Genomic DNA, 57671 nt, shown 5'->3' with positions numbered 1-57671 from the left:
GGTTCCTTCAATGATCTGATACTGAAGCTTCCTATTATAGAAATACTCACGTACAACCTGAAAGGCAAGGCTATGAATTGTTGAAAACTCGACAGGGGGGAGTGTCGGAAAGAAACGTTGATAGCGTTCTTTCATATCTCGTGCAGAAGCATTACTGAAGGTCACCGCCTTGATTCGTGAAGGAGCTAACCCTATTACCTCAATTAAGTATCCTATTTTCATAATAAGAGTTGTCGTTTTTCCAGAACCAGGCGATGCTAGAAGCAGCAATGGCCCTTCTGTATTCAAAACCGCCCTTTTCTGAACATCATTCAGCGAAACCCCTAGCTCCTGTTTCTTTCTATAAAAAAATTCTTCCCCTACAAGCATCATGCAAAATCCTTTCTGTTGCTTTAGCTATTAATAGATTATTTTAACATACTGCCTAGGAGTCCATAAGGTGTTGTCTATATTTTATATAATTTTGTAAATAAAAGTTTAATTCGAAAAACAATAGGTAATATAACCACTAGATGCGTTTAGCTAAATAAATAAGGAGAGTGTATATATGAATATCTTTGATATGTATGCAACATCTGGTTTCCTCCACAGTGTGCAAAACTTTGTTGTGGCCATTCTTGTATTACTAGTTGGCTGGCTGATTGCCAAAATAATTGCTGGTGGGGTGGAAAAGGCCCTCAAAAAGACGAAATTAGATGAAAAGCTTTATAGAAAGGTTCGACCTGGAGAGCCACCTGTCGATTCGAATAAAATTATCGGCAAAATTATTTATTATATTTTACTTGTCTTTGTTTTGATTTTGTTCTTTAATGTTTTAAATTTAAATATGATTGCAAACCCATTGACCGATTTAATTTCAACATTCTTAGCATTTATTCCTGCGGTCCTCAAGGCGGTTTTAATCCTTGCTTTGGCATTTGTGATTGGCGCTCTTCTTCAGTGGGCGATTGTACATGGAAGTAAAAAAATCCATGTGAACCATTTGCTTGTAAAAATAAAATTAGCCAATACCATCGAAAAAGCGGATGAATATTTAGCAACAATTGGAAAAGTGGCCTTTTATCTCATTCTACTAATCTTTATTCCTGGTGTTATGGATGCTTTAAATATTCAAGGAGTTTCGGAGCCATTTAGCGGCTTGTTGGCGACGATCTTAGCTTTTATCCCTAAATTAATTGCCGCAGCCATCATTTTTGCAGTGGGCTGGTTCCTAGCAAGAATTGTTAAAAATATTGTTGTGAATCTTTTACAAGCGGTTGGATCGGAGAAACTGGTAAGTAAGTTGAAAATGGGTAAGATCTTTGGGGATGCAGGCTTAGCTACCTTTATCGGTAATCTTGTCTTTATCCTGATCTTGATTCCAGTTACCATTACAGCACTTGAAAAATTGGACTTAACAGGCATCACTGAACCTGCGATCAGTATGTTGCATGAAGTAATGAATATGATTCCGAATATCCTTATCGCCATTGCCTTAGTCTTTGTCGGAATTTGGTTAGGTAAATTCATTGGCGGATTTGTGAGTGACTTTTTAAGCCGTACTGGCTTTGATAACATGACGGCTAAACTGCAGATGGGTCAGACAAAAGCAGATACAACCAAAATGCAGGCTTCTACTGTAGTCGGATATATTGTGCAAGTATTGATCATCTTTTTCCTAACGATACAGGCTCTTTACTTAATTAAACTTGATTTCCTAGTTGGTATAGCAGCTGCTATCACAGCTTATTTACCAAATGTATTGGCTGCAGTGCTCATTCTTGGTGTTGCTTTAATCTTGGCGAACATCGTTGAAAAAGTCTTGATCAATTTGCTCCATGGCCCTGCAATTAAGATTTTGGCTGGATTTGCAAAATATGCGATTATTGCATTGTCTGTCTTTATGGCTTTAACACAATTAGGCATTGCCACATCCATTGTCGCATCGGCATTTACCTTAATCCTTGGAGCGCTTGCGCTTGCCTTTGGCTTAGCCTTTGGTCTTGGCGGAAAGGAATTTGCTAGTAAATATTTACGTAAATTTGATGAAACCATTGAAGAAACGAAAGTAAAAAATGACAATGAGATAGAGTAATCAATAGCAGATCATAAAGTGGACGATCGAATCAGGGGAAAGCCCCCTATTTGATCGTCTATTTTTTTGTTTTATAAAATCTGGCAGGGAGATTCCACACAATAAAAGTGGAAGGACATCGGCCGTTCCCAAAATGGGGTAGTACCAGCGAAGCTGTCACTACCCGCAATAAGGAATAAAATTAAAAATGCAAAGGGTTTTCTATTTCTGATTGCCTTTTTTCGATTGGAATTCGTTCCATCATATCCAATTTAAAGATGCCGTAAGGATTTACATGGCTATAGATTAGTGGGCTTAATGCTCTCAAATCTTCAGGTGTCATCATATCCAACCACTTCTTTTCCGATAAAACAGATTGAATCATGTGTATATTAATAAACACGAGACAATTTTGTAATAAATGCAGGGAAAGAACGGCAACCTCCTGATCTTCCAATCTATTTGTCGAAATTTCTCCCCCTTTTCCGTAAAAAATAAAGCCGTTGGCGGAATTCCAATTCTCTACAACATTGAGGCCTTCATTAATTTCCCTTCGAATATCTTCCGAGCCTATATAATCACATAAGAAGATAGTTTTAATAACTTTTCCCAGTTCAGATAGGGCTTGATAAGTAGGGTGTTTTAAGTTACTTTTTGTAAATCGTTTTAAGATAGCCTCTGTTTCTGCTGTTCCAAGACGCAGGGCTGTAGCGTATTTAATCATCTGATCATATTGCTGACGAATCAATTTCCCAGTTGATAGGTCTTGTAAGAATGGGTTGTAAATTAGGGAAAGCATCACTCATGCCACTGTCTGGCCTATACAACTTTTGAGAGTGAATAGCTTTTAATCTTGGCATAAGCTGAAACCCCAGGAGATGGCAAAAGGCAAACGCTACTTCGCTTTGGCCGTGACTGTCTACATAATTCTTTTCAACCTCCATGCTCGTACAGTGCTTCAAGACTCCTTCAATCATAGATGCTACCTCAGAAGAAGAGCATGATTTTAATTGGGAATAAATACAGGTTGAATGTTTAGCTGCATGCCAGTAAATCATGACACCCCTATACCGAATATGCCATTCAGTCATTAGATTTTGGTCCCACGCACCGAATTTCTTAGAATCAGAAGCACAGGAAGTTGTTCCTTCTCCCCATATATCTGTCATTTTATTTCGTAAAATGGCATTTACAATCTCAGCTATAGCATTTCGTAGATTATCTTTATCAATGTATTTTCGCCGTATATATAACAAATCTTTATATTTTTCGCCATGTTCCCCATTTGAAATTCGTTTTAATCCTGCATTTGTTCCCAAACCGTATAAGAAGCTGTTGTTTTAAAAAGTTCCGTAAAGTTTATACGCAAATCAGCTTCCTTGAGAATATCTAGTAAACTAGTCATTGGCCAGCGTTTCATAATTTCGGTTTTCAATCGTGACAAGTTAACCGGCTCAGGTACTGGGTCAAAAGGAGAAATAGATATTCTGCCATTTCCTTTTGTTAAAATACGAACCTTATTATTCTTAGGGATTCCTTGATCTAATTTATTTAATGCATTTGTCATTTCTTCCTTTAAATTTGTGATAAACTCATCGGGATTGATAGGCTTTTTCAATGCTTTATAGTTTTCTTCACGACGTAGATCAAAATCCTGCTTATGCTCTTCACACGATGCTTTTCTTGGAATGGATACATCAGAGAAAACCCGTTGGTGTACAACAGTTAGCAGAGATGCAAAAAGTTTCTCCTTCGTATTTGTCTAAAATATTGACCAAGTTGGTTAAGGAAGGAATGATTAATTCTTCTTCAGGGGCCCACGGAGGATATACGATTATTTAAAATTGGGAAGACATTTCATTTTTGGACATCATACATTCTATTGAAGGTAAATCATCTTTGTTTGATTGCTGTTTCTCGCGGGATCATTTCTGAATAATTGTAATTCGCCAATTTTTCGTTCCCAAATGATTTCCCTAAAACAAACTCTCATTAGATATACGTTTAAGGGAACGCTTAGCGTACAAAAACCAACTTTACACTTTAAAAAACTGTCTTAGCTTTGAGTTTTACGTCAAATGTCGGTTGGGCCCCTGCGTTGTAAAAAATAAGTCTAAAGTATAAGGAAGTGAACATAATGACAAATCAACCAAGTCAAATAAGTAGTATGCCTTTATTTTCACAAACGATAACTGACTTTTGGCGGGCGCCATTTTTGAACGGAAACGTCCTCTATAGCGATGAAGTCTTTACTGTCGCAATCAACCCTGACCTGAGCGAAGACCGTCGGGTTATGGTGCTGGAAACCTCCGATGGCCGGGTTATGGCGGTCCTGACGCCTGCGCTGGCCGATAAGTTAGGCCTTTATCAACGACAAGACCTGTCTGAGCCAACCTTTCGCCGGATATTGAATGAAGCGGGAGTCACTCTACATGGCGCAGATTATCTTTTTTATTTTTCAGAAGCCGATAAGAACGTATTGGTGCAAGAAAACCTGGAAGGTGTCTTACGCCAGTTAACAGATCAAGATGATGCGGTTTTCTCCGAGTTCCAATCCTCCGCCTCGGAACAAGACTTGGATGATGCCTTTGTGGAATTGGATCACTGGGTGGTGTTAGGCTCTTTTGAGCAAAACCGCATGGTCAGCGCCGCCAGCATGTATCCCTGGGAGAATGCGCAAATTGCAGACCTCGGCGTACTGACTCTGACACCCTTTAGAGGAAAAGGTCACGCTCGTAAAGTGGTGCGTTCAATCAGCAAGTACGCTTGTGATCAGGGATACGAACCCCAGTACCGATGCCAGCTCGATAACCAGGTATCTACGTCACTGGCTAAAGCGGCGGGTTTAACGCTGTTTGGAAAATGGGAAGTGATTTCTCCCGACTCTACTAACTGAGAGTTTCATTGAGGGGGAATATAAAAATTTCTATGTAGAATATACATTTGATTTAAAAACCTTTCCTGCTACGTCCACTCGTTCACTAAAAAACTAGACCGATTTTTTCTTAGCGTAGGAAAAAATCGGTTTTATTAAAGAAACGTAAAACTTTATGGAGGTAGATATAAATAGGATTAGAGGTGAAGCTATATTCGTTGAAGAGCGACATGCTTGATAAACTATATTTGTCTGCCATCAAAGACTTATATAAGAACGAAGTTGTTGCGTACCAAATTAGTAGACGCAATGATTATAAACTAGTCTTGGATACGTTTAAAAAAGCCATAAAAGGAAGGAATGTAAAAGGAATCCTGCTCCATAGTGATCAAGGATACCAATACACGTCCCATAACTATAATCAGCTACTCACAAGATATAAAATGAAAGCTAGTATGTCTAGAAAAGGCAACTGTTGGGACAACGCTAGTATGGAAAGTTTCTTCAGTCATTTAAAAACAGAATGTTTTAACCTGTATACTTTTAAAACTTCACAAGAGGTTAGAAGGTCTATTAAAGACTATATTCTCTTTTATAACCACGAAAGGTTTCAAAACAAGCTAAACAACCTGACTCCTATCGAATATAGAAGCCAGGCTTCTTAACTGCGCTTATTTTTTGTGTCTAATTGACAGGGGTCAGATCAAAGATCAACAGTAGAAAATGATCAAACTTTTTTATAAAAATTGAACAATACTTCACAAAGAAAGAATCCTTAAAGTGTGGATAAAATTGGAAATGCACAAAAAGTTGGAAACTGTTTATAAGTGTACAAAATAAAAAGTTAAGCATAGAAATTGCCGGTTTGAAACAAAGTTTTACTGTTTTTTATAAAAAGATGTACAGTTTATAAAAAAGTTTGGTATAAAATCGGACACTATCCTTGAATAAGGATAGTGCTTTTTTTTATTTAAAGGGAATTGCATGGCGGAGGAGAAAGAATTATTATTATCATTCTAAGAATGCCTCAGATAAAAGCTAACAAGAATTACTAGATTGGGCCTTTTAGCGGCATCTTAATCCGTTAAGCTGGTATATTCGCCCCGTTTTTTTAATCGTATTAGTCTATTTTGCATATATGCAGCTGGAAAGGTGATATCATAACATTTGAATTAATGATGAGCGTATGGTCTGGTTTCCAGCAGCAGAGACGATTAATCAGCAAATGCAGGCAGTATTGGATTACGATGTAAGTAACACAGTTTTCAGCAATTTTTACGATTGCTTTAATGATGGTTTTTGGAAGCATTCACTTAAATTTGGTTTGATCATATTGAATGTTACACTTATTGGAAAGGTTACTGTCATTGCTATTCACAGGCGAGAATGGTTGGGCACCTCTAGGAAACACTATTTTTGAGCTGATTTTTGTTAATGAAATCGGTGCATTTATGATGTATAGAAAACGAAAAAATAAATTAGTTAAGCAATAAACAATTTCATAAAAATGCAGCAATTTGACATTATTAGACATAAAGGAGTAGGACAGTTATTAGATTAAGTAAGCGCTTATTTAATAAAAACTTGCGGAATTTTTATTTCTATTATATAGTGGAAGTACTATTATATTAAAGGGTGAACTTTTTGTTAATTGTAGAATTCTAATCTAAATCAATGTTATAGCTTAATTTTGTCGAACAACCACCCGTCTGAGGTGTTATTTGTTTTGCAAAAAAAGCAAGATTAGAATTAGTTGGCTTCGTATAAACATTTGGCGCGACTAATTTTAGTCGCGCTTTTTCTATTCGTTGATTTAGACAATTTTAATTTTTTCTTATTAAAATTGAGAGGACGAATCTACAGTGCAAAAACAATTACAAAAAATCACAACCGATATGCAACTTGAAGAACATTTTCTCACATTAGAAAAGGCTCTACTTGCTTTATATTTTCATAAAAATTGCACCACTAAATCTTTAGCATATATAACAAACTTACCAGTACCTATCGTATCAGCAATGAAGAAAGAATTTGCTAAACAAGGTTGGGGTAAACATAGCTTAACGAAAAAAGGTCAGCTAGCTATTTCGCAATATTTTCAACTCTCAGGTGCCGATGCTAAACTCTATCTTCAATTAACAACAAATGATGCATTTCGTACAGAATGGATTAAACAAAATAAAAGCGAATTAAACATTATTTATGAAACTAGACCCACAGCTGACGTGGCGATTGATCAAGCAAAATGTACAGTTGAAACTGCCCTAAAACGTGCATTGCTCGCATTAGACTATACAATGCTACTCAATAAGCGTATTTTGTGTTTAGGCGATGATGATTTCATCAGTATTGCGCTAGCATTTATACTAAAAAAAATCGCTCCACATTCCACTACTCAAATTGTTGTGTTAGATATTGATAGGCGAATTTTATGTATGATTAGCGAAATTGCTCAGAAGTATGAGCTTCCTATTAAAACAGATTATTATAACGTTCAGGAGCCTTTGCCTAAAACATACGCCCATCATTTTGATTGTGTATACACCGATACTCCGTATACATTGATTGGCGCACAGCTTTTTTTATCACGTGCAATTAACGCACTAAAGCCAGAAGCTATGCGGCATGTGTTTTTCTCCTACTCTAAACGCAGCTATCAAAAGCAGTGGCAGCTACAGCAAAGCTTACATGCCATGGGCTTCGTGATTGACAGTATTAAATACGATATAAACACCTATGAAGGTGCGCAGATATTAGGTGCTACAAGCTCATTATTCGTATTACAAACAACAGATCAAATGACTCCCTACATTCCTAATCAGCGTAAATTTATGCGACCAATTTACACAGGAGAAATTGAGCGGAAATCAGTTGTTTATCAGTGTATCAACTGTCAGCACTCACTTACAGTCGGCGCTCACCATCAATACACCACGATTGTTCAACTTCAATCTAGTGGTTGTCCGATTTGCAAAAATAAAAAGTTTTTACAAATTAAGAGAACAGTACAAAAAACACAATTCCAACATGCTTTAGGACATCATATTTTATTAGAGCTCCATGATTGTGATGTTGCATTACTCAAGGACGTGCAACGAATTAAAACGATAATGTCTCAAGCTGCACATAAAGCAAAAGCAACGATTGTGAATGAACATTTCCATCATTTTTCCCCTCATGGGGTTAGCGGTGTAGTAATTATTCAAGAGTCACATTTAACGATTCATACGTGGCCAGAGTATGGTTATGCAGCAATTGATGTTTTCACGTGTAGCAGTAAATTGGATCTACAAGAGGCTGTTAAACATATTACTGAGCAATTTAATGCAGGAAATGCCACACAGCATTACGTGCATCGTGGTAAATAAAAAAATATAGAAGGTGAATTCATTAATAAAAACGGTGGCCAAAGAATATTATGAAGGATATAAGAATGATATGGTAAAAAAGGCACCTAGAATAAGGAGTGCGCCTTTCAATTATGCAAATTCCGAGCATAATCAGGATTCTACCTTTTCTTTTTAGGGATGAGTAAATTAAAACAACATAGTAATGCTATTCTAATCTATATTGATCCACTTGCAACGCTGTTCATTTCAACTATGCTCATTGTGAAAAAATAACGTTCCCACAAATTATTGGCGCCATTCTCTTGCTGGTTAACCTTTATGAGCGGGATGCACAAAGTAACGCCTCAATAAAATAAAGGGGCTTCCTAAACGCCTTTAGGGCTATTTGGAAGCTCTTTTTTATGTTATTTTTCAAACCAGCTTCTCTCACATTTCTGCATTTTATTTGTGTTACTAAGCATTTTTACGGTGGTTTTGACTTTGATTATGATAAAATTAGGAAAATTTTTGTTAGGGGGAAAGTGCATGACTATTAAATGGGATGAAATTACCTTTGATAATATAAGTAATTTAGAAAATACCCTCAAAATTTTTGATCGAGCATTTCCTGTCGAAGTGAGAGAATCACATGATGTTTTCTTAAGAAGCTTACAATATGCAAAAAAAAGTAAACCAAATAATTTTCGATTTCTAATTGGGTTTGAAGGAGAGAAAATCGTATGTTTTGCAACAGGACATTATTTGGCGGATGTTAATATTGGGTTTATCGTGTATATTGTTACGGATCCTCTTGTGAGGAGTAAAGGATTAGGAACAAAAACATTATTGAAATTAGAAGAATTGCTAAACGAAGACTCTTGTTTAGCAGGAAACCCTTTTCTGAAAGCAGTCATCCTGGACGTAAGGACGGGCAACCCGACGTCCTCAAAATGCCGAGGAGAAAGAATAAGTAGTAAGGATACGTCGATTGAAGTTTCACTTTATTAATCGGCCTTATGTTCAATAATAAGCTGAATGAATTGGCAAGTAATTCACATAGCCGGATTGTGCATCAATGGTTATAATAAGAGAATGATTGATTTTGGGGGAGGAGAATGGCCTTGACCTGGGAGATTCTTAACATCATTGGTACACTAGCTTTTGCAATAAGTGGTGCACTGATAGCGATAGAAGAAGATTATGATATATTAGGTGTTTTTATCTTAGGGTATACAACAGCTTTTGGTGGTGGTTTGATCCGGAATCTCTTAATTGGGATCCCGATAGAAAATATTTGGCAGCAAGATTTGTTATTTGCTGTTGCTTTTTTCGTGATATTGATTGTATTTATTTTCCCTAGTAAATGGATACATTTTTGGCAAAGATGGGTCGTCTTTTTTGATGCGATTGGTTTAGGGGCCTTCGCCATTCAAGGGGCTAGATATGCGGTTTCTATTGATGCGCCACTTATTGCTGTGATTATTGCAGCCACAATAACTGGTGCGGGTGGCGGGATGCTTCGGGATGTATTTGCTGGCCGAAAACCGATGATCTTCCACTCAGATATTTACGCTTTATGGGCGGCATTAGCAGGTCTTTCCATTGGCTTAGGTTTGATCAAAAGTCCATCCTCGACCTATCTGTTACTGGCTTTCATTGTTCTGTTTAGAATGTTATCTGTCTACTATAAATGGAATTTACCTCGCAAAGGAAAATGGAATCGACTGCACAGGGTTCAAAGTAGTGACGCCAAAAGCAAAATGTGATTAAAAAGGGAAAATATCTCCATGTTTGGAACCATATTTCCCCTTTTCCCCGCACTAACTGGCTGTAAAACCCCTACTGATTGAAGTTTCACTTTATTGTATTACTTTTTGTCTATTTGGTAATAATTTCTCAATAAATAAGCAACCCATTTACAATGAGGGTGATTGCGAATATTTTCGATTAACCCATGAATAATGACCAGCCCGAGAGAAGGTTTTGTTAATTCCTGTTTTAGCAAGAGTAAAGATTCCTTTTCAAGTGATTCTTCCATTTCACTAATCTTTTTCTCTATGACAGTCAGCAGTTGTTCCTTGGTGATGTTAAGACTTTTCCCGTGTTCAATTAAAAGTGTGTAATCTTGGGAAATAAACGGTTTCGTCATATGCTTAGCTAATAAATTGGTCTTCTCTACAAGGGTTTGGGACAATAAGTGAAAATCTAATTGAATATTTTCAAATAAAAACAGCTCCGCATACATCTTCATAAAACTTTTTATACAGAAGATGAGGTCGTATTTCGTATCCTTAACTTCGTCACCGTATAATCGCTCAATCATCGATAAGATTGCTTTTTCGTGAAATTTATCATAATCATGTATTTTCACAATAAGTTCTTGGTTCACGGTTTGCATTTGTTCTTTCATAAAAATTCGCGCAAAGTTCATATGTTTATGAAAATATGTATGACATGTGTAGTAAAATTCATATAGAAGCTTATCTTCAGATGAGGTTTTGACCAAGTAGTCAATATCTGAAGTAATTTGCATCATAAAATGATCAATGAGTGTTAAAATCAATTCATCCTTGGATTTAAAAGAAAGATAAAAGGCTCCTTTAGAAATTCCACAATGATCGGTAATTTGTTGAACAGAAGTAGCTTCAAACCCCTGTTTTGCAAAAAGTTCTAACGCCTTTTCCATAATTAATTGTTTTTTTAGCATTCGAATGTTTCTCCTCTAACTTTTTTGTTGACAATTGACTAATTAGTCATTAGTATAGGTAATTAAGTTAGAAAAGTCAATTGGGGGTAGGTATTGTAGTGAAGGGTTTAGTCAATTTTGTCATAAAAAATAAATTAGCCGTATGGCTTCTGACGATTATTATTGTAGTCTTTGGTTTATATTCGGGAAGTCGGATGAAGACGGAGACCATTCCTGATATTTCGATTCCGTATTTAATGGTGATGGATGTCTATCCTGGGGCCACTCCGGAAAAGGTTATGGAAGAAGTGTCCATGCCTCTAGAAAAAAAGATAGAAAATTTAAAGAATGTGAAAGCTGTTTATTCCAACTCTTATTCTAACATGTCTAATATTCAAGTGGAATATGATTATGGAATTGATATGGATGAAGCGAATCGAGAATTAAGCTCCGCTTTAGATGATGTAACATTGCCGGATGGGGCAGAGGTCCCAGAAATTACGGCAATTAATATGAATATGATGCCTGTCGTAGCTCTTAGTGTGAGTAGCACAGAGGAAGACATTGTTGAGCTGACATCCACAGTTGAAGATATTATTCTGCCGAAAATTCAGAAGCTAGACGGTGTTGCTTCTGCTTCGATTACAGGTCAGCACATTGAAGAAGTCGATCTAACATATGATGATGAAAAAATGGCTGAACTGGATATAACGGAAGACACAGTGAAAGATATGATACAAGCAAGTGATATGGCTGTTTCATTAGGACTGTATGAATTTGAAGAAGGAGAACAGGCTGTTGCGGTAGACGGAAAATTCATGACCGTTGACGAATTGAAGGACATGTTAATTCCTGTTACACCTTCAGAAACGAACCCATCTCCATTTGTCAAACTTAGTGATATTGCCAAAGTGGAATTAGTTGGTAAGGTAGAATCGGTTTCACGTACAAATGGGGAAGATGCGATTGCCATTCAAGTGATTAAAGGGCAAGAAGCGAATACTGTTGATGTTGTAAATGAAGTGAAGAAATTAGTCAAAGAGGAAGAGAAGAATATCGACGGTCTTGTTATGGACGTTTCACTTGACCAAGGAGAGCCAATTGAAGATTCAGTTGCAACCATGATCGAAAAGGCTCTATTTGGTGGACTGATCGCCATCTTGATTATCCTTCTATTCCTACGTGATTTTAAATCGACGATTATATCGGTTGTATCGATTCCAGTCTCGATTTTCATGGCTTTATTATTATTACACTGGTTGGATATTACCCTAAACCTTATGACCCTAGGGGCTATAACGGTAGCGATTGGGCGGGTGATTGATGACTCGATTGTTGTTGTGGAGAATATTTATCGGCGACTTCACTTGAAAAATGAGAAGTTAACAGGACGTGCCTTGATTAGAGAGGCAACGATTGAAATGTTTAAACCGATTATGTCCTCCACATTAGTTACGGTTGCCGTATTTGCTCCTCTAGTTTTTGTAGGAGGAATGGTTGGGGAACTATTCGTACCATTTGCCTTAACGATGGCATTTGCGCTTGGTGCTTCCTTAATCGTGGCGATCACGATCGTGCCTGCTTTATCTCATTTCTTATTTAGGAAAAAGATATACGGTAAGAAAACGGAAAGTCACCATAAAGAGGTTGGTAAACTAGCGAACGGCTATAAGAAAGCTCTTGAATGGACACTGAATCATAAGGCGATTACATCGATCATTTCGATTATCTTATTAATCGGTAGTTTGACATTAACGCCTCTGATTGGATTTAGTTTTTTAGGTAGTGATGAAGAGAAAGTAATGTATCTAACCTATACACCAGCAACAGGAGAATTGGAAGAAGATACGTTAGAGAATGTAGGAAAAGTGGAAGAAGAGTTATTAAAACGGGATGATATTGATATTTTACAATTATCGATTACCGAGAGTGGCGATTCCATGTCCGCTATGATGGGTGGGGGAGCTGGTGGTGCGCTAATGTACCTTATCTTTGATCCCGATATGGATGACTTCCAAGAAGTCCGCAAAGAAATTGAAAACTATGTGTTTGACATTGGTCAATCCGGCGAGTGGAAGAGCCAAGATTTCTCCTCCATGGGAATGTCTACCAATGAAATTAGTTACTCACTCTATAGTGAAAATCTTGATAGGCTAAATGAATCTGTAGGCCTGCTAGAAGACGTGATGAACGAAAATGATGGCATTGAAGATGTTACTTCCGATGCGGAAGATCCTTATGTTGAATATACTTTTAAAGTAGAGCAAGATGAATTATTACAATATGGTTTAACAGCTGGCCAACTTGTGATGCTGTTAAATCCAAGCACACAAGAAGAGGTTTTAACAACCATTGAAAAAGATGGAAATGAAGTGAAAGTCATTGTTCAACAAGAGCAAGAAGAACAACCTGAATCCATTGATGAGCTTCTGGACAAACCTGTAGAAACTGCGGTTGGCACAACAATGCCATTATCAGAACTTGTGGAAGTGGAAGAAGGAACAACTTTAAATACACTTGCACGTAGTAAAGGTGAATACTACGCAACTGTATCTGGGACGATCCTTGGGGATGATATTTCAAAAGCTACATCTGAAGTCGATAAAGCGATTGATGATTTAGATTTACCAAAAGGTGTCACAGTTGATGTTGGTGGTGTAGCTGCAGATATGACAGAGACCTTTACTCAATTAGGAGTAGCAATGCTTGCTGCGATTGCGATTGTCTACTTTATTCTTGTTGTGACATTTGGAGAGGGAGTTGCGCCATTCTCGATCCTATTCTCACTACCATTTGCGGTGATTGGTTCATTTGTTGGTTTATATATCGCAGGTGAAACGATCTCGGTATCCGTGATGATGGGACTATTGATGCTTATTGGAATTGTCGTGACCAATGCGATTGTATTAGTCGATCGTATTGTCCGGATGGAACGCGATGGTATGGGTATGCGTGAAGCGATCTTAGAAGCGGGGGCTACGCGTCTTCGACCAATCCTAATGACGGCCATTGCGACCATAGGTGCATTAATTCCATTGGCTGTCGGTGCAGAAGGTGGAGGCGGCTTTATTTCGAAAGGCCTAGCCATTTCCGTTATTGGTGGTCTAGCAAGCTCTACCTTGCTAACATTGATCATTGTACCGATCGTGTATGAGATCTTGTCCAAGTTGTTTAAGAAAAACAGGAAAGAGATTGAAGAGAATTAATTAATAGGGAACAGCCCTGTAAGGTGGTGTGACATCTTGCAGGGCTGTTTTTTTATAAAAAATAGACTAGCTAATTACCCCCTTGAGGATCTCTGTTATTTTGCTTTTTTCAAATAGTCGTCCTATACTAGTTGTGAATAATGGCATATCGTTATCTCTTTTAGAATTTTTAAATTGTGTCCTATTAACTATAGAGTCTTTTCTATGTAAGGTAAGAAAGAAAGTATAAATTTCGGCTAATGCTTGATCTAGCTCCAGGCGCCATCGGCTCGAGGCTCGCAGGAGCGAGTCCATCGGCGTTGCGCCAGGACGGCGCGAACTTAGCCGATGTTCTGCAAAATAACCTGAGCCAATAAAAGTCAAAACCGGACTTTTCTTGTCTCAGAACATTTGCTTGTCGGGGCTGAGCAAGGCGCTTGCGCTTTTCTTATAAATAATAACTTTGTATACGAGGCAAAATAGGGGTGTGTTATGAGTAAACCGACTTTCAAGGATATAGCAAGGGTAGCTGGTGTATCCCATGGTACCGTTTCAAATGTTTTAAATGGAAAAGGAAATGTCAGTGTCAAGAAAATTCAAATGGTAGAAGCAGCAGCTGAAAAATTAGGTTATAAAATAAATTATACAGCTAAGACGTTACGGTCGGGCTCTACAAATGCAGTGGCAATCATTCTACCAAGTATTAAACTAGAGGAATATGCGCTGATGTATGAAGGATTAGATAAAACCTTAACGAAACTTGGATATCGCACACATTTATACTCGACCTACGATTTACAGCATAATGAAAATCATATTTTAAAAGAGATTGCTGCTGAACGGATGACAGGAGTTGTAACCGTTTCTTGCTTAGACGATGCTACTCGTTACTATCAAGAGTTAGATATCGCAAAGGAACATATTGTATTTGTAAATAGAAGGGTGGCGCATGCAGAGAAATTCATAGGGTTTGACTTTGAATTGGCAGGAAGGGAAATTTCAGATTACCTTAAAACGAAAGAATATCAATCAATTGGAATCTTCTCAGATCAAATACGGTTTAGTAATGAAAAGGAATTTGTAGAGCGCTTGAAAGAAGGGCTGTGTGAGCAGAAACAAGTAAAAATCATACATTCAACCCTTAATCAAACGTATAGCAAGGTATTTGACTTTTTCCAAGAACGACAATTTGATATTATTGTCACGACAAGTTTAAGCAAAGGAAATATATTAAAAAAGGCCTATCTATGGGGCTCTACTCAAAAAATGCCAAAAATATTATGTCTTGCTCCAACTCAGTTAAATTTTGATGAAAGTATTGAATTCTATCAATTAAATTTTCATTTTTTTGGCAGCAAAATTGCAGAATTATTAATTAACCAGGTAAATGGTAAAGAAGATATTAATCCTACTAATTTATTTAAAAATAATGGGTTAAACAAGTTCGGGGATTACCTTGATCGTGAACTTTATAAGAGTACCTTGAACTTTTTGACGATTCCAAGTCCCACAACAGAAGCAATGAGTAAAATAATCCCTTACTTTAAGAAGAAAACAGGGATAGAGATAAAATTAACGATAAAACCATATGAAGAAATCTACAAGACTCTCTCTGATCCAGAAAAATATAACCACTATGATATTATCAGGATGGATATGGCTTGGCTTTCTTGGTTCGGTAAAGACGTATTTTCTCCATTAAATGGAATTGATCAAAATTTTGATCAAATATTAAATGGCTATCCAACGTATATTAAAAGGAATTATTCGGAAATAGATAAGGTTGCTTATGCCCTGCCATTTGATTCTAGTGTGCAAATGCTGTTTTATCGTAAAGACTTATTTGAGGATCAGAAGATCAAACGTATATATTTTGAAAAATATAAAAGGGATTTGCTCCCCCCTAAGGATTTTAGTGCTTTTAATAAAATGCTGTCTTTCTATACGAGTTCTTATTTTGAAAATACCTCGATAAAGTATGGTACTAGCGTTATTTTGGGAAGATCCGAGATTATGGCAGCGGAATTTTTGACAAGATATTATACTGAGAAAGGAACATTAATCAATAAGCAAGGCCAAATCTGTTTAGATCCTGCTATAGCCAAAAAGGCTTTGCAAAATTATATGGAAACGGTTAATCTTTCACAAAAGTTAGATACAAATTGGTGGGGAGAAGCCGTAACAAGTTTTGCCAATGGTGAAACGGCGATGATGATCGGTTTTGCTAACCACGTTTCTAGAATCGCTCATAGTGATATTGGCTCATTGATTGGGTATGCTGCTGTACCTGGGAATAAGCCGCTTCTAGGCGGTGGGGTTGTTGGGATTACCAAGCAAAGTAAGAATAAACGTGCAGCGATTAATTTTCTAAATTGGATCAATGAGACCGAAACGGCTGAACAAATTACACTATTGGGCGGCACGTCTTCCAATCAAATGGTATATGAGAACCAAACAATTCGTATGTTGTATCCTTGGCTAGAAGGGATGAACGAGGCGAATGATGATGGAATTAGAGACACGAAAGATAAGACTGGAAGAAGGCTAAATACAAGGAGTATTGAACAAATCATTGGAAAAGCGATCCATGAGGTATTAATTGGTAATGTAGATATAGATGAAGTCATTCAGCAACTTAACAGACAGCTGTTGGATGCGCAAGATACTTTAATTAAAGTGTAAAAATATAGTGAAAAGCAATTTAATTTAGCGATCTCCTTTTTTAAAAAAGGAGGTCGTTTTTGCTTTTGAAAAGGTCCTTTGTTTGTAGGAATTGAATCTATTTTTCTGCCATTGATCTTTATGATTATTTTTGAAAGCGGTTGACAATAATTTTGGCTTTGAATATAATGAAGTCGAAATTGACACGTTCCAAAAACGGAGGGGTGTAATAGGCATAAAATCAAAATAATGCTGATCAGTTGATATAAGTAAAGGGGAAATTAGAAAAGACAGAAGAGAATTAAGGATCAAAAGGCCTGATAAAATAAAAACGAAAGAGAGGGATTTGATTATGAAAAAAGTATATTTTTTATTATTTGTTTTCGTTCTTTTATTAGCTGCCTGTAGTAAGAAAGAAAAAACAAACGAAATAACCACTGATGAAAACTTTAACGAAACGGGTATGCCGATTGTGGATGAGCCTATTACTCTAGAGTTTATGGCAAGAAAGAGTGACGCTGATAATTATGATGAGGTCTTAATCTGGAAGGAATATGAAAAGATGACAGGGATCCATATTGATTGGAATCTGGTTCCAAGTTCAGGTTGGACGGAGAAACGTAATTTAGCATTGTCTAGTGGAGATTATAAGGATGTGTTTTATACGGCGGCCCTTTCGAGTTCTGATTTAAGTGAATATGGTAGCCAGGGGATGTTCTTGAAGCTGAATGATTTAATCGAGCAGTATATGCCTAATTTAACAGAGGTCCTCAAGGAATATCCCGAAATTGAAAAGGGATTATATGATGCAGATGGTAATATCTATTCCCTCCCTGGTTTATATGAGCCTGATTTTTGGTCCGTTATTTCTGGACACAAGCTTTGGGTGAGAGAGGATTGGCTAGAGAAATTAGGGATGGATGTTCCAGAAACAACAGATGAGTTTTACGATTACTTAAAAGCAGTAAAAGAAACAGACTTAATCGGAAATGGTAAAAATGAAGAAATTCCATTTGGAAGCTATAGTCTAGATGGATTAAAGGGTTGGATGCGCGGATCATTTGGACTTGCAAATAGAGGGAGTAGTCATACCTTTGTAGATTTTGATCCAGAGTCGGATGGCTTACGGTTTATTCCTACAACAGATCGTTATAAAGAGATGCTTGAATATTTGCATAAACTTTATGATGAAGGATTAATTCAGGAAAATATATTCTCTTCAGCAAATGACAACAATTCGAGCTATGCAAACGGAACAAATGGATTGCATGGAAGTACAGTATTTGTAAATACTGAAGCCATTTATGGAGAAGAGGAAGGTTCTAAATTTATTGGAATTGCTCCATTGGAGGGGCCACATGGCGATCGAATGGTTTCCACCCAACGCTCTCCAATTGCAGCAAAAGGAGCTTTTGTTATTACAGATAAAAATGAACATGTGCCGGAAACATTAAGATGGTTAGATTACTTTTATAGTGATGAGGGTGCGAAATTTTTCTTTATGGGGATAGAAGGAGAAACGTATGAGGAAAATGAAGACGGTAAATTGGAATTTGTAGATAAAATAAAAAATAGCCCAGATGGATTAACTATGGAACAAGAACTTTCCAAATACGTCACCTACTTAGGTGGTGGATATCCAGGTATTATGAAAGAGCAATTCTTTGATGGGGCTGAGAGTATTCCGTCTTCATTAGCTGCTGCCGAAGAAATGAAACCATATATGCTTGAGGAAGTATGGCCAGAATTTTCCTACACAAGTGAAGAATATAAGAAGAGATCTACTTTAGCTGCTGATATAGAAAAGTATGTAAAGGAAATGGAAGATAAGTTTATATCAGGAAGTGAATCTTTTGAGAATTGGGATAAATATGTTAACACAATTGAAAAGATGAATTTAGAGGAATATATGGAAATCGAAAATACCGCTTATGAGAGATATAAAGAATCATAGAGGGGGAAGCAAGCCCCCTCACTGTTATACGGTACATAGAAAGCATTATCTATTTTGGACGCCATGGTTCCATAGAAAGTGAGTAGATTAAAACATGATAAAGGAATTTATGCAAATAAATAATTTATTAATAGAAAAATTACAAAATGAGCCTTTTCTCATTGTCGCTCATAGAGGGACTGCCCTAGGCAATATTATTGAAAATACGATCCCTTCCCTAATTGCAGCATGTCAATCGGGTGCAGATATTGTTGAGATCGATGTTGTTCAGTCATCTGATGGTCAATTTTATCTATTTCATGATGGAAATGAGAATAGACTCTTAGGGGAAAAGAGAAATATTAAGCAGCTTTCATCGGCTGAGATCGAGACATTGCACTATTATAATTCGATTCGCCATAAAATTAATTATCAAGTAGAGAAGTTAGAGGATCTATTAAAATATGTAAAAGGAACAGACTATTTAATTAATATCGATCGTTCGTGGGCATATTGGGATAGGTTGTTACCATATCTCGATTCATTTAATTTAGAAAATCATATTCTTTTAAAATCTCCTGTTAAAGATTTATATTTACAGCAACTTGAAAAACATCCAACGAAGTATATGTACTTCCCAATTGTAAAAAGTCTAGACGATCTAGAGATCATACGAGAATGTAAAAATGTAAATATAGTTGGGGTAGAAATCATTGCCGAAAACCAAGACTCGCCGTTTTTTCAGGATGAACTTATAGAAAGCTTAAGAAATGAGTATCACTTTGTTTTTGCAAATGCTATTCGGTTAGATGATAAAGAAGTTTTGTTTGGTGAGTTAGATGATGATCTCTCCATTTTAAAAGGGCCTGAATACGGCTGGAGGAAGGTCGTGGAAAAAGGGTGTAATGTGCTACAGACAGATTGGACAGGCTTATTGGATCAATATCGCCAAAAAGAACGGGAGGCTTTATCCCGCATTAACTAGCAGTAAGTCCTCCACTTCGAGACCATGAGTCTAAGTGGGGACATTACACCACGATCAGCTTCACTTAATAGGTATTGAATAATCAGTTGGGTGTGCCTTAACTCATGGAACCGAGCCCTTTTCAAATGTGACAAAGAGATTGAGAAAGTGGGCTTAGATCAATATATGGACATTCAAGCAGAAGCGCATAAACGATATAAAAACAATTAATAATTTGCATTGAACTGGGGATAAGGTTGCCTTCAATCATTTGTACAACCTTATCCCTCTATTGACAAAAAGGAGGTTCCTTTATGCATATGAAGAACGCGGAGGTCGAGCATAAAATCGTCATGCCTGGAAGTCGCTTTTCGCGAATCCGCAAAAACTATCTTAAAAGCTGGCAATTGTATACCTTTCTATTACCGGCCCTGATCTTTTTTATCGTGCTCAGTAAAGAAGCTGATGCAATGATTGAAGACTGGGGTTAGGAGTTTTCTTCTAGCAAATTGCAAGAACTTCCTATGGCAAAACATATTTAGGAAGCTCCTTTTACATAATGATGTTGTGAAAATACAGTTTGATTATAGAAACCTAGTAATTAATGAATCAATCTAGCAAAAAGAATGCACATATATCTATTGTAAAAAGCCCTTCAATCAGGATGAATTGAAGGGCTTTTTATCCCGGTGCAATCCGTCCGTAAGACCCCCACTTCAAGATTAGGAGATTTCAAAGAATCTAAGTGGGGGATAACGGATGCTAACACCCCGATAAGTTTCGCTAACCATCAGTGGGGGATGAAGAAAACTTCCACTGATGGCAGTCTAGCTTTTTAAGTGGAAATTTTATTGATAGTTGCCCTCTATGCTAAAATGGAGTGAAGAATAACGAATGGGTGATCATATGACACAAATGATTAAAATAGCTGTCAGGACGCTTGTAGAATATGCTTTTCGAAGTGGGAGCATTGAAACAGGGTTCCGTACCGCTTCCTCTTTGCATGAAGGCACAAAAATCCACCAGAAGATTCAAAAAACCTACCGTGAAACAGATCAAAAGGAAGTGTATTTGAAAACGGAGGTTCCGTTTGATGATCTTACGTTTCGGATTGATGGGCGCTGTGATGGTTTGCTAATAGACGAGGATGGAATGATCACCATTGACGAAATTAAATCGACCTCGATGCCGTTGGAACAAATCACAGAGGAAACCAATCCAGTGCACTGGGCGCAGGCGATTGTGTATGCCTATATTTATGCTCAGGATCATGACCTATCGGAAATACATATTCAACTCACGTATGTTCAGGTACGGACAGAAGAAGAAAAAAGATTTCAGCGAATGATGAAAAGGGAAGATTTAGCGGCTTTTGTTATGGATGTCGTTTCCCGCTATGCTGCTTTTGCGCGTTTAAGGATGGCCCTACGACAAAAAAGGGATGTGAGCGCCAAAGCTCTATCCTTTCCATTCGGAGAGTATCGACAAGGACAACGTAGGCTTGCAGGTTCAGTTTATAAAACGATTCAGGAGAAAAGGACTCTTTTCGCAAAAGCTTCAACAGGAATTGGTAAGACGATTTCAACGACTTTTCCTGCAGTGAAGGCGATAGGCGAAGGACATGTGGAGCGGCTTTTTTACCTTACAGCGAAGACGATTACGCGTACAGCTGCTGAGGAAGCGTTTCGCCTTTTACAAGAGACAGGACTAGAGCTTATTGTCGTGACGATTACGGCAAAGGAGAAAATTTGTTTTCAGGAAAAGGTAAAATGCGACAAAACGGAATGTCCATTTGCGGATGGCTATTACGATCGAATTAATGGTGCTGTTTCGGATATATTAGAACATGAAAAAATGCTTACGAGACCTGTGATTGAGAAATATGCTCGTAAACATATGGTTTGTCCTTTCGAGTTTTCACTTGATTTGGCGTATGCTGCAGATGCAGTGATCTGCGATTATAATTATATGTTTGATCCCAGGGTATCCCTTCAACGGCTCTTTGAAGAAGAAAAGAAAAAGACTGTGTTATTAATTGATGAAGCCCATAATCTAGTTGATCGAGCAAGGGAGATGTACTCAGCCACTGTTGTCAAATCCCATTTTCTCGATTTATATCGTTTATACAAAACGGATCACAAAGGGATTGCAAAGGCGGCCAAAAAAGTGAATGACCATTTGCTAGAGAAGAAAAAACAAAATCAAATGCTTGAGAAATCATTGGATGACAAGCTTGTGCAAGCGGTAGATGCTTTCACCTTTAGGGCTGAGGAAGAATTAGTAAAAGGCGAAGAAGTGGATGAGCTTTTATTGGAAACCTATTTTGAAGCCCAGGCCTTTGTAAAGATTGCCCGCTTGTATGATCAACGTTTTACGAGTTATTTGACTGTCAGTGGTAGTGAGGTCGAATTAAAGCTATTTTGTTTAGACCCGTCGGCCCAATTAGAACAGATGGGGAAAGGGTTTCGCTCCAAAATTTTCTTTTCAGCTACCTTGACCCCTGCTGGCTATTATATGAACTTGCTTGGTGGAAAAGAAAACGATTATGTGCTCTCTATTCCGTCCCCTTTTGACCGAGAGCATGTCGAAGTTATGATCCAGCCGTTATCCACAAGGTATCGTGATCGAGACAATACGTTGGAACCGATGGTACAGTTTATGGTTGACACTTTGCAGAAAAATGCAGGGAATTTCCTCGTGTTTTTCCCTTCGTATCAATATATGCGGATGGTCTATGAGCATTTTATCACGATGGCACCAGATATGAAGACGATTGTGCAAGATGGGGGGATGACAGAGGAACAACGTGAAGACTTTTTGGCAGCCTTCCAGGAAAATGAGGATTCAACAGATCGACTAGTAGGATTTGCGGTGCTTGGTGGTATATTCTCTGAGGGGATCGATTTAAAAGGAGAACGACTGCAGGGTGTGATCATTGTTGGCGTGGGATTGCCGCAGATTGGCCTGGAACGCGATATTATCAAAGATTATTTCCAAGCAATTGGCCATAATGGGTATGATTACTCGTATGTTTATCCCGGTATGAATAAAGTGCTACAAGCAGGTGGCCGATTAATTCGGACAGATTCGGATCATGGGATCATTGCTTTGATTGACGATCGGTTCTTGCAACCAAAATACCAAGCATTGCTTCCCTATGAATGGCAACACTTTAAGATTGGAAATGATAGAATGTAAATAAAGTTAATTCGACAAAATTCGAGGGGATTCGGGGCGTGCCAGGCACCTTAAGAAAAGGGGGGAAAACACTTGAATGGTAGGATAAGTAAAGAGAAAATCATAGAAATGTGTGGTGCAGTTTCCTTTAAAAGAGGGAAGGCTTATTTTGAAGCGGATAAGGTGAGGATTAATAGTGTTGGTTCTACTCGTTGTGAGGCGACTGTTACTGGAGTGGAGGATTTTCAGGTTACGATTGAAAAGGATGGGAGTAGCGGGATCCGGACGAAGTGCAGCTGTCCGCCGTTACCATCTATTAAACATGATTGTCAGCATATTGCGGCTGTGTTAGTTGCGATCCACGAACGCCAACATAGCAACAAGTCCTCATCTCCCCAAAACCATGCGCTTACGGAAGGCTTGTTTCACTTGTTTGATGCTGAAGAAAAGCAAACTAGTCGGCATCAGCTTCATTTTGAGAATCGGAAGGTACTGGACGTCACGTTTTTCTGTCAGTCTGTCAGAGTGAAGGATGGACCAAATATGTTGGGGATCGGAGTGGAAGTAGAAACGAACCATGTACCTAATCTCCGAGAATTCTTAGAAGATGTGAAAAGAGGAAATTCGAGCCCACTTACCTCTCTTTTTGCTTATCATCCAGAGCGTCATTGTTTTCGAGAGGAAACAGATGCTGTCCTTCAACAGCTTATTCAAGTAATAGAAGACGAAGAGATCTATGTGGATACATTACCAGACAAAACAGAGTGGGCTTTCAGCAACGATATTTTACTTATCCCACCCTCTTCTTGGGAGCGACTAGTCCCTTTACTATCCAGTGCCCCTTTGGTGAAATTAACTCATGGTGGACAACAGTTTGACCGGTTTTGCCGATCCGACGGGCCGTTGCCTTTACAATTTGATCTTTTGGGGATGCCGAACGGTGACTATCAACTCAAAATTGAGGGGTTGCAGCTGATGACGGTATTGAATGCCTATCGCACCGTTCTTTTCAAAGAAAAGGTTGTTCTGCTGGAAAGGAAAGCGAGTGAACGTCTTTCAGAGTTAAAACAGATGCTGACATCTTCTTGCTCCAATCGAATTTTAATTCCGCACTTCCAAGTTCGTGATTTTTTAGTAAAAGTAGTGCCTGGTTTGAAAAAGTTGGGAAAGTTCCAGCTAACAGGGAACATTTCTGAAGAATTCTCAGGGACACCATTGGTTGCTAAATTATACTTGGATCGTGTTAAAAACCGCCTTCTTGCCGGGTTAGAATTTCATTATGATGGGCTTGTTATTTACCCACACGAGCGAGAAGTAGAGACAGGCCCCGTACTGATAAGGGATGTGGAAAAGGAGGCGATGATCCTTCAACTTATGGAGGAAAGTTCTTTTGCTCAAACAGAAGGTGGCTATTTTTTGCATAATGAAGAATTGGAATACGATTTTTTGTATCATATGCTTCCTAAAATGGAGAAGCTTGTGCACGTATATGCCACAACTGCTGTAAGAAGTAGAGTTTTTAAAGAGAAGGCCCATCCGCGGATTAAGGTAGGGTTCAAAAAGGAACGGACGAATTGGTTGGAATTTAAATTTGAAATGGATGGTATTCCCGAAAGGCAGATTCGTGAGGTTCTGGCGGCACTTGAAGAGAAACGCAAGTATTATCGTTTACGGAGTGGTGCTTTGCTTTCTCTTGAGACTAGGGAGTTTGCAGAAATCCAACGCTTCCTTCAAGCCGTCCCGATTCAGGATGAAGATCTGGAAAGTGGTCTGAATGTGCCCGTTGTCCGTGGCTTCCAACTTATGGATTCGACTAATGATCCAGATGTATTCAAGCTAGAGACTTCCTTTCGTCAGTTTTTAAAAGAAATTCAAGATCCGAATCAATTGGACTTCGAAGTGCCGAAACCGGTGGAACCAATCTTATATGAATACCAGAAGCATGGTTACAGATGGATGAAGGCTCTTGCTCGTTTCGGTTTCGGGGGGATCCTTGCCGATGATATGGGACTTGGAAAAACCTTGCAAAGTATGACGTTTATTTTATCTGAGCAGTCCGATATTCGTAAGCAGAAACGGCCCGTTCTTATTGTTTGTCCGTCCTCACTTACCTATAACTGGCTCAATGAGTTTGGCCAATTCGCGGCTGATCTTAAAGTTGTTGTGATCGATGGTCAAAAGGCGAAACGGATGGCTTTACAAAGAGACATGACCGCTCACGATGTTGTGATCACTTCTTATCCATTATTACGAGCAGATATCAAATGGTACGAAAAACAGTCTTTTCATACAGTGTTTTTTGATGAGGCACAGGCATTTAAAAATCCTTTTACCCAAACGGCAAAAGCAGTAAAAAAAGTGCAGGCCGATCATTACTTTGCTCTTACGGGGACACCGATTGAAAATTCATTAGAGGAGCTTTGGTCGATTTTTCATGTTGTTTTTCCTGAACTATTTCAAGGATTAAAGGATTACAGTAATCTTTCAAGAAAAAAGATCATTCGCCGGATTCGTCCGTTTTTATTACGAAGAACGAAAGCAGATGTACTCCAAGAATTACCCGAAAAGACAACAGCGCAGGAATCGGTGGAGCTACTTCCAGAGCAGAAAAAACTGTATGCAGCCTATTTAGCCAAATTAAGGCATGACACATTAAAACATCTGGACAAAGATACGCTTCGAAAAAATAAGATCAGAATCCTTGCTGGTTTAACACGCTTGCGGCAAATATGTTGCCACCCAGCTCTGTTTGTGGACAGCTATAAAGGGAATTCAGCGAAGTTTGCACAACTGTTTCGGATTTTAGAGGAAGCAAGGCTTTCTGGAAGGAGAGTATTGGTTTTCTCGCAGTTTACAAAAATGCTTCAACTTATTGGGAGGGAATTAGCAAAGCAAGGACAGCCGTATTTCTATCTTGACGGGCAAACCCCATCAGAAGAACGATTGGAAAGATGCCGTCGTTTTAATGCAGGAGAACGACACGTTTTTCTTATTTCCTTAAAAGCAGGTGGGACAGGTCTTAACTTAACAGGTGCTGATACGGTCATCCTCTATGATACTTGGTGGAATCCTGCTGTGGAGGAACAAGCCGCAGATCGTGTTCACCGAATTGGTCAAACAAAGTCTGTCCAAGTGATCAAACTAGTCGCCCGTGGCACAATTGAGGAAAAAATGAATGAGCTCCAAGAGAAAAAAAGACACCTCATAGATGAGGTAATTGATTCAAAGGAGAATTTCCCTTCCTTGCTTACAGAAGAGGATATTCGAGAAATACTGATGATTCAAAAGGGTATGGACGATGTCGTAAACTAGAAAAATTGGTATCCCTAAAAGAGCTTTGCCAAACTGATATGAAGGAAATCCCCCGCCTTAAGCGCATCTCAGTGGTTAAGCGGGGGAATGTTTTACAACGCATCTTTAATCACTGTTTTACAATATACCACAGACAGCATGCCGAAAATCGAGTATAAAGCAGTATAGATCACCATGACAATTAACATGGGTGTCCACAATTCTGTGCCAAAAAGGAACCATCCTGATTTGACAGCGAAATAGCTATGAGATAGACCGACAACCAAAGGAATACCAAAATTAAAGAGTTGTTTGGCTTGAATCCCTCTTACTAAATCTCCTTGGGTGAAGCCTAGTTTTCGTAATATCGTATAATTCGGTCTCTCGTCTTCACTTTCATCCATTTGTTTAAAATACAGGATACAACCAGATGTAATTAAAAAGGTGAGGCCCAGAAAGGCGACGATAAACATTATTAGTCCCATGCTCAATTTCTGATTAATGCTTACTTGAAGCTGAGAAAGGTTTTGTGAATTCTCGCTAAAATCAAGACTTTGAAACAGATCATTGGCCTCTGCCAATTTCTCATTGTCCTTAAGATTGATTCCAATAAATAGCGAGGAATCCATCTGGATATCTGGGTTCAGGTCATTCTTCAACCGTTGAAAAACGGTGTCCTTGACAATGGCGGTAGGCAGACCGCCGGACGTGAAATTATAAGGAATAATGGTTTTATCTTCTAAGCCGATATATCTCTGCTGAATTGTTTCTTTTTGTCCTATCCATTCGATATTGCCTTTAGTTTTGAAGGACATCATTGTATTTAGGGCATTATTGGCCCCTGTGAAAAGTGTTTCTCCCTGTTTTAAATCTACTTCCTTGACGTCTTTTTCGCTAATAACGGAGAGGGTCATGGTATTTGGATCAAAGTTTACTTCTTCCAGATCTACTTCCAGTATTTTCTCCACATTTGCATCTACTTGGAGGACATCGATTTGCGTTTCACTATAATCTATATTTTTTCCCATTAAGGCCTCTTTGAATTGGTCCGCATCTTCAACATTTGTTAATGAAAAATGAGCGGGTACATTGCTTTCTGCATTCTTTTCCGCAGAATAATAAGAAATATAGCTTAAAGATAGTAAGCCAATAGCAAGTGCAGAGACGGTTGTGATAATCGTTAATAACAGCGCATTTGATTTCATACGAAACATAATGGAAGAGAGGGATAACACTTCATTTATATTTAAGTATCCCTTTTTCCTTTTTCGGATGATATTTGTAATGAATGTAACAGATCCTTTATAAAACAAGTATGTGCCGATGATCACTGATCCAAGAATAAAAATCATCGCTAAGAAGAGTTGAATCATATCAGAAAAGTCCCCATCAAATAATTTTGATGAAATATAATAGCCTGAAAGGATAAAAATAATCCCCAATGCCCCAAAAACAATGTCAAATAGGCCGATTTTTTTCACTCGTCCTTCTGCTGATGAAACCACTCTAAATAAGGATAGAATCGTTTGTCTCTTTATAAACATATAGTTCATGAGCAGGATGAAAAGGTAGATGACAGCAAAAACGATCAGTGTTTGAATCAGGGCTTCTATAGAGAAGCGAAGCTTGGTGCTTGCCTCAAGGCCGACCACTTTAAATAAGATCATCATGATAAGTTTTGAACTAGAAAAGCCGACAAAAATACCAAATAGTAAGGAGCCAAAATAGAGAATAAAGTTTTCTGTGCTCAGAAGCTGGAAGATTTTATTTTTCGTCATTCCAATCAGCTGAAACAAGCCAATTTCTTTACTACGACGTTTAATAAAGAGCTGATTCGCATATAAAAGGAAAATGGTGACAATAGAAACAAGGAGGACAGATGCAGCCCTTAGCCCAGCGGCTCCTTTCACAGACCCTTTTGTTTCATCCATAGCTGGATCATATTGCAGGGTAACAAAGGCAAAATATAGTGCGACACTAAAAACTAAGGCAAACACATAGAGATAATAGTTTTTTATGTTTTTCTTAAGACTACGAAGGATGAGTTGATTAATATTCATGCTGCACCCCGCCTAATATAGCTTGTGTCTTCATAATATCCTCGAAAAATGCTTGTCTTGGTTGTTCGCCTTTATTTAACTGAGAATAGATCTGTCCATCCTTTATAAAAATGACTCTACTACAGAAACTTGCTGCGGTTGGATCGTGCGTGACCATAATGATGGTAGCCTTTCGTTTTTGATTTAATTCGCTTAGCTTTTTTAATAAATCAGCAGCTGATTTCGAATCAAGTGCTCCTGTTGGTTCATCAGCAAAAATAATACTTGGCTGGTGGATAAAGGATCGGGCCGCAGAGGTGCGTTGCTTTTGACCACCTGATATTTCATTTGGATACTTATCTTTTATCTCTTCAATGCCTAGTTCTGTGGCAACTGTTGTAAATTTTTGTTGAGCTTCCTTTTTGGCTATCTTTGCTATAGATAACGGCAATAGAATATTTTCCTTGACCGTCAATGTATCCAATAGGTTATATTCTTGAAAGATAAAGCCTAAATGATTCTTCCGAAATGTTGCCAACTCTTTTTCCTTCATATTGGTCATTTCTTTGCTATCAATTGTAATAGTTCCATTACTTGCTTTATCGATAGAGGAAAGTACATTAAGTAAGGTAGTTTTGCCTGATCCAGATGCTCCCATAATGCCGACAAATTCCCCTTGGTCCACACTAAGATCGATTCCCTTTAGCACTTCCTGTTTATTAAATTTATTGCCATAGTGCTTATATAATTTGCTTGCTTCTAATATCTTCAAAACGACACACTCCTTTAAAAGATTGTTCAAAAGGCCCGATAAAAATGACACTACGAATTTCTTCGTCCTAGTTATCCCGAATTAACTGGCAGTAAGACCCCCACTTCAAGAATTCGAGGTGAAAACGAGAATTGTAAGTAGGGGGACAACTGCCAGTAAATACCCGATTGGTTCGGGCCTGCAGGACGCAGGTCACAAAGGCGTTGCGACGTACAGGACGTACTAGTGCGGGCGAAACGACAGGATATCGTGCTTTGAGCCTGCCAACAGGATGTTGCGAATTTAGCCTTTGATCCTTAACATTCAGTGAGGGATGAAAAACCCCCCACTGAATGAAGTTTCACTTTATCCTCCTTTTTGAATACGCATTTTAATCAATAATTTCATTATAAAGAGCGTAACCTTGGTTTTCCTTCGATTTGCCGAACAAAAGAGGAAAGCATGTGACATTGTTGTCACATGCTCGAAATATGATGAAATTCATTTATCTTAGGAAATATTAGTGTAAAAGTTGTGCCTGCTTGAGGTCTTGAGCTAACGTGGATTTGAATGAATAGCGAATCGGCTGCTTTTTTGGCTAGGTATAGCCCCATCCCTGTTGCTCCATTATCTTGATGTTGAGATGTCGAGGTAAAGCCCTTGTCAAAGATCCTTGGCAGGTCTTTTGGATCAATTCCTCGCCCGAAATCTTGAATTTCTACCTGCACATGCTCGTCTTGTTGATAGGTTTTGATGAGTATATCTGCTGATTCACTGTATTTAATCGCATTTGTTAACAATTGTCTAATGATAAAAGCCAACCATTTGCTATCACTAAAGACTTCCGTTTTCCCTAAATCTACATCAAAGCCAATTCCCTTTTGCATACACCACGATTGCAAGGCTTTAATTTCTGGGAAAATAACTGATTTAATCGCAATTCTTTCAATATGCAAATCATTTTCAATAAAGGGCATCCGTTTTTGATGAAGTTGTTGATCAAGCAGTAAGTAAATACGTAGCCATTCATGTGTTAATTGTGTTTTCATAGTGTCATCTTCTAAACGATCAATGATTAACTGCATTGCTGTTAATGGTGTTTTCACTTCATGTATCCAAGATAATAGATCATCTTTTTCTTGTTCTAAGCTGAGAAAGTGAGTAGTACTTTCTTTTTTCAGTTGTTGTGTTTGATTGGCTAACGCTTCTTCAATGATTTGCTCAAAAGGACTTTCCGCTTGAATGATTGTTGTTAGATCAAGGTCAGGGCTCCATTCGTTTAAGCTTTTATAAAACCTTGTTTCCTTTTGGTAGCGAATGACTAGAAAAATGATAAAAAGAAAACTGGATAAAAAAGTGATGTAGAGAATAGGCATTAACGGAATGGATGGATCAATATAAGCAACAAATACAAGGAGTAGTTGTAGAAAAAGAAATAGAAAAATCCAGCTATATCGTTCAATGATAAAGCGTTTAATCATATGAAACGTCCTTTTCTACAGCGAGATACCCTTGTCCAACTTTAGTTTCAATATAGCGTCCTAAACCAAGTTGTTCTAGCTTTTTCCGCAATCGATTTACATTTACAGTTAAAGTATTATCACTGATAAACCGTTCATCATCCCATAAGTATTTAATGAGCTCGTCTCGAGTGACAATTTTGTTCTTTTGTTCAATCAATACTTTTAAAATGAACATTTCATTCTTTGTTAATTCAATCGATCCGCTCTTATTTTGAACCACGTTTTTTTCGTAATCGACCGTTGCCCCGCTCCAAGCTTTAATCAAGCTTTCTTCTGTATTGTAATTGTAGGTACGCCGAAGAATGGCTTGGATTTTTGCGATTAACACATCGAAATGGAACGGTTTTTGGATATAATCATCTGCTCCCAGCTGCATGGACATCACCATATCTGTAGGATGATCCCGTGATGATAAAAAGATGATGGGAACTTTTGAATGGGAGCGGATCATTCGGCACCAATGAAACCCGTCGAATTTTGGTAACTGAATATCGATAAGCACTAAATCAGGTTTTAACGTTGCAAATTCTTGCATGACCATATTAAAATCGGTAATTCCATATACGTCATAAGACCATTGCAATAATCTCTCTTTTATTTCGCGAAAAAGAGTTGCATCATCTTCAATAAGTAAGAGCTTAAACACTCGATTCACCACACTTTTAACAATGAATAAATTTTATTTTAGAGGATGTTCAAAAAGTCCGGTAAAAATGACACTTCCAGATAAAAGATCTTCGACTAAGTACCGACACGTCCTGTGTCGAACGTCGAAGTCACCACATCCTGTGGTAGCTCGTTGGCTTGCTTTTCCGCTACTCAAAGCTACGCCGCCTCGAACTTTCGACATACAGGATGTACTAGTGTCGGCGTTGCTGACAGGACGTTAGCGCTTTTAGCCGACTTGGTCCGTTTTATCCTCCTTTTTGAACACGTACTTTTAGCCATTTCTTCAAAGGTAAGAACTAGAACGCTTCCCCTAGTATGTACTATTTTACATGATTGCCTATACAAAAGTAATTTTTGTGAATTTGCGATTTGGGACGTAAAAACATTCTGAACTGTTATATCGTTCCATTTCAATCATTCCGCATTCCATCATTTCAATACCATAAGAAACCTAATAACGATCTCGATATGATATTAATCACAAAAAGGAGCGCGTTTTGAAAAAATCTCTCCCATCCATAATTTAATGGATGGGAGAGTGACCATCTTAGTCAATCATACGCCTTTGATACACGATGATCACTAGGGCAAAAACAGCGAGCAACCAACCGGAAATTATTAGAAGATTCGGTAAAACACTTAGAAATCCTGCCCCTGCTTGACTCTCTGTTGCTAAGTGGATTATTTGGACACTTGGTAGATATTCCGCCACTTTTAGGAATGGATATTGATTTGTCATGTTGGTCAAGGCTGGTCCAAGTGTGAATAAACCAAAGAACGGTAGAATAATGACAGATGCTTCCATAACTGATTTTGTTAACAAGCCAAGCAATGTCCCCACACCGATATAAAACAGGGTAGATAAGACCATTGCCAAAGAAATAACAGCTAGATTTGTTGGCTTATATTCGGTTAGAAAGGCAGAAATAAGGATAATAAGAATCGTTCCGATAAAGCTTAACAAACTTTTTCCAGCTAAAATTTCTATCGTACTTGCAGGAGAAAGCATAAGTCCACGTAAAGTGTTCTTTTCTTTTTCTTCTGCGATTAACGCACATTGAATATAAGCCCCGACTAAGCAAAAAGTTAAATTGAAGATCAAATAATGATCGAAAACGGCTAATGTTCCCATTCGACTGTAAAATACCGCTAAAATTAATGGCATAACGGCAGATGTGGACACAAAGTAATTTTTCATAATATCCTTATAATCTTTTTGAAAAATCGCCATAGAACGTTTAAATGAAAATATCATGCCAATTTCCTCCCTGTTATCTCTACAAAAATATCACCAAGTGTCGGTTCGTTTGAATAGATGGATTCTACTTTATTGTCAGTCATAAGCTTGTGTAAAGCATCTGCACCATTAGGTCCTTTATCAATAACTTTCTTTTGTCCATCTGTTAATACGATCGTTAAAGTATGCTCAGCAAATGTTTGCCTCAACTCATGAGGAGCCCCTAATAATTGGATGGCTCCATTGTTTAGAAAAGCAACACGATCGCAAAGTGTTTCCGCTTCATACATATCATGGGTTGTAAGGAAAACCGTTGTTCCTCGTGCTTTTAAGCTTTTTAATCCGCTATAAATATGCTCGGTGTTTACGGGATCGAGGGCTGATGTTGGTTCATCAAGGAATAATAAATCTGGTCGATGTAAAAAGGCTCGTGCCAAGGTGACACGTTGGAGCATTCCTTTTGAGAGTTTGGATACGATCTTCTTCTTGGCTTCTTGCAAGTTGACCATTTGCAGCACTTCCTCGATCCGCCTGAGAGACACATCATAAAGATCACAGAAAAGCTTTAAATTATCATAGACAGAGAGCCGTCCATATAACCCGCTATTATCTGTCAATACTCCAATTTTTTTACGATAAGTCGGTTCCTTTAATTTCGTAACAGGAACTCCTAGTACATAGGCTTCACCATCTGTTTGAATTAATTGACCTGTAAGAATTTTAATCGTGGTGGTTTTCCCTGATCCACTTGGACCTAAGAATCCAAATGTTTCTCCTTTTTTAACATGAAAGGATACATCCTTTAATGCCGTTTGGTTTGAAAATAATTTGGCCAAGTTTCTTACTTCGATAATGTTTTCCATTTGTTCACCCTCCATAGCAAGATCCCCTTAGGGCCTTGCTCTCTTCGTGTTGTCCTTATCATAGTAAACAATGGAGAACCAGACATTATATTCGTGCTGAAGAGAGCTATTTTAAGGTGAATGGAGTATTAAAAGCGGTGGATAATCCTTATTTCAGTCCCAAGATTTCTCTTAATTCAACCATTTTATTTTTAGATAAGGGAATAGAAGATTTTTTTTCATCTGTCAGCACTAAAGAGAAGCTATTTCTCGTAAACGTTATAACCTCACGAACCTTTTGCAGATTGACAATATAAGAGCGGTGGCAGCGGAAAAAGCCATAAGGATAAAGTCTCTTCTCTAATTCGGCCAGAGTAAACACACTTGGATAGGCTTCTCCTTTTATGTAAATAAGGGATTGGCCTTGGCTGCTTTCGATATAATCAACTTCAGGAGGATCAAATAAAACGATCTTATCATTTACCTTAGTTGGGATTTTTTCGAAATGAGCGGGTTGCACGATAATTTCTTCTTCCCTCTCTTCGGATTGGGTTCCCTTTTGGTTCTCCTCTTCTTCAGATAAGATATCAAGCTTTTGCAAACCTGTTTCATCTAATCGATACACTTTGTTGGTGACAGATAGAGCGGCTTCCAGATTGCTTGTAAGAATTAGAACCGTTTTTTCTTGTTGTTTTAAATTCCTCACGATCTTCATAAATACTCGTTTCGTTTCCAAATCTGCGTTTTGATCAGGCTCTTCAAAGACATATAAGAGTGGATTCTGAAAAAGCAGACGACCAAATTGAATTCTGCGTTTTTCAGATAAAGACAATTGTCGAACGCGTTCATTTTTCTTTGTGTCTAATTGAGTGATTCGAAGACCTTCTTCTATTGTAAGGGAAGAGCCGTATAATTTTTGAAAGAAGGAAAAATGGTCTTTTACTCGCAATCTCTCATAAAGTCCATCATCCAAATAGCAAAAACCTGCATAGCTAAAAAATTCTCTTTTAGCTGATTCTATGGAAACTCCGTTGACATATATTTCTCCATGTGAAGTTGGTGTCTCTCCCATAAACATTTGCATTAACACGGTTCGTCCATTTGTATTTGTATGGATGACTACCACTTCCTGCTTCGGGACATCCAAACTAAACGCAGGGAAGATTAGTGTGTGACCATCCTGCTTCTCTATATTTTTTATTGATAAAATATTCATCTCATCACCTTGTTCATCATAATCATTACAGCACTTCATTATTATAACCGAGAATGAAGGCTAGTTTATGATTTTGTAGAGAATAATCTTTTCCCAGGAAATATTGTCGAATTTGAGTGGGAAATTTAAGTAGATAAGGGGTGGTAGGATTTTGAATTTTTAGTTAAAATGAAGAGGATAGTAGGGAGCGAGGGGAAAAGATGTATAAAGCGATTATCGATACGGATACGTATATTGCCATATTAGAACCAAGACATGCGGAGGAATTATTTGCTTTAATCGATGGAAGTCGAGAAAGTATTGGCAAATGGCTTACATTTCCAACAGTTACAAATGAGATCCAAGACACAAGGAATTTTATCAAAAGATCGTTAAATAGATTAGCTGCGAACAATGGCTATTGGGCTGGCATTTGGTACAAAGGGCAACTAGCTGGTTCCATTGGTTTTTTGAACTGGGATTGGGGAAATAAAAAGACAGAAATTGGCTATTGGTTAGGGAAGGAATTTGAAGGACTGGGATTAGCGACAAAAGCTTGTACATGTTTGATTACACATGCCTTCTCCGATTTACAATTACATAAAGTTGAAATCAGAATGGCGACTAAGAATGCAAAAAGTAAGGCAATCCCAGAACGATTAGGGTTTACGAGCGAGGGTGTCATAAGAGATGAAGAATTTCTTAATGGGGAATATCATGACAAAATAATCTACGGTCTTCTAAAGGACGAGTGGAAAGAGCTAAATAGGAGTGTTAGGTAAGTGGCACTCGTTGTTTTTTGAAAGATAAGAAGGTAATTCTGGCCAATGCTTGATCCAGCTCCAGCGCCTAGCAAACTTTCAGCTTCTGTTTGCGTAAGTCAACATCGGCTAATGCTTCCGCCGTGCTGTCTAGCTCCAGACGGCAGGAGCAAGAGACCCGCAGGATCCGAGTCCATCGGTGTTTCGACGTACAGGATGTACTAGTACAGACGAAGCGCTGGGACGGGGCGAATTTCACCTTTCTTTCTAGTTCAAGGCGCTTGCGCTTTTGTTTTCACTTGTGAGCCAGCATGTGCTCTAGCGTCTGTTTGATGCCTTCTGGATAAGAAGTGCGGGGGAGTGGTCCAATTTCCCTTTCGTATTTGGTCCCATCTAGTACAACAGGGTCTTCGTTTAAGTAAAACATCTCCACTACTTCACGCATAGTTGGATCGAAAAGGCCTACTAGTCTAATCATCCCTTTGTTAACAGTCAAGACTGGCTTTTTATATCCATTAATATTATAAACAATGTGGAGGATTTCATCTCCTGTGATCACATTATACCCCGGAATATTCCAATTTTGTCCAAAGGCTTGTTCATGTAGGGCAAGATTGACAAGCGCTTTGGCACCATCAGGTGTATAGATGAACTCCCGGGCTATTTTTTTGTGACCAACGTATAGTGCACTTTTATGTTGTATGACATTTTCTAAGGTGAAGTGTAAGAGCGTATTCTCTGCATTGGGACCATAAAAGTCTGGTAAATGAGCAAATAATGCCAGAACATTTGAAGCTTTTATTCGTTTCTCCACCTGTAAACGAACCTTCCCCTTTTTGGTGTGCGGATTTTTAGGTGTCTCTTCCGTTACCTTACTTCCGGGGGACTTTCCATATGCATAAATATTCTCAACCAAAACTAACTTCGCTTCCGTCGCTTCTGCAACATAAATGATGTTTTCAAAAAAGGGGAGAAGCCTTTCTTCCCATTGTTCATAAGGAAGATTAGCTGATTGAAAAATCGTATCCACGTGTTCTACTGCAGATAGAAGGTCATTCTGATTGAATATATCTCCTGCGTAAATCTTTACACCTTCCTGTTCCCCATATAAGGCTTGTAGTTTATGCTCTGAACGGGCAAATGCGATAACATCGATCCCTCTTTCCAGTAATTCTTGAATGAGTGCATAGCCCATGCCTCCCGATGCTCCTAATACAAGTGCTTTTTTCATGTTAGAACCCCCAACTTTATTAATTGACCACTGTTCAAAAAAGAGGATAAAAAGAAAGTTAAGGTGACAACCCAAACTTTCAATTATTATGATTAAGGCTTTTTAGAAGAAATTCTACATGCAATTTTGCCATATCTTTTACATCTTCATAGTTGACGACATGGCGTAGATAATGTGTGACAAAACCATGTAAAGAAAGGAAAAGCGACCAGATATCTTGAATGGTGACCGATTTATCACATAAAGATTGTACATTACTGGCAAACATTTCATATGTGTTACTTGGTTCTTGGTTGATAAAATTACGAACTTCCTCATCTTTAATTAAAAACATAATTTCATAGTGACTTTGATGGGTTAAACCAAAGCGGATAAAACCAAGTAGGATATTTCGTAATTTTTCCTTGGGCTCCAAAGCCTCGTCCATGATCCTCTGTAATTCCAATTCCAGCATTTTAAAATGCTCTTCAACTAAGGCATAAAAAAGCTCTGCCTTATTGGTGAAATGGTAATAAATTGCTCCATGGCTGTATTTTAGTTCTTTGGCAATTTGCCTCATGGAGACATGCTGATAGGCTTTATCAATAAATAAGTTCCTTGCAGCATCCATTATCATTTCACGAGTTAATTCCTGTTGGACTGATTTACGCGGTGACATCGTGACCTCCATATATTGACCGGTGTTCAATTAAATGATACTTGTGTATGGCTTTGAAGTCAATGGCTAATGTTAGATGGGGAAGATAGTATTGCAAGAGTATGGTCGATCGCCCGTTTTCTCCATCTGAATCCCCAAATTAAGGCTTATACATAGAATATAGTACAAAACATTTTCATTCAACGGATTCTCTAATCCCAAATTGAAAACTTTAAACAAAGGTTTATAAAATGGGGAAATGTTAACAATGAGCTACATGAGAACTCATTGGAGGTGGTTCATGATGAAGATGGAGATGGCTATTCAAGTCATTGATAAAATGCGTCTATCTAATGGCGCTTATACAGCCAGTCTTTCAAAAGATTACAATTATGTATGGATTCGTGATGTCGTTTATACGGTACTGCCTTTCTTACATGACCGATCTGAACGCTATGAAAAAGCCTATCACGCTTTGTTTGATTTATTTAGAGACTATGAATGGAAAATCGATATTCATACGAAACAGAAACCCGTATATTTATTTGAATATATTCACTCTCGGTATTCGCCGGATTTAAAGGAAATCGACGTAGAATGGGGTCATGCTCAGAATGATGCGGTTGGTGCCTTTTTATGGGGAGTGGGAGAAGGCGTGAAGCATGGGCAGAAAGTGGTAAGGGATGAAGCGGATCTACGAATTGTGCAAAAGCTTGTTGATTATCTGGAATGTTTACAGTATTGGCAAGCCGAGGATAACGGGATGTGGGAAGAAAACATTGAGTTACATGCTTCCAGTGTCGGTGCCTGTTTGGCTGGTTTAAAAGCGGTGAAAATGTTAGTCCATGTAAAAGAGGATCTGATTCGAAAAGGGGAAGAAACATTACGCTTTTTATTGCCACGGGAAAGTGAAACTAAAGAAGTGGATTTGGCCTTACTTTCATTAATCTATCCGTATCGATTAGTTGATCGGGAAACAGCGTTGACGATTGTCCGGCAAGTGTCGAGTCGTTTAGAGCGGGAAAGAGGCTGTATTCGATATGAAGATGATCAATACTATAATGAAGGAAGAGAAGCAGAGTGGTGTTTTGGCCTCCCCTGGTTGGGGCTATGTTACCTTGAGTTAGGGATGGACGGTCAAGCTAATGAATATGTAGAAAAAACTATTCGAAACATACCTGATAACTGGGAAATACCCGAATTATATATTGGTGGAAAAAATGAACCCAATGGAAACACTCCACTCGCATGGTCGGTTGCTTTATCCTATTTATTTTTAAAGAGAATGGCCATTAATAAAATGGCCGTAGCTAGTGAGGTTCACAAATAAAAAGACTTCGTAAGATCATAATACCCTGAATTTAGCTACCTAAATTCAGGGTATTTGTCTGCAGAGAAAGGGGTTTCCTTGATACCATGTGGACCTTGCTATAATCCCTTCAAAAACGATTATAAGAGGTGTTGGGTAATTTATGTACTATTCCATTAAGATGGATTTTACAACCGTTATAATAGATGAGAGGCGCTTTAAAATCGATAAAAAAACGATTATTAACCTTCGTTTTTAAGTGATAAACTATGATATGCTAATAGAAGTTAAACACAATAATTTAGGAGGTTTTGAGTAACTCAATATCTATTAATAAAACGAACTGTATTTAGGAGGAAATAATGAATTTTACTGTTATCGTTTTGATCATTGCTGCTGTTTTTATTGGGGCATTAATACGTGCAACATTTGGGTTTGGAGAAGCTGTTGTGAGTATGCCGTTACTTGCCTTATTACCAATTGATTTACACACATCCATTTCTTTAATTGGTTTAGCTGGACTTACTGTAGCGCTATTTACTGTTATTTCGGGATGGCGTTATATTGATCGTTCCGCTTTAATACGCTTAGTTATTGGGGCTTTAATTGGAATTCCAATCGGTATCCTATTCATTGTCAAACTACCTGCAAGTATCATTACTGTGGGACTTAGTATTTTTTTAATTGCGTATGGCTCTTATTCTTTTATTAAAGTTTTGCGTGCAAAAAGTAGTGTACAACCCAGACTTGAGGCGAGCTTTTGGTCACTACCGGTAGGAATTATATCTGGTATTATGGGGAGTGCCTACAATACACATGGAGTCCCGGTTGTTGTTTATGGAACTTTACGGCGTTGGGAGCCTCAGCGTTTTCGGGGGACGTTGCAGGCCCATTTTTTAATTTCGGGAGTTTTTGTGGTAATAGGTCAGGCTCTTGGAGGATTATGGACAGAAAATCTTTTTCTTTTATTTGGATTATCTTTTCCTTCTATTATTATTGCGACTTTATTGGGTATTTTTTTACATCGTCGCATTTCCAATGAAAAGTTTGAACGTTATGTATTTCTTTTCATTATCATACTGGGTCTTTTGCTGTTACTGAATCCAGCGTGAATGAAGAAGCATTTTATACAAAGACCGAGGAGGAAGGATCCCCCTCGGTCTTTCACTTATCTTAGACAAATCCTTTCATTAATACGATCCTTAAAAATCACGGTCTGAAAATAACTACGTATATCTCCTCCGTTTAAATGACAAAACTAGTGATTTTTCATCGAAGGATTCGCATTTTTCGCAACGAAATAGATTACTATGGATTTTTTAAAATGATTTCAAAAAGAAGCTTTATAGATTATGGATTTTTAACAACTTCTAGAAGCCCATAGTGATGTTAATGGCAGAGCAGGAGGAAAAACGGAAGAGGGAAGTGGTCCATCGTGACGTTAATGATGGAGAAGAAGAAAAAGCGTAATGGTGCTTTTCTCAAGAAAAATATGGAATATTTCTAGGAAAAGCGAAATAGGATAGTGGAGGTGTCAGATTGCAAGACATGATCAGTGGTGTAGAGGAGTGGCTTCCAAGTGAATTTGAGCGATATCTTTTTCATGAGGGAACGCTCTATGAAGCTTATAAAATGCTTGGAGCGCATATCGTGACCGTTAATGGGGTCCAAGGTGTGCGATTTACAGTTTGGGCTCCCAATGCTTTATCGGTGTCCGTTGTGGGAGATTTTAATCAATGGGATGGTAGTCAGGCAGTCATGGAAAGGATTAAGCATTCAGGCATATGGGGATTATTTATTCCAGGATTACGAGAGGGGCTTTTGTATAAATACGAGGTTAAGACAGCAGCCAAAGAAATTTTACTGAAGGCTGACCCTTATGCTTTTTATTCGGAAAGGAGACCGAATACGGCATCCGTTACTTATCAATTGGATACATACCAATGGAAAGATCAAAAATGGTTGGAACAAAGAAAGCGAAAAGATCATTATCATCAACCTATGCTGATTTATGAAATACATCTGGGAACATGGAAAAAGAAAGATGATGAACGTTTTTATTCCTATCGTGAGTTGGTAGATGAGCTGATCGCCTATGTGAAGGAGCATGGATATACCCATATTGAATGTATGCCCCTGATGGAGCATCCCTATGATCGTTCCTGGGGGTATCAAATTACAGGATATTATTCGGTCACTAGTCGTTTTGGACTCCCAGAAGATTTTATGTATTTTGTCGATCAATGTCATCAACATGGCGTAGGCGTCATTATGGATTGGGTTCCTCTGCATTTTTGTAAGGATGATCACGGTCTTGGTCGCTTTGATGGAACCCCATTATATGAACCGATACATCCAGAGCAAGCGGAGAGGAGAAATTGGGGAACCTATAATTTTGATTTTAGTAAGCCAGAGGTAAGGAGCTTTCTTATTTCAAATGCCCTATTTTGGCTCGACGTTTTTCATATAGACGGTTTCCGAATTGATGCAGTTTCTTCAATGATTTATTTGAATCACGATAACGCTGGATCCGTTCCACTTAAGAATCATCTAGGAGGGGAAGAAAATCTTGAGGCAATTACGTTTTTAAAAAGATTGAATGAAGTAGTTTTTGAGAAGTATCCTGGGATATTAATGATGGCAGAGGAGGCAACGGATTATCCACTCGTGAGCGCTCCAACTGATAAAGGGGGTCTCGGTTTTAATTATAAATGGAATATGGGGTGGACAAATGATGTCCTGCACTATATGAAGCTGGACATATCAGATCGTCCAGCTCATCATCAACTTTTAACATTTTCCTTCTTTTATGCATTCTCGGAAAACTTCGTTCTCGCTTTTTCGCATGACGAAGTTGTCCACGGTAAACGTTCATTACTGAATAAAATGCCAGGTGATTATTGGCAGAAATTCGCGCAAATGCGCTTATTATATGGATACTTTTTCACACATCCAGGAAAAAAGCTCCACTTTATGGGAAGTGAATTTGCGCAATTTGATGAATGGAAGGATTTAGAACAGCTTGATTGGAATTTATTTGATTTTGAATACCATCAGAAATTCAATGCGTATTTCAAAGCATTAAGTCAATTTTATAAAAAAACAAGTTGTTTATGGCGGTTAGATCATGAGCAGGAAGGTTTTGAATGGATTGCCCCAGATGATGCAACGCAAAGTGTGATCACCTTTATCAGGAAGGGGAAGAGAAAAGGAGATTACTGTGTTGTTCTGTGTAACTTCAGCGCAAATGTCTATGAACATTATAAAATTGGTGTGCCATCAAATGGAAGCTATATAGAAGTTTTCAATAGTGATTGGGCAATGTTTGGAGGCTCCAATCAGCATAATCCCGATTCGATAAAGGTGGATCAAGCCTCTTATCATAACCAACGATATAGTATGAAAGTTACCGTTCCCCCACTAGGAATGAGCATCTTCATGAAGCAAACAAAAAAACGACGGAGGAGTGGTTTTTATAGTGTCTAAAAAAGTGATAGCTATGCTACTTGCAGGCGGACAAGGAACTCGACTTGAGGGATTAACGAGGGAAATAGCCAAACCAGCTGTTCCATTCGGTGGAAAATATCGCATTATTGATTTTACATTAAGTAATTGTACACATTCTGGTATCGATACGGTCGGGGTGTTAACGCAGTATCAACCCCATGTTTTAAATAATTATGTTGGCGAGGGAAGGGCATGGGATTTAGATTGTCGCTCTGGTGGTGTCTCTGTTCTTCCACCTTATAAAGGCCAAGATGGAGATCATTGGTATAAAGGAACGGCCAATGCCGTTTTCCATAATTCTCATTATATTGATCTATATGATCCTGAGTATGTCCTGATCATATCTGGTGACCATATTTACAAAATGGACTATAACAAGCTGCTTCAAGCTCATGTGAAAAAGGGAGCTGATGCATCGATCGCGGTCATTCAAGTACCTTGGGCCGACGCTCATCGTTTTGGCATTATGGATCTGGACCAAACTGATAAAATTATTGAATTTGAAGAAAAACCATCCTTTCCACAGAGCAACCTAGCCTCTATGGGGGTTTATTTATTTAACTGGAAATGGCTTAAACATTACTTAACTGAAGATGATCGAAATGAGACATCATCCAATGATTTTGGCAAAGACATCATTCCAAAAATGCTTGCGGATCAAAGAAAACTATATGCTTATCGGTTTAATGGATATTGGAAGGATGTAGGAACTGTCCAGAGCTTATGGGAAGCTAACATGGACTTTCTCGATGATGATACCGGCTTTGCCTTAGATGATCCAACCTGGCGTATCTATGCGGGAAATGCGAATCATCCTCCTCACTATATTGCTCCAGCGGCTAAGGTAAAGCAATCCCTGATTAATGAGGGATCAATTATATATGGAGCAGTTGAGCACTCGGTCATATCTTACAATGTCTATATTGGAGCAGGTTCCATGATTAAGGATTCAGTGATTATGCCGGATGTAAGGGTTGGAAAAAACGTTAAGATTGGGCGCGCGATTATTGGTAAAGGAACCGTAATTGAAGATGGAGCTGTTATTGGGTCCACAAATCGGTTGGAGGATATTACCTTGTTTGGGGATGACGAAATCATCTCGGAAAAGGTGCAGACTGTACTTTAAGAGGATGTTCAGAAAGTCCGGTAAAAATGACACTGCGAGATAAAAGAACTTCGACTAAGTACCGACACGTCCTGTGTCGAACGTAGAAGTCACCACATCCTGCGGTAGCTCGTTGGCTTGTTTCGCCGCTTTGAACACGTACTTTAAGATGGGATATGCATAATAAGGAAAGGACGTTGGAGATGAAAGTTTTAGGGGTTATTAATTTAATGAATGAAAAGCCATTTTTAAAAGAATTAACGAAACAACGGAGCTTAGCTTCGGTTCCATTCGCGGGGCGCTACCGCTTTATTGACTTTACTTTGTCCAATTATATGCATGCAGGAATCAAACAGGTAGCCGTGTTTACGAACGACAAATTCCGCTCAGTTATGGATCATCTAGGCTCGGGAAAAGAATGGGATTTGGATAGACATAATGGTGGTTTGTTTATGCTGCCTGCTGTCCAGTCGGATAAAAAATTAACTGGAGATATTCAGGCCTTCTATGATTATCTTGACATGTTTCGACGTTCACCAGCAGAAGTGATAGTCCTTTCACCAGGCTATCATGTTGGAAAAATAGATTATCAGGACGCCCTTCGGCAACATGAAATTAGTCAAGCTGATATAACGCTTCTTTACAAGCATTATGACGGTGACTCGATTCGAAAACCAATCTATCATATATGCCAATTACGGGAAGACGACAGTATAGTGGATCTCGATCTGTTTTCAGTTCCGCATAGAGGAGATCCCATTTGCTTGGAAACTTATATCCTGAAAAAATCATTATTCATTGAAATGATTGAACACTGCTATCAAAATAATCAACAGGACTTTTTAAAGGATGGCATCAAAGCCAATGTCGAGCAGCTCGATGTGCAAGGTTACTCCTTTCAAGGTCATATGCCTTTTATTCACTCAATCGAAAGTTATTATGCTAGTAATATGGCGTTTTTACATCCAGACATTATTCGCTCCTATTTTTATGAACAATGGGATATATACACAAAAGTAAAGCATGAGGCACCTGTTAAATATTCAGCTGCATCCAATGTTTCCAATTCCTTTATCGCCAATGGCTGTGAGATCGAAGGAACCGTAGAAAATAGTGTGCTTTTTCGCGGAGTGACCGTGAAGAAAGGAGCGATTGTACGAAATAGCATTATTATGCAGAAGGGAGAAATTGAAGAAGGTGCTTATATAGAAAATATTATCACGGATAAACATGTGAAAATTAGTGAGAAGAAAGCTTTGGTTGGCGAGACCGGGCTAAAGGTGATTAAAAAATCGGAAATCGTTTAATGGAGGACGTTTATGAATGTATTGTTCGCAGCTTCAGAGTGTGTGCCCTTTATAAAAACAGGAGGTCTTGGGGATGTCGTTGGAGCATTGCCAAAGGCCTTGCAAGATCGAAATGTAAAAGTAAGTGTCATCTTACCTAAATATGAAGATCTCCTTTTTGAACATAAGCAACAACTATCTTTTGTGACAAGTATCCAAGTACCTGTTGGCTGGCGATCGCAATATTGTGGAATTGAGCGAATTTTAATGGATGGGATTCATTACTACTTTTTAGATAATGACTACTATTTTAAGCGGCATGGCAGCTATGGATTCTTTGATGATGGAGAACGTTTTGCTTTTTATTCACGAGCAGTACTAGAAGCCTTGCCTTATTTAGAGGATCAACCAGATATTATCCATTGCCACGATTGGCAGGCAGGTCCAATTAGTGTTTTGTTAAAGGCTCATTATCAGAGTCATCCGTTTTATCGTCACATTCAAACCATGTTTACGATACATAATCTACGTTACCAAGGCGTGTATCCAAAATCCGTTTTAGCCAATCTATTGGATTTAAGTGAATTATATTTTCATATGGACGGTTTGGAATTTTTTGGGAATGTTAGTTATTTGAAAGCTGGTTTGGCTTATTCGGATCTTATCACAACTGTTAGTCCCACTTATGCGATAGAAATTCAAGACCCATATTATGGAGAACAGTTGGACGGTTTTTTACGAACAAGAAAGGGCGAGCTAAAAGGGATTTTAAATGGGATTGACACTGACCTATATAATCCTATGACAGATCCATTTATAGAGCAAAATTATGATGAACTGAAAGGGAAAGGGAAAAATAAAGAGAGGCTACAAGAATCCCTCGGCTTAATTGTTGATCAAGAAGTGCCAGTGATGGCAATGGTCACCCGTTTAGTGGAGCAAAAAGGCTTAGACCTTGTCCTTCACGTCTTTCATGAGATCATGAACATCGGTATTCAATTTGTGTTACTTGGAACAGGGGAAGATAAGTACGAACAGGCCTTTAAGGAACTAGCCGCACAATATCCAGAACAGGTTTCTTTTCTAAATTATTTTGATGAGGGGTTGGCTCGCAGAATCTATGCTGGTTCCGATCTATTTCTCATGCCGTCACAGTTTGAGCCGTGTGGAATCGGCCAGCTCTTGGCGCTAAGCTATGGCAGCCTGCCGATTGTTAGGGAAACAGGGGGTTTACGCGATTCTGTCGTCCCATACAATGAATTTACGAATGAAGGATATGGTTTTTCATTTGCAAACTACAATGCCCATGATATGCTCTACACCATTGAAAGAGCCATTTGGTTATATCGCTTCCAACCTAAAAAGTGGAAACTGCTAGCAGAAAGGGCCATGAAACTCGATTTCAGTTGGAAGACTTCGGCTGCAGAGTATCGAGAGATGTATGAGAGATTGCTATCCAGCCAAGGGCTACAGCTGCTTAGCTAGTAAATCTTTAACAACAAGATAATGATGAATTACACTTTTATTAATTTCCTCCATTCTGATGCATATAATTTAACAAAGAAATCTTTTGAGATTTCTTACATTTTAAGGGGGGGTATGATGAAAGTAAGAAGTGCTTTGAATGCATTGATTGGTGTTTGGTTCTTTATTGCGCCTTGGGTTATGGGATTTTCGGATGAATCAGGAGCTTTATGGTTAAGTTTAATTATCGGAGCCATTCAAATTATCGTTGCATTGTGGGGTTACAGTAAAAGTGGTGGTTGGAATTCGTGGCAAAATTGGATCTCATTCATTACTGGTATCTGGTTTATTGTTTTTCCATTTTTTTATTCATTGTCGAGTGGGGAGGTATGGACGAGTGTAATTCTTGGAATAATCACAGCTATATTGAGTTTGTGGAACCTAGGGTCAGTATCAAATTCTAAAGCTACTGATTAATATACGCTGTTAATCGTTACCGACAGAGGAAATCATTATTCTGTTAACTCAGAAAGGTATTTTCATAGAGTATGATTGTTACCGGAAAAGTAACAATCATAAGCATGGAAAGAGGGGAACCTTTTAAACCTCTTTCCATGCTATTTTTTTCGATTTCCAAGAGTTAATTTAAAAAATCAACTCGTATAATTATCAAAATATCCCTGAATAAAGACAATTGGTGTGCCTTTATCCCCGCTTCCTGAAGTTAGATCAGAAAGAGAACCAATTAAATCTGTTAATTTCCTTGGAGTTGTTCCTTGAGCTTCCATGGCTCCCACAAGATCTTCGCCTTTATTATCAATAAATTCGTTGATCGCTTGCCGGAGTTCTTCCCCTCTAAGGTCGGAGAAGTTGTTATCGGCTAAATACTTTAATTTTACTTCATTCGGTGTTCCATCCAGCCCGCTTGTATAAGCAGGAGAGACGACTGGATCAGCAAGTTCCCAAATTTTCCCGACTGGATCTTTAAAAGCGCCATCCCCGTATACCATCACTTCTACTGTTTTGCCTGTCTTTTCTTTTAAGATTTGTTGGACTTGATCGACGATTGGCTGACAATTACGTGGGAAAAGCTTGACCTTATCCTCTGTCGATTTGTTTGAACCTAGAAGTCCATAATCTTCATTATATCCACTGCCATCAATAGATTCTGATAAGATATTATCCAAGCTATAAATTTTTTCTCCACCATTTGCTTTCAAAATTCTTTTCGTTCTTTCTCGTGTATGAATATCACATGTAAGGACGTTTTTTGTATAGTCTAAAATGGTCTTGGGTTGGTTGGAAAAAATAACTTCACAGGTAGCGCCGCATTCCTCAATCAGAGATTTGTAATACTCAATATAATCGACTCCAGTAAACGTGTGCTTAATAAAGCCAAAATGGTTGCGGAATTGTTCCTCCGTTAAGACATCTGTCCATGGGTTAACTCCTTTTTCATCAAGCAAGTCGATATCCACTAAATGGTTTCCCACTTCGTCAGAAGGATAGCTCAGCATTAAGATAATCTTTTTTGCACCTTTTGCAATCCCGCGCAAACAATTGGAAAAGCGGTTCCGACTTAAAATTGGGAAGATGACGCCAATTGGTTCATCCCCGAATTTTGCTTGAACATCTTTCGCGATATGATCGACCGTTGCATAATTTCCTTGAGCTCGGGCAATGATTGATTCTGTAATGGAGACAATATCTTTATCTTGAATTTGAAAACCCTCAACCTCAGCCGCTGTTAGTACACTATCGACAACAATGTCTTCGATTTGATCCCCTTGATTAATGATCGGACAGCGAAGACCTCTGGCTATTGCTCCAACTACTCTTTCCAATATGACCGCTCCTTAAAATAAAAGTTAATTACATGCTTTACGTTTGTTGAGATTCAAAAAGCCTGATAAAAATATCTTCCTTTTGAATAACTCACCTTTGTAATATACAATACTACAAGGATATAAGTAAAATGAATATATTGAATGGGGGATATAAGTTGTGGTTATGTATATTTTGCATTAAAAAGTTCCTATGCCGCATAGTATGGAGCAGACCCGATAAAAAGTATTCACGTTTATTAAATAAAAGAGTGATCAATAGAAAAAACTCTTCACTCTGTAAGCCCACTTAGTTAAAATCTACCGAAAGCATACATTTGGGTACGATGGTACATTGGATTGTAGGCCCTTTCAATAAGAAACATCCCCTAGTCCGTTTTTATCCGATTTTTTATTACTTTATCATGATCATTAAGCGAAATGACTAACCATTCAAAGTCTAATTTGATTAGTCCTCGTTCAGTCCCAAGATAATAAATAATGCTATTAACTTCTTCTTTAACAGTCGGCTCTCCTAATAAGTGGACGATTTCTTCTCTTGACTTACCTGCTAATTTGTAACAAGTGAGTAAATCATCAATCATATAGACTCTTTCATCAGGATTATTCAGCCATCTTTCAGTTGAAAAGTGAGATTTATATTCATTGAGGGTTAACATAAAGCCACAATAAACAGGAAGAATAGAGACTAAAATAAAATGGATGATAAATCGGCGTTTTTCTTTCTTATTAGTAGCCGCTTTAGTCTGTTTCCGCAAAAACCATTGAAATACTAGTAGGATTATAAAAGGGAAGAGAATCGCTGTTGTACTCACCAAATTATAGGTAGGGCGTAACCAGTATATATACAAGAGATATCCTAAATAAATTAAAATGTACAAATCAATATAAAGCCGGTATATTTTTTTAATCTTCATAGCAACCCCCTTTTTAATATATACAATATATGACGATCACTAAATAGAATAGTTTCGTTTTTTTGTAATTTATTTTCTTTTTATAAAAATGGTTATGGAAAGTGTATAGTATTATCAATTGTCTTCCCTGCTTTTTATGAGATAATTAAAGCTGGAATCTGTTCTTCACTAAATGTCTGTAGAACCATCCCCGAATGACTTGGGTTTCCATTTACAAACCGGAATATTTTCGCAATAAAGCTGCTAAGTATTAAATGGTTAAGTCTACTTTGGCTTTTTATAAGAGGTGCTTATATGATAAGTAAATTAGATCTGTATAAAGTTTTTTGTCAGGTAGGGAAAGATAAGAGTTTTTCCAAAGCCGCAAAAGAATTGTATATGACACAACCCGCTGTCAGTCAGGCCATGAAACAGCTGGAAAGAGAATTAGAAATCCGTTTATTTAATCGTACACCTAAAGGAGTATCTTTCACAAACGAGGGGAGTCTTCTCTTTGAGTATGTCCAATCGGCGATCAATTTGATTGAAACAGGCGAGGAAAAAATCTTAGAATTTAAAAACCTGACAACAGGTGAATTAAAAATTGGGGTAGGAGATACGATTTCACGGCACTTTCTGCTTCCCTATTTAGAAACCTTTCATAATCGCTATCCCAATATTAATTTTAAAATTGTCAATGGCACGACCTTAGAGATGTGTTCTCTTTTAAAATCGGGTGGGATTGATGTCGCGATTTGTAATTTTCCAATTGAGGATCGGAGCCTGGAACAAATCCCATGTTTGGATATTCACGATATTTTCGTGTGTGGCTCAGAATATCGGAAAAGTATGATTGAGCCCATTAGTTTAGAGAAAATAACAAAATTCCCTTTGATTTTATTGGAGCCTAAATCGAATTCAAGACAATATATTGAGGATTATATACGCTCCAAAGGCATCCAGATTGATCCTGAATTTGAATTAGGCTCTCATGATCTATTACTAGAATTTGCAAAAATCAACCTTGGAATCGCCTGTGTCACAAAAGAGTTTTCCTTGGATTATCTGGATAATGGCTTATTATATGAAATCGAATTATCCGAGAGCATTCCGAAAAGAAGTGTAGGAGTCTGCTTTTTAAAAAGTGTGCCGTTATCACCAGCAGCAATGAAGTTTGTTGAAGTGATTGAAGGGGAATAAATCATGGGTAATTTCCTTTCACATCAACTTTTCCGGCATCTAAGTGAGCCTCCACAGAGTTGACTCCATTCAATCCTTCTAAAGCCCCTTTGACATCATCTTTTTCAATTGCTATTCTCTTGTAAAGGAGGATTGTGCACATGAGTGTTTATGATTTCTCGGCCAAGACAATAGATGGTAAGGACAAGCCACTGGCAGACTATAAAGGCAAAGTACTTTTAATTGTGAATACAGCAAGTAAATGTGGATTCACGCCACAGTTCGAAGGATTGCAAAAACTATATGAAATGTATAAAGATCAGGGGATTGAAGTACTTGGATTTCCATGTAATCAATTTAGTAACCAAGATCCAGGTACAGATGCAGAAATCTCCAATTTTTGTCAGGCAAATTATGGGGTTTCCTTTCAAATGTTCAGTAAGATCGATGTGAAAGGAGAAAATGCACATCCGCTCTTTGTATATTTAACCAAGGAAGCAAAAGGGATGGTTACGAACCAAATTAAGTGGAACTTTACGAAATTTTTAATTGATAAAAACGGCGAAGTAGTGGATAGATTTGCTCCGCAAACAAAGCCCGAAAGCCTTGAAAAGGAAATTGAAAAACTTCTATAACCAACCCCTGTGGAGAACATGCAAGACGGAAGGGGCTTCCTAATTACGTAAATCTGTGAATTAGGAAGCCCCTTCTTCAAGTATTCCGTAGGGACCTTGAAGAAGGGGTTGTTTCCGTAAACCAGGCTTGATCTAATTTATCATAATAAGGTTTTAACTGCTGTTTTGCTTGTCCAACTTTCAGTTGATAAGGTGCTATGCCTTTTAGCAATGAGATAAATTGATAAAACTCTTGAGGTTCTAAGACTACCATCCCGTAGCCCCTATTGAAATATTACGTTTTAAATCTTATTTACTAGGACTTTTAAATTTCTACTTTGACCAGTACGTTTGTTTTTCTCTCTTTATTATTGCCGAATATCAATCCACCAACGATCTTCGGCATTCATGTCTTCCGTATCACCAGATCCGCTGTAATGAAAAGCATCAAGGAAGTTGCGAAGACTGCAATCACAGTAGTTTGAAACAGTATAACTAGATGTCAATCCATCCATCATTCCCTCAGCAGGCACAATCCGTTATAATAGGAAAGTATGTAAAATGACATATGCTATTTTTTCGATTAAATATGATGGACAAAAATATAAATAGAAGTTGGATAAATGCATTTGTGCTTATCCGAAGAGGAGGGACCCTAAGTTGAAGGATATGATAGGAGAAACTTGGGAAACAGAAATTCGTCAATTGGATGCAAAAGGTTCGGGGCAGGCTGTGGTTTGGCGGGAAAATGAACATGGAAATAAGAAGAAATTAAAGCTAACGATCCCGCGTACGCTGCCAGGCGAAAAGGTGAGAGTTACTGTTGATCAGCCCCATCGCAGACGAAGGAAGGCTATTCCGGATGAAATTATCCAAGCTCATCCTAAAAGAATCGAACCGGCTTGCCAGCATTTTGATCGTTGCGGAGGCTGTGTTTGGCAGCATTGGGCATATACAGGCCAGCTGGAGCAAAAGACCAATCATGTGAAACAAGCATTGGAATCACAAGGGTTTGATCCAAATGTAGTGAAAGATGCGATTGGAATGGAGGAGCCTTGGCGTTATCGGAATAAAATGGAATTCACCTTCTCTCCTGAGGGGGATTTGGGCTTACATGAACAGGGGAATTTCCGTAAAATCATTTCTTTAGAAACATGTTTAATTGCCGGAAAAGAAATGGTTGAGGCAACGATAGAAGTAGCAAAATGGGCGAAGGAACATCAATTAAAAGGTTATGATAAAGATTTACATGAAGGGTTATTGCGCCATCTGATGGTGCGTCAATCGTATGCGACTGGGGAAATGATGTTGGCTCTTTTTGCAACAGAAGATCCATTTTTACACTTAGAACAAGAGGTAAAGGATTTAGTTAAACGTATTGAGCAAAAGTTCCCACAAGTAAAAAGTCTTTTGTGGATGGAAAATACGGATTGGGCTGATCGGACACAATCGGAAAAAACCCATATCTTATCTGGTCGTGATTTTATCTATGATGAAATGCTTGGCTATCGTTATCGTCTATGGTTTGATACCTTTTTTCAAACGAATCCAATCCAAGCACAGAAGTTAGTAGAACTAGCTCTAGAGATGGGGCAACCGAAACAAACGGAAAAAATGATAGATTTGTTCTGTGGAGTCGGCACTTTTTCCTTGCCATTTGCTAGTAGAGTTGAAAAGTTAGCAGGAATTGAAATTGTCGAAACGTCCATTCAATCAGCGAAACGAAATGCAGAAGACAATGATATATCTAACACATACTTTCTAGCCAAGGATGCGCGCAAGGGGATTGATCAGGTCTTGGAGAGCTTTGGAAGACCAGGACTATTGCTGCTAGATCCACCACGTTCAGGCGCTGGCGGAAAGGTTATGCGCCGAATTGGCCGTTCCCAGCCAGAAAGGATCGTCTATGTTTCTTGTAATCCAGATACATTTGCGACGGATCTCAAAGAACTCGTCCCATTTGGCTATAAATTAGAACTCGTCCAACCAGTAGACCTATTTCCGCAAACATATCATGTTGAATGTTGTGCGTTGTTGACTTATACGGGTGTTTAGTTAAAGATACCCTTCCAATTCAGATCCGGACTTCGTGAAAATAAACCTTTCCGATTTCCGGTTCTTTTTAATGTTTACCTTTTAATAAGTCTGGGTTTCCTTTCAAGTTAAAACAAAAAGGTAACATACTGCAAAAATTCCTTACAATTTTTAAAAAACAAGGGGTGTGTCAATCCATGGATAAATAATTTTCTAAATAATGGTATAATTTGATTTGTAAGGGGATACTTTTGTGAAGTTTTTCAAGATAAGAAATGCACGTTAACTATCGGCTAGTGTTTTTCAGTTTAGGGGGAGTGAAATGGTTGATATTCAATTATTTAAAAAGTTACGTGTTGAGTCCCAGCTTGGTGAGATAGTTGGGCCCCCGTGTCCATATCAGGTGGTCTTTTACATCGGATTTATGCCATTGAAACAAGTAAAGGGAAATTTGCCATAAAATTTCTAAATCCTCAAGTTATGCAAAGGGCAGATGCCATGATGAATTATATTAATTCAGAGAGAATTGCTAATTTGGTATCAAAGAAGATACCTGCTGTCCCAGCTAAAATAATTAATGGCAATTTTATTCAAAAAATAGATAGCCAATTTTATATTGTTTTCGATTGGTTAGAGGGTGAAACACTTAAAGCAAATATAATCAATCGTAGTCATAGTGAAAAGATGGGCTCTATACTGGCTGACATCCATAGGACAGATTTTTCGGAGCTTAACATAAAGGAAGATAGGAGTAACAATGAAAAAAACATAGACTGGAAATATTACATACAACAAGGACAAAACAATAATGCTGAATGGGTGGAATTACTGCTTGGAAATGTTGATGAACTTTATGAGTGGAGTGCAGCAGCAAATAAAGCAAATAAATTACTTTCGGCAAGCTTAGTTATTAGTCATAGGGATTTAGATCCTAAAAATGTATTATGGCACAAAGATAACCCAGTTCTAATTGATTGGGAGTCCGCCGGTTATGTAAATCCAGTGCACGATTTAATTGAAACGGCATTATACTGGTCTGAAGATGAGGATGGAAATGTGGAAAAAGAAAGATTTTTTGCTTTTATAAATGGATATAAACAGAATTATGGAGAAATTCATGCAGACTGGTCTGCTGTATTAGAAAATGGTTTTCTAGGAAAATTAGATTGGGTTGAATATAATTTAAAACGGTCGTTATGGATTGAATGCACAGATGAAGAAGAACAAAGGATAGGTACGGTACAAGCAGTAGGAACGATAAAAGAACTTAAGAATTATTCAGAGACAATTCCAAGATTAGTTGCTTGGCTAAAAAATGAAGAATAATCATTTGTTATAACGCTAGTTGTTGGACTAAGGATGATAAGAAATCAATTCCTCTGTAGAAACTAATACCCCAGCTAGATACCATAAAGAGATAGTAATAAAAATCTAAGCAAAGGATGTTCAAAATGAGTAAAGGAAATATTGAAGTCCCTTTACGATGTGAGGGGATTGCAGTAGTTTTATTGAAACGAGCAACTCCTGTTTTGCAAGATGCATGGTGTTATATTGGTGGGGGGATTAAAGAAGGTGAAACTGCTTGGCAATCTGCTCTAAGGGAAGTTGAAGAGGAGACTGGAATTACAAAGCTTTCATTGTACACTTCTAATAAATTTGATCAATTTTACTCACCTGATGAGGACTATATTTATATTGCACCAATATTTGTAGGATATGTGGATGACGAACAGGATGTAATACTAAACTATGAACATAGTGAATATAAATGGTTGAGCTTTAATGAAGCGATTGAACATGTCGCTTTGCCAGGAAATGATGAAGTCCTTACTTTTATTGAGAAGCATTTTGTAAAGAATACTCCGACAGAATTGCTACGTGTTGAGGGAGTGGTATAGTGGGATTTTATTATCTATTGCTACTTATTATTTAATGCTTGGAGCCTTTCATAAGGATGTCCCTCGTCCGATTAAAATAGTTATATTTTTATTTGTAATAGGGACAGTGTTTATTGTGATGGCGCTTATATTATTGCTCCCTGGTAGCTCAGATATTATTGCAGAACTTTTGAAGTGAATGTAATGTTGACGGGCTGTTTTGTTTAAGAAAGAGTATGGAACAACAGCTCAACTTTTGTTGCCTTATAAGTATAGGTTAGCATCGTTGGCAACTCTCTTTGGAAATTGAATGCAGTGGACGAAGCACTACATTTCGATAATGGATAGCTTTTTATCCCGGCGCATCATTTGGGCAATTACGTACAGTCCATTTTCCTTCCACAATTAAACTGTTCTATGTTTGCTCTTCTAACTCTCTTAATGATTGGACAAAAGAGATAAATCTAGTAAATTCCACGCTCAATTCATTTTTCGACTTTTTCCTAATGCGATTTTCTCCTTTGATTATATTAAAAAGTGTGCAAGTCCTTTTTCTGAGTTACTTGCTGGCTCTAATGATCGATATGAAATGTCCAAAGTGCTTGACAATTTTTTTATAATTGCTTTAAAATGAAAATGTCTTATCTTTTTGACATAGGGGATGCTTATGAATAATAAAATTAAAGCGATACGGAAGAAAATGGATATGACTCAACAGCAGCTTGCGACTGAATGTGGAGTTGCTAGGCAAACGATCAATTGTATCGAGAATGATAAATATGACCCGACATTAGAATTGGCATTTAAATTATCGAAAATTTTAAAAGTAAAGGTAGATGAATTGTTTACTTATGAGTAAATTTCATGCGCATTACACAATAACAATGAATGACATTATTAGGGAAGGGGATCCTATCTTGCATCAACAGACGCAGGAAGTAAAAATCCCACCTTCAAAAGAAGACCAAGAGACGCTTATTTGTATGATGAATTTTTTAAAAAATAGTCAGGATCCTGTTTTAGCGAAGAAGTACCGTTTACGTGCTGGTGTAGGATTATCAGCAAATCAAATTGGGCTGAATAAGCGTATGTTTGCAGCGTATTTAACAGATGAAAAGGGCAGAGAGCACGAGTATACCCTGATCAATCCCCGCATAATTAGTCATTCTGTATCGATGATTTATTTACCACCAAGTGAAGGGTGTCTCTCTGTTGATCGGGATGTAAAAGGGTTTGTACCAAGGTATGAGCGGATTAAAGTGAGAGGGTATAACCTGTTAGGAGAAGAGGTTGTGCTGAAACTTAGGGGATATGCGTCGATTGTGGTTCAACATGAAATTGATCATTTAAACGGCATTATGTTTTATGATCGAATCAATAAGGAAAATCCTTTTCAACTACCGGAAAACAGTAAAGCATTATCTTTTAACAGTTGAAAGGAAGAGATTCAGTGAAAACAGCACTTTGTCTAGGTGATACAGTTGGGCTCATCGCTTGTTCTGATGGACGCGAAAAGGAGAGCACGATTGTTAAAGAAACTGCAGATGCTTTAGCAATGTTAGGGCTAAAAGTAAAGTTGGCGCAAACCATTTTCCGTAAAGGAGATTCACCATTCAGCGGGGAAGCAACAGAGCGGGCAAATGAACTAATGACTATGTTTCAGGATGAGAAAATAAAGATGATTTTTGATATTTCAGGTGGAGATTCAGCAAATCAAATTTTGCCTTACTTAGACGAACAGGTCATCAGAAAAACTCCGAAGCCATTTGTAGGGCTTAGTGATTTGTCGGTCCTATTAAACGCTATCTATGCTAGAACCCAGGTACCAACATTCCATTATCAAATAGCGAATCTTGTTAAGGAGGATGCTTCCAGCCAACAGAATCTATTTCGGAAATGGTTCATGGAAAAAGATATGGATCGAGCAAATGATATAACCTTTCGATATACATGGATACGCGGTCAAGGGATGGAAGGAGTCGTAATTGGTGGAAATATTCGCTGCTTTTTAAAGCTGGCAGGCACTCCTTATATGCCTGATCTCACCAACAAAATATTATTTTTGGAAAGTTTAGGAGGAGGAATTAGCCGAACTGCTTCCTTACTTGCGCAATTACAACAAACTGGCTATTTAGAACAATGCCAGGGGCTATTATTAGGAACATTTACCGAAATTCGCTCGCAAAATCAGAATCATCTTTTGGAGGAACTGATATTAGAGATGACTAAAGAATACCCATTCCCGATTGCAACAACAGAACAACTCGGTCATGGCGCGGATGCACATTGTTTGCCTATTGGCAGGTTTTTGACATTCCCCTGACTTTTTTAAAAGGGTATTTTAAGATATTGTTTATTGCTGTCTTATGCTGAGATCAATGATTGAAATGTCGGCTTAGGAATTTTTTAGACTTAAGCAAATGAGCGAATCTCTTGAAAAGTCCCCACATAGGTATGGTAAAATTTACCACACCCGTGGGGACTTTTTTAATTGTAGATTTTTACCTATTTCGACCAGAAAATTATGATATGGAGGGATGCAAGATGAAAAAAATGATGTTTATGATATTCTTCGGTTTTTTGCTTGTAGGCTGTAGCAATGTTGATGAAGAAAAGGGGTCCACGAATACAAATCAGGATGAGCCTATCGTGGAAAATATAGAAGATGATGATGCTCAGGATGAAGGCGAAGACTTGGCTGAGGATGAGGAAGAAGCGACAAATGAGTCGCAAGGAGATACAGAAGAAGAGGAGGGGGAAGACCTAAGCAACGCAGAAAAGACGACAAATGAAAATGGTGATGATGTCTATGTGTTTCCAATGGGGAAAGAAGGGAAGATCAAGGAGTGGATGCACCAATATAGCGCGATTGTGGAAGTGAATGATTTTTCAATTTCAGATACATTGCCAGAGAGCGTGACGGGTATAGAGGATGAAAAAGCGGATGACGATGAAATGTTTGCGATTATGGATGTTACATTTAAAAACGACGGCAAACATGCGGAGTATGTGGAAGATGATACGAGTACGACTAACATAGCACAGGCCTTTCTCATTAGACCAGACTTAGAGAGACAAGAAGAAGACAATGCAATAAATGATGGAGGAAATATTCCGTACATAGATGGTGAGATTGACACAGTCAGCCTTGACCCTGGGGATGAGCAACAAGTATATATTGTTTTCCCCATCGTTAAAGAGTTCGCCAATGAAGAACAATACTATCTGACTTACCAAGCATATGGTGACAAGATTTATGCTTGGGAGTTAAAGAAATAAAAATAAAGGTAGATGTATTGTAGTGAAAGCAGCTTAAATGATTTCTTTGAAAAAATATTAAGAAATATATTGCCAAAACATACATTAGTTAAATGCCAGAAACATGCTGGGCATAATTATAGGAGTCCTTATATGATTCTGGGTCATCCCAAGCGCCCATACTGTTAAAAGAGGAGAGATACAGTAATTGATTTTCACGGATGATAATTTCAATTCCGTGTTCTACTTCCCACTCACA

The 57671-nt window shown here is 38.1% G+C and carries 47 protein-coding genes and 3 pseudogenes (2 of these 50 cut by a window edge); 33 read left to right on the top strand and 17 right to left on the bottom strand.

Features of this window, described 5'->3' with window-relative positions; all coding sequences use genetic code 11:
• Positions 1-372, bottom strand: partial view of an ATP-dependent helicase gene (locus tag IPU53_RS02320; RefSeq protein WP_313886431.1) — the start only. It extends 1818 nt beyond the left edge of the window; the window shows 372 of its 2190 coding nt (coding positions 1-372); the start codon lies at positions 370-372; the stop codon falls past the left edge of the window.
• Positions 373-547: 175 nt separating this feature from the next.
• On the opposite strand from IPU53_RS02320, the gene IPU53_RS02315 reads away from it, so the two are divergent.
• Positions 548-2074, top strand: a complete 1527-nt coding sequence (locus IPU53_RS02315; RefSeq protein ID WP_207447146.1) for a mechanosensitive ion channel — start codon at positions 548-550, stop codon at positions 2072-2074.
• A 181-nt stretch (positions 2075-2255) separates the two neighbouring features.
• On the opposite strand, the pseudogene IPU53_RS02310 reads toward IPU53_RS02315, so the two are convergent.
• Positions 2256-3722 (bottom strand): annotated as a pseudogene (locus IPU53_RS02310) (Tn3 family transposase); the annotation flags it as partial.
• Here IPU53_RS02310 and IPU53_RS02305 point away from each other — a divergent pair.
• From IPU53_RS02305 to IPU53_RS02275, 7 genes and pseudogenes are all read left to right on the top strand, one after another.
• A pseudogene (locus tag IPU53_RS02305) lies at positions 3671-3967 on the top strand (Rrf2 family transcriptional regulator); the annotation flags it as partial. The pseudogenes IPU53_RS02310 and IPU53_RS02305 overlap by 52 nt on opposite strands.
• Positions 3968-4190: 223 nt before the next feature.
• Complete coding sequence (locus IPU53_RS02300) at positions 4191-4949, top strand: GNAT family N-acetyltransferase (RefSeq protein ID WP_207447144.1); 759 nt, start codon at positions 4191-4193, stop codon at positions 4947-4949.
• A 209-nt stretch (positions 4950-5158) separates the two neighbouring features.
• Positions 5159-5593: an IS3 family transposase gene (locus IPU53_RS25545; RefSeq protein ID WP_396019886.1), complete on the top strand. Its 435-nt coding sequence runs from the start codon at positions 5159-5161 to the stop codon at positions 5591-5593.
• A 383-nt stretch (positions 5594-5976) separates the two neighbouring features.
• Positions 5977-6421, top strand: a pseudogene (locus tag IPU53_RS25540) (hypothetical protein); the annotation flags it as partial.
• Between the two features lie 369 nt (positions 6422-6790).
• Positions 6791-8296: an adenosylmethionine decarboxylase gene (speD, locus tag IPU53_RS02285; protein WP_207447140.1), complete on the top strand. Its 1506-nt coding sequence runs from the start codon at positions 6791-6793 to the stop codon at positions 8294-8296.
• Positions 8297-8803: 507 nt separating this feature from the next.
• Positions 8804-9265 (top strand): GNAT family N-acetyltransferase, encoded by a 462-nt coding sequence (locus IPU53_RS02280; RefSeq protein WP_207447138.1) that lies wholly within the window; start codon positions 8804-8806, stop codon positions 9263-9265.
• A gap of 113 nt (positions 9266-9378) precedes the next feature.
• Positions 9379-10023, top strand: coding sequence for a trimeric intracellular cation channel family protein (locus IPU53_RS02275; protein WP_207447490.1), 645 nt, complete (start codon positions 9379-9381; stop codon positions 10021-10023).
• A 101-nt stretch (positions 10024-10124) separates the two neighbouring features.
• On the opposite strand, the gene IPU53_RS02270 is transcribed toward IPU53_RS02275, so the two are convergent.
• The gene (locus IPU53_RS02270; RefSeq protein ID WP_207447136.1) at positions 10125-10964 is read right to left on the bottom strand and encodes a TetR/AcrR family transcriptional regulator; all 840 of its coding nucleotides are present in this window, start codon (positions 10962-10964) and stop codon (positions 10125-10127) included.
• Positions 10965-11062: 98 nt separating this feature from the next.
• Here IPU53_RS02270 and IPU53_RS02265 point away from each other — a divergent pair, with 98 nt between their 5' ends.
• The 7 genes from IPU53_RS02265 (at position 11063) to IPU53_RS02235 (ending at position 26175) form a co-directional block, all read left to right on the top strand.
• Positions 11063-14149, top strand: a complete 3087-nt coding sequence (locus IPU53_RS02265) for an efflux RND transporter permease subunit (protein ID WP_207447134.1) — start codon at positions 11063-11065, stop codon at positions 14147-14149.
• A gap of 471 nt (positions 14150-14620) precedes the next feature.
• On the top strand, positions 14621-16810 hold the full coding sequence (locus tag IPU53_RS02260; RefSeq protein ID WP_207447132.1) for an extracellular solute-binding protein: 2190 nt from the start codon (positions 14621-14623) through the stop codon (positions 16808-16810).
• A gap of 331 nt (positions 16811-17141) precedes the next feature.
• Entirely contained in the window at positions 17142-18743 is a 1602-nt protein-coding gene (locus IPU53_RS02255; RefSeq protein WP_207447130.1) for an extracellular solute-binding protein, read from the top strand.
• Between the two features lie 94 nt (positions 18744-18837).
• Entirely contained in the window at positions 18838-19707 is an 870-nt protein-coding gene (locus tag IPU53_RS02250) for a glycerophosphodiester phosphodiesterase family protein (RefSeq protein ID WP_207447121.1), read from the top strand.
• A gap of 293 nt (positions 19708-20000) precedes the next feature.
• Positions 20001-20177, top strand: coding sequence for a hypothetical protein (locus tag IPU53_RS02245; RefSeq protein ID WP_207447119.1), 177 nt, complete (start codon positions 20001-20003; stop codon positions 20175-20177).
• A 415-nt stretch (positions 20178-20592) separates the two neighbouring features.
• The gene (locus tag IPU53_RS02240; protein WP_207447488.1) at positions 20593-22884 is read left to right on the top strand and encodes an ATP-dependent DNA helicase; all 2292 of its coding nucleotides are present in this window, start codon (positions 20593-20595) and stop codon (positions 22882-22884) included.
• A 72-nt stretch (positions 22885-22956) separates the two neighbouring features.
• Positions 22957-26175, top strand: coding sequence for a DEAD/DEAH box helicase (locus IPU53_RS02235; protein WP_207447117.1), 3219 nt, complete (start codon positions 22957-22959; stop codon positions 26173-26175).
• A gap of 92 nt (positions 26176-26267) precedes the next feature.
• Here IPU53_RS02235 and IPU53_RS02230 read toward each other — a convergent pair whose 3' ends face one another.
• The 7 genes from IPU53_RS02230 to IPU53_RS02200 all read right to left on the bottom strand — a co-directional run bounded on the left by IPU53_RS02230 (position 26268) and on the right by IPU53_RS02200 (position 34431).
• On the bottom strand, positions 26268-28214 hold the full coding sequence (locus IPU53_RS02230) for an ABC transporter permease (RefSeq protein WP_207447115.1): 1947 nt from the start codon (positions 28212-28214) through the stop codon (positions 26268-26270).
• Positions 28204-28965, bottom strand: a complete 762-nt coding sequence (locus IPU53_RS02225; RefSeq protein ID WP_207447114.1) for an ABC transporter ATP-binding protein — start codon at positions 28963-28965, stop codon at positions 28204-28206. The genes IPU53_RS02230 and IPU53_RS02225 overlap by 11 nt, the downstream gene beginning before the upstream one ends.
• Before the next feature lie 455 nt (positions 28966-29420).
• Positions 29421-30425 (bottom strand): sensor histidine kinase, encoded by a 1005-nt coding sequence (locus tag IPU53_RS02220; protein WP_207447112.1) that lies wholly within the window; start codon positions 30423-30425, stop codon positions 29421-29423.
• Positions 30418-31113 carry a response regulator transcription factor gene (locus IPU53_RS02215; protein ID WP_207447110.1) on the bottom strand — a complete coding sequence of 232 codons (696 nt, stop codon included), beginning with the start codon at positions 31111-31113 and terminating at the stop codon, positions 30418-30420. The genes IPU53_RS02220 and IPU53_RS02215 overlap by 8 nt, the downstream gene beginning before the upstream one ends.
• Before the next feature lie 570 nt (positions 31114-31683).
• Complete coding sequence (locus tag IPU53_RS02210; RefSeq protein ID WP_207447108.1) at positions 31684-32391, bottom strand: ABC transporter permease; 708 nt, start codon at positions 32389-32391, stop codon at positions 31684-31686.
• A complete protein-coding gene (locus tag IPU53_RS02205) occupies positions 32388-33236 on the bottom strand; it encodes an ABC transporter ATP-binding protein (protein ID WP_207447106.1) in 849 nt (282 codons plus the stop codon). The genes IPU53_RS02210 and IPU53_RS02205 overlap by 4 nt, the downstream gene beginning before the upstream one ends.
• Positions 33237-33384: 148 nt before the next feature.
• Positions 33385-34431 (bottom strand): LytTR family transcriptional regulator DNA-binding domain-containing protein, encoded by a 1047-nt coding sequence (locus tag IPU53_RS02200; protein WP_207447104.1) that lies wholly within the window; start codon positions 34429-34431, stop codon positions 33385-33387.
• A 200-nt stretch (positions 34432-34631) separates the two neighbouring features.
• Between IPU53_RS02200 and IPU53_RS02195 the strand changes: the two genes are divergently transcribed.
• Positions 34632-35192 carry a GNAT family N-acetyltransferase gene (locus IPU53_RS02195; protein ID WP_207447102.1) on the top strand — a complete coding sequence of 187 codons (561 nt, stop codon included), beginning with the start codon at positions 34632-34634 and terminating at the stop codon, positions 35190-35192.
• Between the two features lie 274 nt (positions 35193-35466).
• On the opposite strand, the gene IPU53_RS02190 is transcribed toward IPU53_RS02195, so the two are convergent.
• Together IPU53_RS02190 and IPU53_RS02185 are read right to left on the bottom strand one after the other, a co-directional pair.
• A complete protein-coding gene (locus IPU53_RS02190; RefSeq protein ID WP_207447100.1) occupies positions 35467-36402 on the bottom strand; it encodes an SDR family NAD(P)-dependent oxidoreductase in 936 nt (311 codons plus the stop codon).
• A gap of 79 nt (positions 36403-36481) precedes the next feature.
• Complete coding sequence (locus IPU53_RS02185) at positions 36482-37060, bottom strand: TetR/AcrR family transcriptional regulator (RefSeq protein WP_207447098.1); 579 nt, start codon at positions 37058-37060, stop codon at positions 36482-36484.
• Between the two features lie 283 nt (positions 37061-37343).
• Between IPU53_RS02185 and IPU53_RS02180 the strand changes: the two genes are divergently transcribed.
• From IPU53_RS02180 to IPU53_RS02150, 7 genes are all read left to right on the top strand, one after another.
• Positions 37344-38369: a glycoside hydrolase family 15 protein gene (locus tag IPU53_RS02180; protein ID WP_207447486.1), complete on the top strand. Its 1026-nt coding sequence runs from the start codon at positions 37344-37346 to the stop codon at positions 38367-38369.
• A 341-nt stretch (positions 38370-38710) separates the two neighbouring features.
• Positions 38711-39460 (top strand): sulfite exporter TauE/SafE family protein, encoded by a 750-nt coding sequence (locus tag IPU53_RS02175; protein WP_207447096.1) that lies wholly within the window; start codon positions 38711-38713, stop codon positions 39458-39460.
• Between the two features lie 436 nt (positions 39461-39896).
• Positions 39897-41834 (top strand): 1,4-alpha-glucan branching protein GlgB, encoded by a 1938-nt coding sequence (gene glgB / locus IPU53_RS02170; RefSeq protein ID WP_207447484.1) that lies wholly within the window; start codon positions 39897-39899, stop codon positions 41832-41834.
• Positions 41824-42981 (top strand): glucose-1-phosphate adenylyltransferase, encoded by a 1158-nt coding sequence (locus IPU53_RS02165; protein WP_207447475.1) that lies wholly within the window; start codon positions 41824-41826, stop codon positions 42979-42981. Before glgB ends, IPU53_RS02165 begins: the two co-directional genes overlap by 11 nt.
• Before the next feature lie 182 nt (positions 42982-43163).
• Positions 43164-44267, top strand: coding sequence for a glucose-1-phosphate adenylyltransferase subunit GlgD (glgD, locus tag IPU53_RS02160; protein ID WP_207447094.1), 1104 nt, complete (start codon positions 43164-43166; stop codon positions 44265-44267).
• Between the two features lie 12 nt (positions 44268-44279).
• Entirely contained in the window at positions 44280-45731 is a 1452-nt protein-coding gene (gene glgA / locus IPU53_RS02155) for a glycogen synthase GlgA (RefSeq protein ID WP_207447093.1), read from the top strand.
• Positions 45732-45845: 114 nt separating this feature from the next.
• Entirely contained in the window at positions 45846-46187 is a 342-nt protein-coding gene (locus IPU53_RS02150) for an SPW repeat protein (protein WP_242698010.1), read from the top strand.
• Between the two features lie 176 nt (positions 46188-46363).
• Here the strand turns inward: IPU53_RS02150 and IPU53_RS02145 are convergent, their stop codons facing one another.
• Both IPU53_RS02145 and IPU53_RS02140 read right to left on the bottom strand, forming a co-directional pair.
• Positions 46364-47554 (bottom strand): coenzyme F420-0:L-glutamate ligase, encoded by a 1191-nt coding sequence (locus tag IPU53_RS02145; RefSeq protein WP_207447091.1) that lies wholly within the window; start codon positions 47552-47554, stop codon positions 46364-46366.
• Positions 47555-47922: 368 nt separating this feature from the next.
• Positions 47923-48471, bottom strand: coding sequence for a hypothetical protein (locus tag IPU53_RS02140; protein WP_207447089.1), 549 nt, complete (start codon positions 48469-48471; stop codon positions 47923-47925).
• Between the two features lie 294 nt (positions 48472-48765).
• Here IPU53_RS02140 and IPU53_RS02135 point away from each other — a divergent pair, with 294 nt between their 5' ends.
• Both IPU53_RS02135 and IPU53_RS02130 read left to right on the top strand, forming a co-directional pair.
• Entirely contained in the window at positions 48766-49650 is an 885-nt protein-coding gene (locus IPU53_RS02135) for a LysR family transcriptional regulator (protein WP_207447087.1), read from the top strand.
• A gap of 140 nt (positions 49651-49790) precedes the next feature.
• Positions 49791-50264, top strand: coding sequence for a glutathione peroxidase (locus tag IPU53_RS02130; RefSeq protein WP_207447084.1), 474 nt, complete (start codon positions 49791-49793; stop codon positions 50262-50264).
• A gap of 76 nt (positions 50265-50340) precedes the next feature.
• On the opposite strand, the gene IPU53_RS02125 is transcribed toward IPU53_RS02130, so the two are convergent.
• Both IPU53_RS02125 and IPU53_RS02120 read right to left on the bottom strand, forming a co-directional pair.
• The gene (locus IPU53_RS02125; RefSeq protein WP_207447082.1) at positions 50341-50517 is read right to left on the bottom strand and encodes a hypothetical protein; all 177 of its coding nucleotides are present in this window, start codon (positions 50515-50517) and stop codon (positions 50341-50343) included.
• Positions 50518-50611: 94 nt separating this feature from the next.
• Entirely contained in the window at positions 50612-50749 is a 138-nt protein-coding gene (locus IPU53_RS02120) for a hypothetical protein (RefSeq protein ID WP_207447525.1), read from the bottom strand.
• A 163-nt stretch (positions 50750-50912) separates the two neighbouring features.
• Between IPU53_RS02120 and rlmD the strand changes: the two genes are divergently transcribed.
• From rlmD to IPU53_RS02080, 8 genes are all read left to right on the top strand, one after another.
• Complete coding sequence (gene rlmD, locus IPU53_RS02115; protein ID WP_396019885.1) at positions 50913-52298, top strand: 23S rRNA (uracil(1939)-C(5))-methyltransferase RlmD; 1386 nt, start codon at positions 50913-50915, stop codon at positions 52296-52298.
• A gap of 369 nt (positions 52299-52667) precedes the next feature.
• Positions 52668-53603: a phosphotransferase gene (locus IPU53_RS02110; RefSeq protein ID WP_313886430.1), complete on the top strand. Its 936-nt coding sequence runs from the start codon at positions 52668-52670 to the stop codon at positions 53601-53603.
• A gap of 125 nt (positions 53604-53728) precedes the next feature.
• A complete protein-coding gene (locus IPU53_RS02105) occupies positions 53729-54175 on the top strand; it encodes an NUDIX hydrolase (RefSeq protein ID WP_207447079.1) in 447 nt (148 codons plus the stop codon).
• On the top strand, positions 54159-54353 hold the full coding sequence (locus IPU53_RS02100; RefSeq protein ID WP_207447523.1) for a hypothetical protein: 195 nt from the start codon (positions 54159-54161) through the stop codon (positions 54351-54353). The genes IPU53_RS02105 and IPU53_RS02100 overlap by 17 nt, the downstream gene beginning before the upstream one ends.
• 468 nt (positions 54354-54821) lie before the next feature.
• Positions 54822-55013: a helix-turn-helix transcriptional regulator gene (locus tag IPU53_RS02095; RefSeq protein WP_207447077.1), complete on the top strand. Its 192-nt coding sequence runs from the start codon at positions 54822-54824 to the stop codon at positions 55011-55013.
• Positions 55006-55590: a peptide deformylase gene (def, locus tag IPU53_RS02090; RefSeq protein ID WP_207447075.1), complete on the top strand. Its 585-nt coding sequence runs from the start codon at positions 55006-55008 to the stop codon at positions 55588-55590. Before IPU53_RS02095 ends, def begins: the two co-directional genes overlap by 8 nt.
• Before the next feature lie 14 nt (positions 55591-55604).
• Positions 55605-56477, top strand: coding sequence for a S66 peptidase family protein (locus IPU53_RS02085; protein ID WP_313886429.1), 873 nt, complete (start codon positions 55605-55607; stop codon positions 56475-56477).
• A 221-nt stretch (positions 56478-56698) separates the two neighbouring features.
• Positions 56699-57433, top strand: a complete 735-nt coding sequence (locus IPU53_RS02080; RefSeq protein WP_207447073.1) for a hypothetical protein — start codon at positions 56699-56701, stop codon at positions 57431-57433.
• 88 nt (positions 57434-57521) lie between these two features.
• Here IPU53_RS02080 and IPU53_RS02075 read toward each other — a convergent pair whose 3' ends face one another.
• Positions 57522-57671: the 3' portion of a DUF6985 domain-containing protein gene (locus IPU53_RS02075; RefSeq protein ID WP_207447071.1), read on the bottom strand. 219 nt of this gene lie beyond the right edge of the window; only the last 150 of its 369 coding nucleotides appear in the window; its start codon lies beyond the right edge, outside the window; it ends in the stop codon at positions 57522-57524.

The organism is Bacillus sp. SD088 (assembly GCF_017355205.1).
Taxonomy (GTDB): Bacteria; Bacillota; Bacilli; order Bacillales; family Bacillaceae_C; genus Lederbergia.
This window is presented reverse-complemented; position numbering and strand designations above follow the sequence as displayed.

Bases quoted from the DNA above. Each gene is read 5' to 3' on its own strand.
- IPU53_RS02270 (WP_207447136.1), bottom strand. From the start codon at position 10,964: ATGCTAAAAAAACAATTAATTATGGAAAAGGCGTTAGAACTTTTTGCA.
- rlmD (WP_396019885.1), top strand. From the start codon at position 50,913: ATGATAGGAGAAACTTGGGAAACAGAAATTCGTCAATTGGATGCAAAA.
- IPU53_RS02230 (WP_207447115.1), bottom strand. From the start codon at position 28,214: ATGAATATTAATCAACTCATCCTTCGTAGTCTTAAGAAAAACATAAAA.
- IPU53_RS02245 (WP_207447119.1), top strand. From the start codon at position 20,001: ATGCATATGAAGAACGCGGAGGTCGAGCATAAAATCGTCATGCCTGGA.
- IPU53_RS02080 (WP_207447073.1), top strand. From the start codon at position 56,699: ATGAAAAAAATGATGTTTATGATATTCTTCGGTTTTTTGCTTGTAGGC.
- IPU53_RS02105 (WP_207447079.1), top strand. From the start codon at position 53,729: ATGAGTAAAGGAAATATTGAAGTCCCTTTACGATGTGAGGGGATTGCA.
- IPU53_RS25545 (WP_396019886.1), top strand. From the start codon at position 5,159: ATGCTTGATAAACTATATTTGTCTGCCATCAAAGACTTATATAAGAAC.
- IPU53_RS02240 (WP_207447488.1), top strand. From the start codon at position 20,593: ATGACACAAATGATTAAAATAGCTGTCAGGACGCTTGTAGAATATGCT.
- IPU53_RS02300 (WP_207447144.1), top strand. From the start codon at position 4,191: ATGACAAATCAACCAAGTCAAATAAGTAGTATGCCTTTATTTTCACAA.
- IPU53_RS02260 (WP_207447132.1), top strand. From the start codon at position 14,621: ATGAGTAAACCGACTTTCAAGGATATAGCAAGGGTAGCTGGTGTATCC.
- IPU53_RS02200 (WP_207447104.1), bottom strand. From the start codon at position 34,431: ATGAATATTTTATCAATAAAAAATATAGAGAAGCAGGATGGTCACACA.
- IPU53_RS02185 (WP_207447098.1), bottom strand. From the start codon at position 37,060: ATGTCACCGCGTAAATCAGTCCAACAGGAATTAACTCGTGAAATGATA.
- IPU53_RS02190 (WP_207447100.1), bottom strand. From the start codon at position 36,402: ATGAAAAAAGCACTTGTATTAGGAGCATCGGGAGGCATGGGCTATGCA.
- def (WP_207447075.1), top strand. From the start codon at position 55,006: ATGAGTAAATTTCATGCGCATTACACAATAACAATGAATGACATTATT.
- IPU53_RS02220 (WP_207447112.1), bottom strand. From the start codon at position 30,425: ATGATTAAACGCTTTATCATTGAACGATATAGCTGGATTTTTCTATTT.
- IPU53_RS02255 (WP_207447130.1), top strand. From the start codon at position 17,142: ATGAAAAAAGTATATTTTTTATTATTTGTTTTCGTTCTTTTATTAGCT.
- IPU53_RS02205 (WP_207447106.1), bottom strand. From the start codon at position 33,236: ATGGAAAACATTATCGAAGTAAGAAACTTGGCCAAATTATTTTCAAAC.
- IPU53_RS02130 (WP_207447084.1), top strand. From the start codon at position 49,791: ATGAGTGTTTATGATTTCTCGGCCAAGACAATAGATGGTAAGGACAAG.
- IPU53_RS02195 (WP_207447102.1), top strand. From the start codon at position 34,632: ATGTATAAAGCGATTATCGATACGGATACGTATATTGCCATATTAGAA.
- IPU53_RS02150 (WP_242698010.1), top strand. From the start codon at position 45,846: ATGATGAAAGTAAGAAGTGCTTTGAATGCATTGATTGGTGTTTGGTTC.
- glgA (WP_207447093.1), top strand. From the start codon at position 44,280: ATGAATGTATTGTTCGCAGCTTCAGAGTGTGTGCCCTTTATAAAAACA.
- glgD (WP_207447094.1), top strand. From the start codon at position 43,164: ATGAAAGTTTTAGGGGTTATTAATTTAATGAATGAAAAGCCATTTTTA.
- IPU53_RS02135 (WP_207447087.1), top strand. From the start codon at position 48,766: ATGATAAGTAAATTAGATCTGTATAAAGTTTTTTGTCAGGTAGGGAAA.
- IPU53_RS02140 (WP_207447089.1), bottom strand. From the start codon at position 48,471: ATGAAGATTAAAAAAATATACCGGCTTTATATTGATTTGTACATTTTA.
- IPU53_RS02095 (WP_207447077.1), top strand. From the start codon at position 54,822: ATGAATAATAAAATTAAAGCGATACGGAAGAAAATGGATATGACTCAA.
- IPU53_RS02180 (WP_207447486.1), top strand. From the start codon at position 37,344: ATGAAGATGGAGATGGCTATTCAAGTCATTGATAAAATGCGTCTATCT.
- IPU53_RS02315 (WP_207447146.1), top strand. From the start codon at position 548: ATGAATATCTTTGATATGTATGCAACATCTGGTTTCCTCCACAGTGTG.
- IPU53_RS02280 (WP_207447138.1), top strand. From the start codon at position 8,804: ATGACTATTAAATGGGATGAAATTACCTTTGATAATATAAGTAATTTA.
- IPU53_RS02210 (WP_207447108.1), bottom strand. From the start codon at position 32,391: ATGATATTTTCATTTAAACGTTCTATGGCGATTTTTCAAAAAGATTAT.
- glgB (WP_207447484.1), top strand. From the start codon at position 39,897: ATGATCAGTGGTGTAGAGGAGTGGCTTCCAAGTGAATTTGAGCGATAT.
- IPU53_RS02125 (WP_207447082.1), bottom strand. From the start codon at position 50,517: ATGGTAGTCTTAGAACCTCAAGAGTTTTATCAATTTATCTCATTGCTA.
- IPU53_RS02250 (WP_207447121.1), top strand. From the start codon at position 18,838: ATGATAAAGGAATTTATGCAAATAAATAATTTATTAATAGAAAAATTA.
- IPU53_RS02175 (WP_207447096.1), top strand. From the start codon at position 38,711: ATGAATTTTACTGTTATCGTTTTGATCATTGCTGCTGTTTTTATTGGG.